This window comes from Vulcanococcus sp. DEBay_Sum29NL08_54, assembly GCF_017859255.1.
Classification (GTDB): domain Bacteria; phylum Cyanobacteriota; class Cyanobacteriia; order PCC-6307; family Cyanobiaceae; genus Vulcanococcus.
Map to the genome: position 1 here is coordinate 54006 of NZ_JAFMNJ010000005.1, position 41941 is coordinate 95946.

Genomic DNA, 41941 nt, shown 5'->3' on the forward strand with positions numbered 1-41941 from the left:
ATCGCCTTGCTGGAGCAGCAGCGCGTCTTGATCGAATCCGAGTCCGGCGCGGTGGCGGAGCGCTCCCGCGCCCGCCTGAGCCGTCTGAGCCAGCGCCTGGATGATGCCTACAGCGAGTGGGCGATCACCCGGCAAGATTCAGGACAAAGCGCCAGGGCCGACGCATTGCAGCAGCAGTTGCGTTCCCCCCGCGATCCCGGAGGCCACGCCGCACCGCAACCATGACCGCTTACACCCTCGGATCTCTCCTCTACGAAGGCAAGGCCAAGCGCGTCTTCCAGACCGATCAAACCGATTTGGTGGCGGTTGAGTACAAGGACGACGCCACCGCCTTCAACGCCCTCAAAAAGGCCCAGCTGGCGGGCAAGGGGTTGATGAACTGCCAGATCTCGGCGCGGCTGTTCGAGTTGCTCGAGCGGGAGGGGATCGCCACCCACTACCTCTCCCTGCAGGAACCCAACTGGATGTTGGTGAAGCCGGTTCAGATCGTTCCGGTGGAAGTGGTGGTGCGCAACATCGCCTTTGGCTCGCTGTGCAAACAGATGCCGATCGAGCCCGGCACCCCCTTGGATCCGCCGCTGCTGGATCTCTATTACAAGGACGACGCCTACGGCGATCCCCTGCTGACCGATGCGCGACTGGAGCGTCTGGGGGTGCTGACGGCACCCCAGCGCCAGGAATTGGAGCGTCTGGCCATGGCCGTCAACGCGGTGCTGCGTCGCTTTTTTGCCGAGATCGCCCTGGAGCTGGTGGACTTCAAGATCGAACTGGGTTTCACCACCGACGGCCAGCTGGTGGTGGCCGATGAAATCAGTCCCGATACCTGCCGTCTCTGGGACAGGAACGTCAGCGGCGATGCCCAGGAGCGGATCTTGGACAAAGATCGCTTCCGCCAGGATCTCGGCGGTGTGGTCGAGGCCTACGGGGAGGTTCTCAAACGGGTCCAAGCCGCCTGTCCAGAACCCCGCTGAGCCAAGTAGGTTCGGCGGAATTTGCGGTTCGCCGCTCCAGTCCCCGTTCCATGGCTGCAACCCGCAACGGCAAGAACCACGCATGGAGCCTGGGGCTGGCACTGACGTTGCCCCTGGTCGCTGGGGTTGGCCCGGTCTGGGCCCAGGACAAGAGTCCGGAACCAGAGGACCCTGCACCGGTAGACCAGCCTGCGTCTGAGACCCCCAGTTCCAGACCATCACTTGCCCCCAGCACCAGTGATTCCTTGGCGCCAGCGGCTCCCGCTGAGCCCCAGGTGCTGATCAGTGAGGTGGTGGTCCAGGGGGCTGAGGGGCATCCGGAGCAGGAGCGGATGGAGATCGCGGTGTACGACGCGATGGCCACCCGCCCCGGCAGTCGCGTCACCCGCGCTCAATTGCAGACGGATCTGTCCGCGATCTACGCCAGCGGTTGGTTCTCCGACGTCCGCATTCAGCCCGTCGATAGCCCCCTGGGCGTCCGGCTCGTGGTCACGGTCGTGCCGAACCCGGTGCTCACCAAGGTGGACCTTGAGGGCGTTAGCGAGACCACCAAGCTTCCGGACAACCTCATCCCCGACATCTTTGCCGCGGACTACGGCAAGACCCTGAATCTCAACGCCCTGCAGGCCCGCATCGCTGAGCTGCAGAAGTGGTACGCCGATCAGGGCTATTCCCTCGCTCGGGTCACCGGTCCAACCCGCGTCAGCCCCGCGGGTGTGGTGCAGCTGCTGGTGCGTGAGGGCACCGTGGCGGGCGTCGAAGTGCAGTTCCTCAACAAGGAGGGCGACAGCACCAACGACAAGGGTCAGCCGATCCGCGGCAAAACCAAGACCTGGGTGGTCACCCGAGAGATTTCGATCAAGGCCGGCGACACCTTCAACCGCCGCCAACTGGAAGACGACATCAAGCGTCTCTATGGCACCGGTCTCTTCGGTGATGTGAAGGTGACCCTGCGCCCGGTCGCGGGTGAGCCCGGTGCCGTCACCATCGTCCTGGGTGTGGTGGAGCAGTCCACCGGCTCCCTCTCGGGCGGTATCGGCTACAGCCAGAGCCAGGGCATCTTTGGTCAGATCCAGCTTCAGGACAGCAACCTCTTCGGTCGCGCCTGGGATTTGGCCCTGAACGTCACCTATGGCCAGTTCGGTGGATTGGCGGATGTGTCCTTCACCGACCCCTGGATCAAAGGCGATAAGTACCGCACGGCCTTCCGCACCAAGGTCTTCCTGAGCCGGGAAGTCCCCCAGGTGTTCCAGAGCCAGCAGAACGGCAACTTCTACACCGTTTCTGACGTCTCCCAAGGCTTCTTCAACGCCCCGAGCACGGCCCTGGCCTACCAGAGCAATTCAACGGTCTTCACCGGTCCCTATGCCTCGCCGACGGCAGCCAAGGCTGCGAATCCCCAGCTCGGCGACAACAACAACTGGTTCCAGCTCGACGGCAATGCCGTGGCGATCCAGCGGATTGGTGGCACGGCCTCCTTGGCCCGCCCCCTGAACGGCGGTGACCCCTACAAGAAGGCCCCCTGGAATGTTGTCGTTGGCCTAAACGCCCAGCAGGTCAAGCCGATCAACTTTGCGGGGGAGGCGATGCCCTACGCCACGGCCTCCAACAACTTCAGCGGTAATGGCACCACCACGGTCAGCAACGTGATCTGTGTGGCCTACAACTGCGAAAACGGCGCGACGACGAACCAGTTGGTGGGCCTGCGCCTGGCGGCTTCGATGAACACGCTCAATGACCCGCGGAACCCCACCCAGGGCAACTTCCTGAGCGTTGGCACCGAGCAGTTCGTCTCCGTCGGTCAGGACTCCCCGACCTTCAACCGTCTGCGGGCCAGTGCCACCCACTACATCCCGGTGAACTGGCTGAAGTTCTACAAGGGCTGCCGTCCCAAGCCTGGGCAGAAGGAAGACTGCAAACAGGCCTTGGCTTTCCAGGCTTCGGTGGGTACCAACCTCGGCAACATGCCCGTCTACGAGGCCTTCTGCTTGGGTGGCTCCAACTCCGTTCGCGGTTACTACGACTGCGACCTGGGCGTGGGTAAGAGCTTCGGTGAGGCGACGGTGGAATACCGCTTCCCGATCTTCAGCATCATCAGTGGCGAGATCTTCGTGGACGCCGGCAGCACCTTTGGCAGCCAGGCCAATGTTCCAGGGAATCCCGGGACGCTGCTTGATAAGCCCGGTGATGGTGTCTCCCCGGGTGTCGGCGTGATCGTCACCACCCCGGTCGGCCCCCTGCGTTTGGAGGTGGCCAGCCAGGACTTCACCGACGAATGGCGCTTCAACCTCGGTGTGGGTTGGAAGTTCTGAGGCGGCTCCTGTGACCCTTTGGCCCAGCGATTACAGCCAGGCGTGGACCCTGGCTCAGCCCGTGGAGCGCTCCGGTGTGGGCCTCCACAGCGGTGTTCAAGCCAGGGTTCGTCTGGAGCCTGCGGAGCAGCCGGGTTTTTACGTGGGTTGGCTCAACGCCCCTGAGCGTCCCCACGTCCGCCTGCAGCCCTCCCAGGTCTGCGAAACCCAGCTCTGCACCGCCCTGCAGCTGGGTGAGCAGCGTCTCGCCACCGTGGAGCATCTGCTGGCTGCCCTGGCCGGTGTCGGGGTGACCTCGGCGCTGATCCTGGTGGATGGCGAGGAGATTCCCCTGCTGGATGGCTCGGCCCAGCCCTGGGTTGAGGCCTTGGCCGAGGCCGGCCTGCGCTGCCTCGGTCCCCGTCCTGAGGCTGTGCCTCTGGCCGCACCGATCACCCTGCAGCAGGGCCAAAGTTTTGCCACGGCGCTCCCGAGTGATCGCCTGCGCTTGGGGGCAGCCATCGAGTTCCCCCATCCCGCCATTGGCCGTCAGCTGTTCAACCTCGAACTCACCCCCCAGGCCTTCGTCGATGAGATCGCCCCGGCCCGCACCTTCGGCTTCAAAGACCAGGTGGATCAGCTGCGGGCTGCGGGCTTGATTCAGGGCGGTGCATTGGATAACGCCCTGGTGTGCGATGGGGAGGGTTGGCTGAATCCCCCGCTGCGCTTTGCCGACGAGCCCGTGCGCCATAAGCTGCTTGACCTATTGGGCGATCTCGCCTTAGCGGGACTGCCTTTGGCCCAAGTGTTTGCCTTCCGTGGCTCCCACGGACTGCACACCGCCTTGGCCGCCGCTCTGGTTTCTTCTCGCTGAGTTCCTTGTCTTCATCCGCCACCCCTTCCGCCCCAGTTCTGACCAGCGAGCAGATCCAGGGGCTGCTGCCCCACCGCTATCCCTTCGCCCTGGTGGACCGGGTGATCGAGCATGAGCCGGGCAAGCGGGCGGTGGCGATCAAGAACGTCACCTTCAACGAGCCCCAGTTCCAGGGCCATTTCCCCGGTCGCCCGCTGATGCCAGGCGTGTTGATCGTCGAGGCCATGGCCCAGGTGGGGGGCTTGATCGTCACCCAGATGCCGGATCTCCCGAAGGGTTTGTTTGTCTTCGCAGGGATTGATGGCGTGCGCTTCCGCCGTCCGGTGGTGCCGGGTGATCAGTTGGTGATGACTTGCGAACTGCTGTCGCTCAAGCGACAACGGTTCGGGAAGGTCAAGGCGGAGGCCACGGTGGACGGACAGCTGGTCTGCTCCGGCGAATTGATGTTCTCCCTGGTCGACTGAATTCCCCCCATGACTCAGGCCGTTATGAACGGGGACAGCACCCGAATCCATCCCACCGCCGTGGTGGATCCCAAGGCCCAGATCGATGCGGGCGTTGAGATCGGCCCCTATGCCGTGGTCGGTCCCGAGGTGTCGATCGGCTCAGGAACGCGCATTGGCCCCCATGTGGTGCTCGACGGCCGCGTCAGCATCGGCAAGGGCAACCGCATCTTCCCGGGGGCCTCGATTGGCGCCGAGCCCCAGGACCTCAAATACAACGGTGCACCCACCGAGGTCGTGATTGGCGATGACAACGCCATCCGCGAATGCGTGACCATCAACCGTGCCACCCATGAGGGAGAGCAGACCCGCATCGGTGATGGCAATTTGCTGATGGCCTACAGCCACCTGGGTCACAACTGCGACCTGGGGAATCGCATTGTGATCGCCAACGGCGTGGCCGTGGCCGGCCATGTGGTGATCGGTGACCGCGCCGTGATTGGAGGCGTGCTGGGCATCCATCAGTTCGTCCACATCGGCACGATGGCGATGGTGGGTGGAATGAGCCGGATCGACCGTGATGTTCCGCCCTTCGCGATCGTTGAGGGCCACCCCGGTCGCCTGCGGGGCTTGAACCGGATTGGTTTGAAGCGCAGTGGTCTGAGCGAGCTGGATGGCGGCGCGCAAACCAAGCAGCTGCAGCAGGTCTGGGCCCAGCTCTACCGCGGTGATGTGGTGCTGGCTGAGGCGATCAAGGGCGTGCGTGAGCAGAGCCTGTTTCCCCCCGCCGAAACCCTGGTGAGCTTCCTGGAGGCCTCGATTGGCCCCGGTCGCCGAGGTCCCCTGCCCGCCGGGCGTTCATGAGGCGACTGCTGATTAGCACCGGCGAAGTATCCGGTGATCTGCAGGGCGGCCTGTTGGTCAAGGCCCTGCGGGAGGAGGCCCAGGCCCGTGGTCTTGAGCTGGAGCTCTTCGCCCTCGGCGGTGAGCGCATGGCCCAGGCCGGTGCAACGCTCCTTGCGAACACGATGGCGATGGGCGCCATTGGCCTCTGGGAGGCTCTCCCCTTGGTCTGGCCCACCCTGCAGGTGCAGCGCCGGGTCAATGCCTGGTTGCGTCAGTCCCCCCCCGACGGCTTGGTGCTGATCGATTACATGGGGGCCAATGTCAACTTGGGCCTCAAGGTCAAGCGGCTGCTGCCGAAGATCCCGATCCTCTATTACATCGCTCCCCAGGAGTGGGCCTTTCGCGTTGGCGAGGGGGGGACGACCCGGCTGATCGGCTTCACCGATCGGATCCTGGCGATCTTTCCAGAGGAGGCCCGCTTCTACGGCTCCCGCGGGGCCGATGTCACTTGGGTGGGGCACCCCCTGATCGACACCTTGACCCAGCTGCCCAGTCGTGAGGCGGCCCGCACTCAGTTGGGCTTGAAGCCGGATCAACGCCTGTTGCTGCTGCTCCCTGCCTCGCGCCAGCAGGAGTTGCGCTATCTGCTGCCGGACTTAGCCCAGGCGGCCGCCGAGTTGCAGCGGCGCTGCCCGGGGCTGCAGGTGGTGGTGCCGGCGGGTCAGGCCAGTTTTGAGCCGGTCCTGAAGGAGGTCTTGACCCAGGCTGGAGTGCAGGCCCGCGTGATTCCGGCGGCGGAAGCCGATGCCCTGCGTCCGGTCCTCTGTGCGGCAGCGGATCTCGCCATCAATAAATCCGGCACCGTCAACTTGGAGTTGGCCCTGCGGGGGGTGCCCCAGGTGGTGGCCTACCGGGTCAGCCGACCAACGGCTTGGGTGGCCAAGCAGATCCTGCGCTTCAAGGTCGATCACATCTCACCGGTCAATCTGGTGGTGGGTGAGCGCCTGGTCCCGGAGCTCCTGCAGGACGAGCTCACCCCCGAGTCTGTGGTGGAAGCAGCCCTGCCGCTGCTGGAGGATCCGTCCGCCCGGGAGCGGGTTGCGCAGGGCTATCGCCGCTTGCGTGAGCTCCTTGGGGAACCGGGCGTCACCCGCCGGGCGGCCGCGGCGATCCTGGATGCCCTGCCAGGGGGGAGTGCGGCATGATCCGGCGCCTCTTGTCCGCCTGCTTGGCCATCGGCCTGCTGCTGCTAGGCCCCTGTGCCTCCGCGCTGGCCGCCACGGAAGAGGCGGTCCTCGCTGGTGGCTGTTTCTGGTGCCTGGAGCACGACCTGGAGGACCTGCCGGGGGTGATCGATGCCGAGAGCGGCTACAGCGGTGGCCATCTGGACAACCCCAGCTACGGGCAGGTCAGCTCTGGCGGCACCGGGCACCAAGAGGTGGTGCGCGTCCGCTTTGATCCCCAGACCATCAGCTACCCCACCCTGCTGCGGGCCTACTGGCGCAATATCGACCCCCTCGATGGTGGCGGGCAGTTCTGTGACCGCGGCGGGTCCTACAAACCGGTGATCTTCACCGAGGGCGAGCAGCAGCTCAGTCAAGCCAAGGCCAGCCTTCAGGCTGCAGCCAAGGAGCTGGGCAAGCCCGCCTCAGCGATCAAGGTGCAGATCAAGCCCCTCAAGCGGTTCTGGCCCGCCGAGGGTTATCACCAGAATTACGCAGTCAACAACGCGATCAAATACAACTACTACCGCTGGGCCTGCGGCCGGGATCGCCGCTTGGATCAGGTCTGGGGATCAAAGGCCCGCAGCGATGCTCCCTGGGTGACTGGACGCTGACCGGAAAGCTGAGGAAAAGCTAAAGAGCCGATTGCGCAAAATTCGGTTTTTTCGAGTGCTGATCCGGTTTTTACGCCTTTTTCCTCCCGGCCGCCCGAATTACCCTTACCTTGTCTCGACTGCAGGTTTTGTATGTATCTGCTGACGATTCGCGATGGTCTCGTGACACGTCATATCGGCCCTTACGCCACTCCGAAGCAGGCTTCGGACGATCTCGATCGCCTGTTGAAGCTCTTTGGTGATCGGGCTCGCTGGCAAATCCACGCCCTGGAAGAGCCGGCTTCCCTTCTTGGGGCGTCCAGCGCTTCAGCCGCCGCCGCTGCCTAGCGGCGCGGTTGGTTCTGTCCTGGGTAGCCCCGCAGCAGTCCGCTTTCCACCATCAGTCCGACGGCGGCCACGATGGCCACCAGGCTGAGGGTTCCGTACCAGAACCAGGGGCCGTGGGGCTGTCCCAGGGCTTGGAGTGTCCGCCGCTGGACGGCCTCGCCAAAGAGACAGAGTCCCGCCGGCAAGAGCAGGACGCCCAGCTGGGCTTTGACGTACCACCGAAGTTTGGGCACCGCCACGCTGCAGGTCTGCCTGAGCCTAGGCGGCTCCCCCGGCCAGGACCCAATTCACCAGGGTGCGAACGCCAAATCCAGTGGCACCGGCGGGATCCAAGCCCCGTCCCTTGTCGCTCCAAACCGTGCCGGCGATATCCATGTGGGCCCAGGGGATGTCCTTGTTGACGAAGTCCTGCAGGAAGAGGGCCGCCGTGATCGAGCCACCGGGGCGCGGGCCGGTGTTCTTCATGTCGGCCAGGCCGCTCTTGAGGCCAGCGCGGTAGGAGGCCCGCAGGGGCATGCGCCAGAGGTTCTCGCCGCCGTCTTCGCCGGCCTGCACCAGGGCCTGGGCCAGGGTGTCGCTGGGGGACCAGAGGCCGGCGATCTCGTCGCCCAAGGCGATCACGCAGGCGCCCGTCAGGGTGGCCAGGTCCACCACCGCGTCAGGCTCCAGCTTGCAGGCGTAGACCAGGGCGTCGGCCAGGGTCAGGCGACCTTCGGCATCGGTGTTGTTGATCTCGATCGTTTTGCCGTTGGAGGCGGTGACGATCGCTCCGGGGTGGATCGCTCCGCCGCTGATCATGTTTTCGCAGGCGGCCACCAGCATGTGGACCTCGATGCCGGCCGGTTTGAGTTCCGCGATGGCTCGCATGGCGCCCAGCACCGCAGCGCTGCCCCCCATGTCGAACTTCATCATGTCGATCTGGGAGCCGGCGGTTTTGAGGTTGTAACCGCCGGAATCGAAGGTCAGGCCCTTGCCGACGAGCACCAATCGCCGCTTGATCTCCCCATCGGGGACATAGGTCAGGTGGATGAACTTCGGCGGCAGGTCCGAGCCCTGGGCCACGGCCAAGTAGGAGCCCATGCCCAGGGCTTCACAGTCGCTGCGCTCCAGCACCTTGAGCTGCAGGCCGAAGTCGCGGGCCATGTCCGTGGCGGTCTGCGCGAGGGCGGCTGGGGTAACCACATTCGGAGGTGCTGCCACCAGTTCGCGGGCCAGCTCGACGCCGCTGCAGAGCGCTTGGCTGCTCGAGGCGGCGCCTTGGCAGGCGCTCAGCTCAGCTGCGGGTAGGCCCAGCAGCTCCACCTGGGCGGGTTGCTTAGCGGGTTCGGCTTCGCCTTTGAAGCGCTGGTCCTTAAAGAGGCTCAGCCGCACGGCCTCAGCCATGGCTGAGGCGGCAGCGATCGGGGCCAGGCCCTCGAGCGGCAGGGCGAGCCCCAGGCTGCTGGCGCCACTGCCATTTGCTGCTTTGGCGCCCATGGCCGCGGCGTGGCGCAGCTGCTCGAGGTTGAAGTCCGCGGCGGCCCCAAGGCCCACCAGCACCAGGGTGCTGGGCTGTTGATCCAGCAGCTCCACCACCAGGCTCTCGCCCGGCTTGGCTTTGAAACGGCGCCGCTCCATGCGCGCCAGCAGGGCTTCGCCAAAGCGGCTCTTCAGCAGTTCACGGCTGCCCTCTCCGGGGGCATCGCTGAAGAGACCCACCACCAGGGCCTCCCCCGTCCAATCGCGGGCGGTGGCACTGCTGCAGCGGATCTCCATGGCCATCTCGAGCTCAATGGGCGCGATGGTAGGGCGATCAGCCCGGCTCGGCCGTGAAGGGGGTGGCCCAGCGGCCGCGGGTTTCCTTGTTAAACGGAGGCAGCCAGTGGCGAATCAAGGCTTGCTCCAGGGCTTGCCGTGCCCGCCGTTCGCTGGGGGCGTCGTGCCAGAAGCGGATGCTCAGCTGGCTCTGGAGGTTGGCCTGCTGCAGCGCCTCGCCATAGGCCGCTAGGTAGCCCTTGCAGTCGTGTTCGCCTTTCCAGCGCCGATCGGCCTGTTTGGTCTCCCCCACATAAAGGAGGAGTGCCCCCTCCAGGTGGGGCGGCCGGTCCACGACGAAATACAGGGCCGCACCATCGGGTTGGCGTTCGGGCCATCGCCAGAACTGCAGATGTTGTGGGGCCAGCTGCAGCGGATCGAGGCGTTGCACAGCCGCCGCACCGAGGCTGCCGCCTCCGAACAGATCCATCTGACCTGGGGGCAGCTGGCTGCCGCTGGCCACCGCCTCAAAGCGTGGGCTCTGGTAGTCCAGTAGACGCTGCTGCCAGGCGATCAGCTGATGCTCCTGCAGGGGTAGGGCCTCGCCGCTGATCCCGCCACCGACGGGTGTCGCGCCAAACAGTTCGCCTTGCCGTCCCATTCGCCTAGGCCGAGCGCGGCAGTTCTGGACCGGCGGAACCTTGGCCAAAGCGCACCTTCCCGATCAGCTCCTCCACCACCGACGCGGGCAGTTGCAGTCGCTCCTGTAGCTCCGCAAGGTCCTGGAAGGGGGCCCGTTGCCGCTCGCGCAGCAGCCGTTGGCGCCGCTCCGGGCTCAGTTGGGGCAGTTGGCGCTCGAGCGCCTGGGCCGGGGCGCGGTTGAGGTCGATCAGCAAGGGCGTCACGGCCGTTGGGGCGCCATCGCCGTACCAGCGGAATTGCAGCAGGGGTTCCCAGCTGGCCACCAGTGCAGCGGGGAGGTCCAACAGGCGCTGGAGGTCGTCTGGACCGCTGAGTTGCACCCCACCCTGCTGGAGCCGCAGGAGCAGGTCGACTTGATCGCGCGTGATCTGCGGCAGCCGCAACCAGTCGTTGGCGCTGGCGCGATTGACATCGAGGCGCCAACCCAGGGCCGCCGCGTGCTGGACCTCCTGGGCGTTGGCCAGCCGCAGGTTGGGGTTGTGCTCGAGCTTGAGGGCGAGGAGGTCTTGCTCGACGCACTCCTCCAAGGGCTGGGGTTCCGGCGCGGCAGGTTGTTGTGCACGCCGCGGCAATTCTCCCGCCGCCTCCAGCAGTCTCCGGGCCAGAGGATCCAACCAGTGGCCTCGGCCCATGGCGGTGTCGGGTGCGGCGGAACCGCCCGACCTTAACGAGGGTCTGGCCACTCGACCAAGCCCAGGCGAATGCCTTGGACCGCGGCCTGAATGCGGCTGTTGGCATTCAGCTTGTGGAAGATGTGCCGGACGTGGTCTTTCACCGTCTCAACCGACAGGTGCAGGCGTTGACCGATGCCCTGGTTCTCGGTCCCGCCGGCCATCAGTTGAAGGATGTCCACCTCCCTGGGGGTCAGCTGCGCCAAGGGGGTGCCCTGGCCCTCGGCAAAGGCTTCGAAGTAGCTCTTGCTCAGGTTCCGGTCGAGGTAGAGCCCGCCGCTCTGCATGGCGCGAATCGCGGCCAGAAAGCTGCCGAAACCCAGGTTGCTCTCCAGGCAGAGCCCATCGCAGTTGGCCTGCAGTGCTTGGTGAATGGCCATCAAGCGCCGGGGCTGGGTGACCACCATCAAGGTGGCGGGCGGCTGGGGCAGGGCTTTGGCTTGGGCCACCAGGCTGCCGCCGTTGCCCTGCTCGAGCCGGTCAGTGCAGATCAGTACATCCGCCTGCCCCTGCTCCAACCTCTGCAATCCCTCGTCTTGGGTGGTCACCGCCCCGACGATCTCGGGCCCCGGCTGCAGGGCGGCAATGAAGAGGGTCAGGGCGAGCCGTGAGCCGCTGCAGACCACCACGCGGGATTGACTGAGCAGCGCGTTGCCTGCGGCCACGTTGCCCCGCACGGCCGCCAGGGAGGGGGTGTAGTCCATCGCGACGCAGGCTGCACTGTTCACTGTGCGCACGGGCCGCGAACTTGGCAGCCCGTTACGCCTATCCGCACTCGTCAGGGCCGCTCAGGCTCGACACAATCGTTGGGCCCGCCCGGCTCAGCCTGATGGCCTTCTTTGAATCCGAGATCGTTCAAGAAGAAGCCAAGCGCCTGTTTGGCGATTACCAGCAACTGATGCAGCTGGGCGGCGAGTACGGCAAGTTCGATCGGGAAGGCAAAAAGCTCTTCATCGAGCGGATGGAGGAGCTGATGGACCGCTACCGCGTGTTCATGAAGCGCTTTGAGCTCTCCGATGACTTCCAGGCCAAGCTCACGGTTGAGCAGCTACGCACCCAGCTCAGCCAGTTCGGGATGACCCCCGATCAGATGTTTGAGCAGATGCAGCGCACCCTGGATCGAATGAAGGGGGAGCTGGACGCCGAAAGCTGATCCCCGTCTGCGTACGATCCGACCCCAGACAGCAGGGCGGACATGGCCAAGGGCGAGTGGGGACTGCCGCAGTGGTTGGAGCGCGGTGTCGCTGACCTGTTCCCCACCGGTACGGAAGCCAGTGATGCCGACCAACAGCTGGCCGCCCGCCTCGCTGAGGCCGAGAAGGCCGGCCGGCCCCTGCGGATCAAGCTCGGCATCGATCCGACCGGCAGTGACATTCACCTGGGCCACTCGATCCTGTTCCGCAAATTGCGGGCCTTCCAGGATGCGGGCCACACGGCTGTGCTGATCATCGGTGACTTCACCGCCCGCATCGGTGACCCCACGGGCAAAAGTGCCACCCGCGTTCAGCTCACGGCCGAGGAGGTCGAGTCCAACGCCCGCACCTATCTCCAGCAGCTCGGCCAGGGCCAGGACCCCGCGCGTGCCCTGCTGGATTTCGAGACCCCGGGCCGCCTGGAGGTGCGCCGCAACAGCGAATGGCTGGCCTCCCTCGATCTACCCAAGGTGATCGAGCTGCTGGGGATCTCCACCGTCGGCCAGATGCTGGCCAAGGAGGACTTCGCCAACCGCTACGGCTCCGGTACTCCGATCTCCCTGCACGAATTTCTCTATCCGCTGCTGCAGGGCTATGACTCGGTGGCCGTGCAGGCCGACCTGGAACTGGGGGGGACGGACCAGAAGTTCAACGTGGCCATGGGCCGCGACCTGCAGCGCCACTTCGGCCAGCGCACGCAGTTCGGGATGCTCCTGCCGATCCTGGCGGGCCTCGACGGCGTTCAGAAGATGAGCAAGAGCCTGGGGAACACGGTCGGTCTGGCCGAAGACCCGCTCTCGATGTACTCCAAGCTCGAGAAGGTGCCCGATGCGGCGGTCGAGGAGTACCTCACCCTGCTGACCAATCTCGATCTGGCGGCCCTGCCGGATAACCCTCGGGAGCGCCAAAAGGCGATGGCCCTGGAGGTGACGCGCCAGCGCCACGGCCAGGCGGCGGCTGATCAGGCCCAGGCCGATGCCGGCAAGCTCGTGGGCGGTGCCAAGGGCAGCGGGGCGGCGGACGCCGAGGTTCCCGAGGCATCCCTGGCAGAGGTGAACTTCCCGGCGAAGGCCTTCTATTTGCTCAGCGCCGTCGGTATCTGCGCCAGCAGCAGCGAGGCACGCCGCCAAATCCAAGGCGGTGGGGTCAAGCTCGATGGCGAGAAGCTGGCAGATCCCAACCAGGAATTTGCAGGGCCCGATCAGTTGGCCGGCAAGGTGTTGCAGCTGGGCAAGAAGACCTTCCGGCGCCTGGTGGCGGGTTAAACCGCGCTGACCCGGCCCGATTGGATGTCAAAGAAGGCTGGCTGGATCTTGACCTTGCCGCTGGCCTGGGCGTCCGCCAGGACCTGGCTGCGCTTCACCAGCTGCCCGGCGGCGTAGCGGGCGTTGCCCTGAATCGCTTGGGTGAGGTCGTCGTTGGGTTGCAGTGATGCGCGGATCGGCTGCACCAGGTCCTCCAGCAGCGGTGTGAGCGGTTCCGAGCCCATGGCGGCGGCGACGGCACCGCAGCCGCTGTGGCCCATGACGACGATCAAGGGCACCTCAAGGGCGGCCACGGCAAATTCCAGGCTGGCGATGCCGTCGTTGAAGGCGCTGTTGCCGGCCACCCGCACCTGGAAGAGCTCGCCTGAGCCGACGCCAAACATCCACTCGGGCGCCACCCGTGCATCGGCGCAGCTCAGTAGCGCTGCCCAGGGCCGCTGGCCTTGGGCTAAGGCCTGAGGATCGATGTGGCAGCTGGCATCAAAGATGGCCTGCTTGATCTGAATCCGCTCCTGGGGATTGCTGGCTTGGATGCTGCGTTGCCAGGCCTTGCTGAACACCTTGTTGCGCTCGAGCATCCAGGTGAAGGTGTCGCCACTGGGGCTGCAGACCTCGAGCTCCTGGCGCAGCTGCTGGGCTTCTTTGCTCCAGCCCTTACCGATGGCGGTGCTGCCGGCGGCGGCGAGACCCAGGGCCTGCAGGGCATGGCGACGGCTGAGGGGCATTCGAGCGCGGGCGTCTGCCCACAACCTGTGGAGCCCGGGCCCCCTTGGCTTGATTTGGTTGGCTTTTGTGACCTAGAGGCTGCGCAGCACAGCCAGATCTTCCGCATCCAACGGCGTCGGGATCCCGTGCTCCAGCAGGTCAGCGAAGCCACCATCGCGGCTGAGCACTGTGATCAGGTAAACCCTGCCTGGGCCTGGGTTCTCCAGGTCGTGGATCGCATCGCCGGGGACGCTGACAAAGTCCCCACCACTGGCGGTGATGCTGGACTCACCGACGTGGAACACCACGTTCCCCCGCAGAACGAAGAACAGCTCGGCGGCCTGGTGATGGCTGTGGGCGGGGACCCGATCGCAGGGGTCATGCACCTCTAGGAACTGCGTGCAGCCGCCGGCTTCCGGCTTGCTGAGCAGGGCCAGCCGGCAGTGGTCATTGCTGCCCAGCCGAAACCCCTGGAGTTGCTCGGGATGCAGGATCCGCGGACCCATGGGCGAGGCAAGGTGCTGATCCCATGCTGGGTCGCTCCTGGAGAACGCGCCAGGACAATTCGTAGCCTGAGATCTTCATCGAGAGCTGCCTCCCCGTGACCAGGCCTGCCGCTGAGCGGATCATCGTTGCCCTCGATGGCATGGCCCCGGATCAGGCCCTGGCCTTCAGCCGCGGGGTCGAGGGCCTGCGCTGGGTCAAGGTCGGCCTGGAGCTCTTTGTTCAGGCGGGCCCTGAGGTGGTGGCCCAGTTGCGGGAGCAGGGCCTGCGGGTCTTCCTCGACCTGAAGTTCCACGACATCCCCGCCACCATGGCCGGTGCCTGCCGGCGGGCGGCTGGCCTGGGTGCGGAGCTGATCACGGTCCATGCCTGCGCCGGTAGTGAAGCCCTGCAGGCGGCCCAGGCCGCCGCTGCTGAGGGCGCCCAAGTCGCTGGACTGGCCGCTCCGACCCTGCTGGCGGTGACGGTGCTGACCAGTTGGGAGGAGCAGCGGCTGCAGCGGGAACTGGCCATCCGTCAGGACATCGCTGAACGGGTTCCGGCCTTGGCGGCCCTGGCCGCAGGGGCGGGAATTGGCGGTTGCGTCTGTTCTCCGCTGGAGGCCGCCAGCCTGCGGGCCCAGCACCCAGAACCCTTCGCGCTGGTGACCCCGGGGATTCGCCCGAAGGGCAGCGCCGCGGGCGATCAGGCCCGGGTGCTGGGTCCCGCTGAGGCCATCGCCGCTGGAGCCTCCCAGCTGGTGATCGGCCGCCCGATCACCAAGGCTGAGGACCCCACCCTGGCTTTTGCCGCCTGCTGCGCCGAGCTGGCCTAGGCCACTGCCTGCGCCGCCGGGCTGAGCTCGCCGTAGAGCCGCTCCAGCTGGTCGATGTTGCGGGTGAGGGTGTAGCGCTCCAGCGCCCGCTGGCGGGCACGCCGGCCCAGTTCTGCACTAAGGACGGGCTGGTCCCGCAGCACCGGCAGCAGGGTGCGCAGTTGGGTGGTGACCCCTTGGGTGCTGATGACGATGCCGGCCCCGCCCTCGAGCACCTCCCCATCGGCCCCGGCATCGGTGGCGACACAGGCGGTGCCACTGGCCATGGCCTCCAGCAGTGCCAGGGAGAGCCCCTCCACCAGGGAGGGCAGGAGAAAGACCTCCGCCAGCTGCAGGAGCGCCAGCCGCACGGCCTGCTCCGGTTCATGGCCCCACCAGAGGATGCCGGCGTCCTCGCCGTAGTTCTGCATCAGCGATTGGCGCATCGGACCATCGCCCACCACCACGAGCTTGCAGCCGCTGGGCTGGACCAACTTCCAGGCCCGCAGCAGCGCTTCGACGTTCTTCTCCGTGGCGATTCGCCCCATGTAGAGAAAGACCCGCTGGCCACTGAAGCGTTGGCGCAGCTCCTGCAGCCGTTCTGAGGGTGCGGTTGGGTTGCTGGGACTCCAGCGCTGGGGGTCGACCCCGTTGGGGATCACCGCCAGGCGATCCCTGGGGACCCCGAGTCGCATCAACACATCCGCCTGCAGTTCCGAGAAGACCACCACCCGGTCGTACTTGGCCAGGGATGGGGCGTAGAGCTGATAGGTCAGCTGCTGGGTGCCGGCGCTCAGGTTGCGCAGGCTGGCGTCAAAGGGGGGGTGGAAGGTCGCCACCAGCGGCAGGCCCAGCTGCTGGCAGAGATCCGGCAGCCGGAAATCCAGGGGGGAGAGGGTCAAGCTGGCGTGCACCAGATCCGGTTTCAGCCGCTCCAGCGACTCCCGCAGTTCCCGCTGGGCTCCTGGGGAGGGAATCGTGTAAACCTGCGACTTGACCAGATAGGGCAGGGCCACGTCCGGGCTCGCCGTTCCTGGGCTGTCGAAGTGGATAAAGCTGATCTCGTGGCCCCGATCCCGTAGGGCCTCGGTGGTGGTCAGGCCGTAGGTGACGTTGCCGCAGAAGGGTGACTTCTTGCCCAACCAGGCGATGTGGGCCACGCAGCGGCTACTCGACCAAGTGCCGAAACTAGCAGCGTTTCCACGGCTGCTCGAGCAGCGCAGCGGCCACCGCCAGCCCCGCCAAGACCCAGAGGACCGGCAGTAGCCCGTAGCGGCTGACGATTGCGCCGGCGAGCACCAGCGGCAGGCTCAAGGCGATGTTGATCAGGTTGTTCTGCAGGCCAAAGACCTTGCCCCGCATCGATTCCGGGGTGTCCTCTTGGATGGTGGTTTGGGCGGGGATGGCCAGCAGGGCGGCCCCCACACCGAGCACCGTGCAGAGGGCGAGGGTGAAGCCGAGGCTGCCGCGCAGTTGGCCGAGCAGCACCAGGCTCCAGGCGATCGTTCCCAGGCCCGCGGAGGCCAGACGGCGGCGGTTGAAGCGATGGCCGATCTGGGCGACAGCGACGGCGCCCAGGGCGAGGCCGATGCCACTCATGGCCAGCAGGGTTCCGAATTGGGTGGGTCCCAGCTGACGGATGGCGGAGGCCAGGCTGATCGCCAAGACATAAAGCGCCGCCAGCAGGCTGTAGAGCAGCACCAGCTGGAGCATCGCGCTGCGGACGGTTGGACGCTGCTTAAGCACCTCCAGGCCTTCGGAGATCTCGCGCCAGATGTTCTCGTCGTGGCTGCGCTGCGGCGTTTCCTCGACGCGAATCCAAGCGATCGAGAGGGCAGCCAGGCCGTAGCAGAGGGGCAATAGGGCGAATTCGCCGTTGGCAATGCCCAGGGCACCCAGGCCATATTTCAGACCCCGCAGGATCGGATCACCCAGGGCAAAGCCAACGATTGTGGCGGCCATGCTCGTGGCCTGATACAGCGAGTTGGCCGCCAGTAGCTGGCGCGTGGGCACCAGCATCGGGATCGCGGCTTGCTCCGCCGGTGCAAAAAACTGGGTCAGCACCGACTCCAAAAAGGTGATGACCAGCAGGGCCCAGTAGCCCCAGCTCAGCCCCAGCCAATGGGGGCCATCCAGCAGGCAGAGGGGAGTGAGCAGGGCCAGGCCCGCACGGATGCCATTGCTGGCCACCATGACTTCGCGCTTGCGCCAGCGATCGGCCCAGACCCCAGCCACCAAACCCAGGACCATCGCTGGGATGGTGTTGGCCACATAGATCCCCGTGGCCAGCAGGGTGATCCACTGGGCCCGGCCCTCGATGCTGAGGTTGAACGCCCCGGCGGCCTCCACCAGCGCACCGCCCTCGGGTGGTGTTGCCCCCGCCCAGTACTGGGCGATGAGGAACACCATCAACACGATGTAGAACTTGTCCGCCAGCTGGCTGAAGATCTGCCCAAGCCAGAGCTTGCGGAATTCGGGCAGGGCCAAAACCCCCTGGAGCCCTGTGTTGTCACCTGGAGACCGCGGGTCTTCGCTCACGTTCTTCAGGACCTCCCGGCTACCGATGATGCCCCATCGTCGAAGCACTGCCTCAGCATTCGCCAGGACCGGGCGCTGCGGTTGAGGTGTTCTCGGCACCAGAGCTCCAGCAGTTGCAGCAACCGGAGCCAGACCGACTCCGGTCCCATCAGCGTTCCATCGCGCTTGCGGGGCAACGCCGGCCGTAGCAGCCGCTGCAACAGGGCCAGCTCGGAGGCGTTCAGCACCATCTGGGCGCCGGGCACGGCGCCGATCACGAAGCCCTCACTGGGCAGCAGGCTGCAGCGCCAGTCCCAATTCCCCAGGGGCGGATCCAGGGGCTCCCCGCTGCGGCAGCACTCCGCCAGGGGCAGGGCGTAGCCCCCCAGGGCCAACAGGTGGGTGAGGCCCTGAACACTGATGGCCAGGGCTTCCAGGCTGTCTTGCTTCTCCTTGACCACCAACTCCAGGCGGGCGAGCTGCACCAGTAGGTCCTCTAGTAGACCCTCGATCGCATCGCCACTGGGCACCAGCAGCAGAGCGACCTCGGCCAATCCCTGGGCGGCGGCCAGGGTCTCCAGCCGCTCCGCCAGGTGGGAGAAGTTGCGCAGCACCCGCAGTTGGCGCACGCGCTTCAGGCCGCTGCGGCCCCCCACCTGCAGGCTGAGGACCGCCAGGGGCACGGCGGCGGCCAGGGAACTCTTGGGCTTGCGGGCGCCGGGGGCCGCCAGTCGGATCAGGCCCTCCTCATTGCTGAGGACCGTGATCAGACGGTCGCTTTCCCCCAGGGGACTGCTGCGCAGCACCAGCCCCTCAAGCCGTTGCTCTGGGCTCACGCTGCCTTGGCCCGCAGGGCCTCCATCAGGGCCACCCCCCGGCTGGTCCCCAGCCGGCTGGCCCCGGCTTCGACGAGGCCGTAGGCCTGCTCGAGTCCGCTGATGCCACCGGAGGCTTTGATCGCGGCCCGGCCACGGGCCAGTTGCCGCAGCTGTTTGACCTGCTCAAGGCTGGCCGCCGGGCCAAAGCCGCTGCCGGTCTTGAGCATGCTGGCGCCGACATCGATGCTGGCCTCGACGGCCCACTCCAGAACCTCGGGCGACAGCCGTCCCACCTCCAGGATCACCTTGAAGGGCAGCCCCAATTCGGCGATCGGGGCAAGGTCCTCGCAGAACTGACTGCTGTTGCCGTCGGCCAGGGCCCCGAAGTCCGGCACCACATCGAGTTCATCGGCACCGGCGGCCGCGGCCCATTCGGCCTCTTGGCGCTTGATCTCGGCGGGGATCGCGCCGAAGGGGAAGCCGATCACACTGATCAGCTTCGGGCCTCGCCCGCCGCTTGGACCGAGCCGCTCCCGCGCGAGATCCAGCCAGCGGGAGGCCAGGCAGACCCCAGCAAAGCCGAAGTGTTTGGCCTCATCGCAGCAGCGGAGGATGGCCTCCTGGCCCTGGTGGGGATCCAACAGGGCGTGATCGATCAGGGGAGCGAGATCGGGCAGGTCGCGCACAGTTGCGTTCAGTCCTTGGCCTGGATGACGCCAAATCCTCCATGGTTGCGGCGGTAGACCACCTGCAGCTCATCACTGCCGGCGTCGCGGAAGAGATAGAAGTCGTGGTCGATCAACTCCAGTTGATGCATGGCCTCCTCGAGGCTCATCGCCGGCATCGAGAAGTACTTGCGGCGCACCCCGCGGCTGGGCAGACCGGCTTCCTTGCCGTCCAGCAGAGATCCGCTGACGCTGTCATCGCCGGCCATCTCCACCACGCTGGGGGTCTCGCTGGCGTGGTGGCCATGGCTGTGGTGGTGGTCGCCGTGGCGGTCCTTGTAGCGGCGCAGCTGCCGCGTCAATTTCCCGGCCACCAGATCGATGCTGGCGTAGAGGTTTTCGCTGCGTTCCTGGGCGCGGATGACGGTGCCGTTGGCGAAGACCGTCACCTCGGCGGTCTGTTGCGGAACACGGGGATTGCGGGCCACCGAGAGATGCACGTCCGCCTCTTTCACCATCCCGTCGAAATGACTGGTCGCGCGCTTGAGCTTCTCTTCGGTGTACTCGCGGATGGCTGGAGTGACCTCCAGATTGCGGCCATGAATCACGAGCTTCATCCCTTGCCTCCTCGGCGGTGGACCCGCTTAAACGCTAGGAACGGTCAGTGAGTTCAACCACGGCCTCGCCCACCCGCGACGCAATCTGTTTCGAGCCCACCGGCTGCGTTCCCTTCGCGCTGGCCTGGGATTGGCAGCAGCAGTTGCAACGGCGTCTGCTGGAGGATCCCGATGGGCCGGAGGCAGTGCTGCTGCTGGAGCATGAGCCCTGTTACACCCTCGGTCGCGGGGCCGACCCGGGGTTTCTGGGCTTTGATCCAGCCGATCCCCCCGCGCCGCTGTTTCGGATCGACCGCGGCGGTGAGGTGACCCACCACTGCCCAGGGCAGTTGGTGCTGTATCCCGTGCTCAACCTGCAGCGCCATGGCGCTGATCTGCACCTCTATCTGCGGGAGTTGGAGGGGGTGGTGATCGATCTGTTGGCGGAGCTGGGCTTGGAGGCCGGCCGCCTGGAGGGGCTCACGGGGGTTTGGCTGGAGGGCCGCAAGCTGGCCGCCATTGGGGTTGGTGCCCGCCGCTGGATCAGCCAGCACGGCTTGGCCTTGAACGTGGAGGCGGACCTCGCCGGTTTTGCCGAAGTCGTGCCCTGCGGGATTGCGAACCGGGAGGTCGGGCGGCTGGTGGATTGGCGGCCGGAGCTCTCGGCGGCGGCGCTGCGGCCACGGCTGCTGGAGACCTTCGCGCGTCGCTTTGGTTTGCAGTTGCGAGCCCCAACCCTGCAGGAGCAGCTCCAGGGGTGGTAAGACCGGGGCCAACTGACTGATATCCCCCATGCCGCTCGCCGAGATCAGCTGGACTGGCAGCCGCCAAGATCAGCGCGCCTTGGCCGAGAGGCACGACTGGAGTGCACTCCGCGGCCTTGAGCAGCTCTGGGGGCAGCTGGCTGAACGCCACGGCGATGCGCCTGCCCTGGAGGCTCCCCATGCCAAGCCACCGGAGCAGCTGAGCTTCCGCGCCCTGCATCAACAGATCGAGCAGGCTGCGGCAGGGTTTGCGGCTCTCGGGGTCCGGCCGGGGGAGGTGGTGGGGTTGTTCTCGGAAAACTGCCCCCGCTGGCTGGTGGCGGACCAGGGTCTGATGCGTCTGGGGGCTGCGGATGCGGTTCGCGGCAGCGCGGCCCCCGTGGATGAGCTGCGCTACATCGCGGGCGACTGCGGCGCGGTGGCGCTGGTGCTGGAGTCCGCAGAGCTGCTGCAGCGTTTGAAGCTCAGCAGTGAGCTCCTCGGGCAGCTGCGCTTTGTGGTGCTGCTGCAGGGGGACCGCGGTTCGGTGGTGCCGGTGGTCCCTTGCTTCACCTGGGATGAGCTGATGGCCAAGGGGGCGAGCAGCCCCGCTCCTGCCTGGCCTGAAGGCGGAGAGGAGCGCCTGGCCACCGTGCTCTACACCTCGGGCACCACGGGCCGGCCGAAGGGCGTTCCCCTGAGCCACGCCAACTTGCTGCAGCAGCTGCGCAGCCTCGGTGTGGCGGTGGCGCCGCGCCCGGGCGATCGGGTCCTGAGCGTTCTGCCGATCTGGCACGCCTATGAGCGCAGCGCGGAGTACTTCCTGCTCTCCTGCGGCTGCCAGCAGACCTACACGACGCTCAAGCAACTGCGTCCGGATCTGCAGCGGGTTCGCCCCCACTATCTGATCAGTGTTCCCCGGCTCTGGGAAGCCCTGCTGAGCGGCTTTGAAGATGCCCTGAGCGCCATGCCGGCGAGCCGCGCCAAGCTGCTCCGCTCGGCCCTGAAGGTCAGCCGCTTCCACTGCCTCTCGAGGCGGGTGGCGGCGGATCGCACCTTGATCCCTGAGCGCAAGCGCCGCCGTCTGGCCGCCGCCGCCGGGGCGCTGCTGAGTTGGCCCCTGCATGGGGTGGCCGAGCAGCTGTTCTGGCCGAAGGTCCGCGCTCAGCTGATCGGAGGGCGCCTGCGCACGGCCATCAGCGGTGGCGGTGCCTTGGCGATCCACGTCGATGGTTTCTTTGAGGCCATCGGTATTGAGCTGCTGGTGGGCTACGGCCTGACCGAAACCAGTCCGGTCTTGACCTGCCGGCGCCGCTGGAACAACCGCCGCGGCAGCTCCGGCCAACCGCTTGCGGGCACCTCCATCAAGATCACCGATCCCGAGACCGGGGCGGTGCTGGCCATCGGCGAGCGGGGCAAGGTCTTGGCCAAGGGCGCCCAGGTGATGGGCGGCTACCTGGGCAAGCCAGAGGCCACCGCCAAGGTGCTCGATGCCGAGGGCTGGTTTGACACCGGGGACCTCGGCCACCTGCTTGCCGACGGCACCTTGGTGCTGACCGGCCGCGCCAAGGACACGATCGTCCTGAGCAGCGGCGAGAACATCGAGCCGGGCCCCCTGGAGGAGTGCCTGGTGGCCTGCTCCCTGGTGGAGCAGGTGATGCTGGTGGGGCAGGACCGCAAGGCCCTGGGCGCCTTGGTGGTGCCGAAGCTGGAGAACCTGGAGGCCTTCGCGGCCGAGCAGGGGATGTCGGCCGCCGATCCGGCGCTGCTCAAGGCCCTGACCAGCCGCCTGAATCGCCGCCTGCAGTCCCGGGTGGGCGCCCGCCCGGATGAACGGCTGGCGGGGGTGGCCCTGGTGGAGGCCTTCAGCATCGACAACGGCTTGCTGACCCAAACCCTCAAGCAAAAGCGCGATCGCATCGCCGATCGCGATGCCCAAGCGATTGAGGCGATCTACGGGCGCTAGGGCCGGGAACCCGCCCGAGCCGGGCGTTGTCGGCCTCGCTCGCCCCTGACAGGCTGGGCGCCGCGAAACCCCCTTCCATGGCCGACGGTTCCCTCTCCGTGAAGCGCTCCATCACCGTTCGCGCGGTGGTGACCCCCCGTTGGAAGGAGGACGCCGAGCGCGAGATCAGCGCGGCCATCGCCAATAGCGACGCCCAGCTGGGGCAGCTCGAGCAGGAAGGGCAGCAGCTTGTGGACGCGATCCGCAGCCAGAGCGCCAACCCCCTCGATCCCCGCGTCCAGGAGCAGGTGGGTTCTGTGCAGGAGCAGGTGGCGGCCAAGCGCGCCGAGCTTGAGGAGCAGAAGCGTCAGCTGCTCGAGCAGCAGCGCCAGGTCCGCGACCTGGAGATGGAGCAGATCGTTGAGCAGGGCCAGCTCGACAGCTTCACCGACGTCAAGGTGGGCGACAACCTCGTGGAGAAGCTCCAGGTGGCTGTGGTTGTGCGCGATGGGGTGATCGAGTCGATCGAGGGAGCCCTCTAAGTCGCCACTCCGGAGGTCCCGGCCGCTGAGCCGCGTAAAATCCGCCTCAATTGAGCGGCAGACCTCCGTTGGCCACCCACGAAATCTTCATGCCCGCCCTCTCCTCCACCATGACGGAGGGCAAGATCGTGGAATGGCTGAAGAAGCCAGGTGACAAGGTCGGCCGCGGTGAGTCCGTCCTGGTCGTCGAGTCGGACAAGGCCGACATGGACGTGGAGTCCTTCAACGAGGGCTACCTCGCAGCGGTGTTGATGCCCGCAGGCAGCACGGCCCCCGTTGGTGAAACCATCGGCCTCGTGGTGGAGACCGAGGCTGAGATCGCCGAGGCCCAGGCCAAGGCCCCCAGCGCACCAGCCGCCGCTGCCGCTCCTGCCCCGGCCGCTGCTCCGGCACCTACTCCTGCAGCGGCTCCTGCCCCCGCACCCGTTGCAGCAGCCCCGGCTCCCGTTGCCGCTGCCCCCGCTCCTGTGACCAATGGCCGGGTGGTGGCCAGCCCCCGGGCCAAGAAACTGGCCAGCCAGCACGGCGTCGCCCTGGAGACCCTGCGCGGCAGCGGCCCCCACGGGCGAATCCAGGCCGAGGACGTTGAGCGGGCCCTGGGTCTGACCGTGGCCGTACCCCGCGTGGCCGAGGGCTCAGCTCCCGCTGCCAGCGGCAGCGGAAATGGTGCCGCTGCTCCTGCGGCTGCACCGGCGGGCAATGCCTTTGGTCGTCCCGGCGAGAGCGTGGCCTTCAACACCCTGCAGGGTGCGGTCAACCGCAACATGGTGGCGAGCCTGGCGGTGCCGACCTTCCGGGTCGGCTACACGATCACCACCACCAAGCTGGACGCCTTCTACAAGCAGGTGAAGAGCAAGGGCGTCACCATGACCGCCCTGCTGGCCAAGGCCGTGGGTGTGGTGCTGGCCCGTCACCCCCAGGTCAATGCCGCCACCAGTGCCGATGGCAGCGCCATGGTTTACCCCGCTGCGGTGAACGTGGCCGTGGCCGTGGCGATGGAAGACGGTGGCTTGATCACCCCCGTGCTGGCCAACGCCGACAAGACCGATATCCACTCCCTGGCCCGCAACTGGGCGGATCTGGTGAGCCGGGCCCGCAGCAAGCAGCTGCAGCCTGAGGAGTACAGCACCGGCACCTTCACCCTTTCCAACCTGGGGATGTTCGGTGTGGATCGCTTCGACGCGATCCTGCCCCCGGGCACCGGCGCGATCCTGGCGGTGGCCGCCTCCCGTCCCACCGTCGTGGGCGGCAAGGACGGCTCGATCCGCGTGGCGAACCAGATGCAGGTCAACCTGACCTGTGATCACCGCGTGATCTACGGCGCCGATGCGGCGGCCTTCCTGAAGGATCTGGCCCAGCTGATCGAGACCAACCCCGAGAGCCTGGCCTTCTGATCAGCGACGATCAGCTGCTTTCGAGCTACGTCTTCGATCTCCCGGAGACGTTCATCGCCCAGCGCCCCGTGGAGCCCCGCCATGCGGCTCGGTTGCTGGCGCTTGAAGGCCCTGAGGGCTGCAGCCACCAAACGGTCTGGGAGCTGCAGCAGCTGCTGAAACCGGGCGACTTGCTGGTGGTCAACAACACCCGGGTGCTGAAGGCGCGCCTTCAGGCCCGCCGGGCCAGCGGCGGCGCGGTGGAGCTCCTGGTGCTGGAGCCTGTGGAAGGCAGTGATTGGCTCTGTTTGGCCAAGCCAGCCAAGCGCCTGAAGCCGGGCGAGATCCTGCAGATGGAGCATCCCGGTCAACCGCCCCAGCCCCTGGAGATCGTGGCCGTCGACGCCGAGACCGGTGGCCGGGTGGTGCGTTTTCCGGCGGAGTGCACCACCCCAGAAGCGATCGAGGCGCTGCTGGCGCGCTATGGCGAAATCCCCCTGCCGCCCTACATCCACCAGCACTCCAGCGAGGACGACAGCCGCTACCAGACCCGCTATGCCTCGCGGCCCGGGGCGGTGGCTGCTCCGACGGCGGGCCTCCACCTCAGCGATGCCTTGCTCGAAGCCCTGGAGGCGCGAGGTGTGCAGCGCACAACTGTGACCCTGCATGTGGGCCTGGGCACCTTTCGGCCGGTGGAGACCGAGGACCTGACCCAGCTGGAGCTCCACAGCGAGTGGGTTGAGGTGTCGCCGGCCGCTGTGGAGGCCGTGGCCCAGTGCCGCGCCCGTGGCGGCCGGGTGATTGCGGTTGGAACCACCTCCGTTCGCAGCCTGGAGGCCGTGGCCCAGCTCCATGGGGGCGAGCTCCAGCCCCATGCCGGGCCGGTGAATCTGGTGATTCAGCCCGGCTATCGCTTTGCGGTGGTGCAGGGACTGCTGACGAATTTCCACCTGCCCAAGAGCTCGCTGCTGCTGCTGGTCAGTGCCCTGGTCGGTCGCCGCCGCCTGCTGGATCTCTATGAGGAGGCCAAGGCCGAGGGCTATCGCTTCTTCTCCTATGGCGATGCGATGTGGATCGCACCGGAATCGGTTCTCGAGAGCGCCCGACCATAAAAAAAGCCCCCGCTTGTGCGGGGGCTTGGCTTGGATCGCTCGAATCAGGCGGCGGCCAGGTTGGCGGCCACGAAGTCCCAGTTGACCAGCTTGTCGAGGTAGGTGCTGATGTAGTCGGGGCGGCGGTTCTGGTAGTCCAGGTAGTAGGCGTGCTCCCAGACGTCCATGGTCAGCAGGGCCTTCTGGCCGTGGGCCAGGGGCAGATCGGCGTTGCCGGTCTTGGTGACCTTCAGGGTGCCGTTGTCGAGCACGAGCCAGGCCCAGCCGCTACCGAACTGGGTGGCGCCGGCTGCCTTGAAGGCCTCAACGAACTTCTCGAAGCTGCCGAAGTCAGCGTTGATCTTGTCGAGCAGCGCGCCGCTGGGGGTGCCGCCACCGTTGGGCTTGATGCACTGCCAGTAGAAGCTGTGGTTCCAGACCTGGGCGGCGTTGTTGAACACACCAGCCTTGCCGGCATCACCGGCCACGGCAACGATGGTGTCTTCGAGGCTCTTGCCTTCCAGATCGGTGCCAGCCACCAGGTTGTTGAGGTTGGTCACGTAAGCGTTGTGGTGCTTGCCGTGGTGGAACTCAAGGGTTTGGCGGGAGATATGGGGCTCGAGGGCGTCGAGGCCGTAGGGCAGCGCGGGCAGCGTATGAGCCATGAACGGAAGGATCGTGCTTTTCAATGCCCGGCCAAATGCCGGACGGCGGCGGCATCCTAACGATCGTTTGAAGTTTCGACAGTCGCGGGAACCGCACCGCTGGCGCGGCTCCCATGGAACGGATCAGCCCTTGATCTCGAGCAGTTCCACCTCAAAGATCAAGGTGGCGTTCGGGGGGATCACACCGCCGGCACCGCGCTCGCCGTAGGCCAGATCGGGGGGGATCACGAGCTTGCGCTTGCCGCCCACCTGCATGCCGGCGACGCCCTCATCCCAGCCCTTGATCACGCGACCGGCGCCGAGGGGGAAGCTGAAGGGACCGCGGCCGTAGCTGCTGTCGAACTCTTTGCCGTTCTCAAGGGTGCCGCGGTAGTTCACAACAACGAGCTGACCGGAGCTGGCCTCAGGGCCATCACCGATCACCAGGTCGGTGATGCGCAGACCGCTGGGGGTCATCCGTTCTTTGGCCGCAACCATTTCTCCTCCGAGGGCAGATGCCCCACTGTCGGCGATGACGTCGCTGGCCATGGTGAAGAGGCTGGGGTTGGGGTCCTCCGGATCGAGCTCGATCTGGCCGCTGAAGCTGGCCTGGACTGGGGCACTGGCCACGGCCTGTTGCACGGCCGGCTGGCTGGGGGCGGCGTTCACGGTGGAGGGCGCCACGATCTGGCTCACCAGTGCCAGCAAGAGGCAGCCGACGCAAACGGCGGAGCTGATCAGGATGTCCCGCATGGCTGGATCAAAGAGGCATCAAGGGCCGATTCTCGCCTAGTTGCCTCTCAGTCCGGGATCTCGAGTTGGGATTGCTTTTGCCGGAGCTGCTGCTCCAGGCGATCGATGCGGCCCCGCAGTTCATCCACCTCCCGCTGGCGGGCCAGGCCCAGGTCCTGCAGCAGGTGGTCCAGGTTGCGCTCGACCTGCCGTTCGGTCTGTTTCTCCAGCTCGGGGTTCTCGCCGCGAAGGCTGGCGAGAACGTCATCCACCAAGGCGCTGGCCTGGCTTGGATCCAGGCGCCCACTGCTGACCCAGGCCTGGGTCACGCTCCGCAGGCGATCGGCCACCAGTGAAGTGGTGCCAAGGCCGCGGAAGAGAAGTTGTTGCAGGGTCCGGCTGGGATCCATATCACTTCTTTGGTGGTAAGCGAGCTGAGCTGATCAGAGAGGGTTGGCGCCAGCTCTGCCTTTTGCTGGTCTAGCTGGCCCAGAGGTCAGGCGCCTATGAACAGTGCGCCTGACCCAAGCACACCAACAGTTTTGAGTATGGCCAGGCTTGTGGTCTTTCTTATCGCGTAAGTCATGCTTTTTGCCTGCTGAGTTGATGCTCTGCTGGAGCACGGCGTGCTCTGTGTGAAATCAGTTTCTTATGCATTGTCCGAATCATTAAGGATCAGGATTGAGAGGCTTCCTCAATGCTCGCGATTGGCAGTACATGCAGAAGATCTGCTGCGTATTTGAGACTTGATCCCTTGGGCTGCTGAAGGTTAATAGCTTGGTCTAGATGGAGTTGGATTCACGGTGACGGTGCCAGGGCCTTTCGCTTCGGTCGTTGTCTTGCTTGATCGAGTCAGTCTCTTTTTGATGGGCTTTGTTGTGATTTTTCTGATCATCAGTGCTCGCTCTGTTCTGATCGCTCTTGTCTCGGGGCTCTTGCTTCGAGATGGTCCCAGCTGTTTTGGCCGAGCGAATGCCAACGATCTTCGACTCAGCTTTTCGTCTTCATTGGTCTTCGCTTGTGTTGGCTCAGTTTCGCTGATCCTGCATGGATCTGGGTACGTACAGCTTTACCATCACGAGTCTGAATGGCAGCTTCCTTTTCAGTTGACAGGATTTCTTGGTGTTTTGGCTGTACAGGATGCCGTCTTCTACTTTGTTCATCGCCTTCTGCATCATCCTGCCCTCTACAGGATTGCGCACCTAGGGCATCATCGGTCAAGGCATTATTCAGCCTGGACTTCATTTGCTTTTGACCCAATCGAGTCACTCTTCCACTCTGTTTTTATTGTGGTTGTTGCGATGACCGTTCCGCTTCACTTCGTCACACTGTTTGCCCTTCTTGTGACGATGTCTGTTTGGGCTGCTTTGAACCACATGCCGCCGGCTGGATTGCCGGAGGCATTTCCTCATCACTGGTTGGGGCGTTGGTTGATTGGCCCTGTTCATCATTCCATTCATCATCAAAAACAGGGCTCTAACTTTGGGCTTTATTTCACGTTCTGGGATCTTCTATTCGGAACGCAGGATCAGGGCTACGCTCGAAGTGTCTCGCGCGTTGTTAGAAAAGATTCACTGTTGCGTTGAATGGCTCAAAAAAAGGACTGGTGAAATTCTCGCCAGTCCTCCTTCTCTTGATTGCCTCAGTCAGGGCTTTTGTCTGTTGGATCCGCCATTTTTACTTCATGGCTATTTGGAGTGTGCTTGAGACCGCAAGATCAAGTGGGAAATTGTGAGCATTTCTTTCGTGCATGGCTTCGATGCCAAGATCTGTCCGGTTTAGTACATCAGCCCAGCTGTGAACGACACGACCTTGAGGATCAAGGATCGATTGATTGAAATTTAGACCATTCAGTCCAAAGGAAAAGCTGGCGATTGCAAGGGACGAGAACCAAATCCCGAGTACTGGCCATGCAAAGAGAATGGCATGGATGCTTCGGCTGTTATTCAATGCTGCATAGGGGAAGACGAGCCGACCGAAGTAGGCGTGAGCTGAGACGATGTTGTAAGTCACCTCCTTCTGGCCAAAGCGATATCCACGATTAATCGACTCCTGTTCTGTGGTTTCTCGAACCAGGTTGCTTGAGACGAGTGATCCATGAACTGCCGCGAGGAGTGCCCCCCCAAATGTTCCGGCTACGGCAAGCATGTGAAATGGATGCATTAATACATTGTGTTCAGCTTGGAGGACAAGCATGAAGTTGAATGTGCCCGATATTCCAAGAGGCATTCCCTCTGAAAACGAGCCCTGGCCCATTGGGTAAACCAGAAGTACAGCCATTGCTGCTGACCAAGGTGCTGAAAAGGCAATGGCAATCCACGGCCGCATTCCTAGGCGATAGCTCAATTCCCACTGCCGCCCCATGTAGGCCGTGATGGCGATCAGAAAGTGAAAGACAATTAATTGGTACGGTCCGCCGTTGTAAAGCCACTCATCCAGACTTCCCGCTTCCCAGATCGGATAAAAATGGAGTCCGATGGCATTTGAGCTGGGCACGACTGCGGCGGTAATGATGTTGTTCCCACTGAGGAGTGATCCTGTGATGGGTTGCCTGACGCCGTCCAGGTCGACACCCGGAGCGCTGAGGAAGGCAATCACAAACGCCGCAGTGGCAGCGAGGGTCGTTGGAATCATCAAGACCCCAAACCAGCCGATGTAAAGCCTTTGGTTGGTCGAAGTGATCCAGTCTCCAAATGCAGACCAGGTCTGCAGTCCATTGCGGTTGGACAAGAATGTTGTCATGAAAAGTCCTTTGAGGTTCAGTCCCGCTGCCAGACTTGTGGCACTCAAATGGCCCGGCTATTTCGGGAGCTGGTGAACGAAGAAAGTGCATTTCAAGGGTCTTGATTCCTCAGTGATCTCTGCACCTTCTCCGATAAACCCTGATGCCTTCCCTCTGGGCCTTTGGGTTTCGCTGTATCTTTGCTTCACTTTGGCTTCAAGCCAATGTCGATCGATCTAAATCTTCTTTTTCTAGATGCAGAACGGCTGCATTTCCTCCTTGGATCTGCAGGTGTTGGCTTTTCCTTAGCCAGTTGATTCAAAATCCTGAGGTGGATTCACTTCGTCGCCGCAGCATCAGCGAGCTCAGTCTTCGTGACTATTGCCTTTATCGGGCTATTTGCTCAGAGCTCGAGGTTCTCGAGGACTCCATTCAGGTTGATTGCCAATCAGGCGGTCATCTTCTAGAGCTGGCGGTGGCCATGCGTGATCGGCGTCTTCTTGTCGAGTGGTTGCGTGAATTGGGGTATCCCCCAAGCTCTGATCTCACCGACAGCGGTATCACTCCAGAGTTGGAAGAGCAGCTGATCGCCCACGGATCTGATTGGTAGCTCTTTCGTTTAATCCGCCGCAACTTCTCTGCGCCACTGAACACGTGTCCGTGTAATCACTGAGAGACTGCCCCAAAGCTGATGGCAGCTCTCTTTGCGCTGGGCTGTTGTCTTTCACTGCTTCCAGCCCTGCAGCAGCCAGGACCCTCTATAGGGTCAGTGGCCATGGCAGAGAACCGGCGACTGGTCTGGAGCGGAGCCCTGGCGGCTGGTCTGCTGGCCGGTGTGGCGCTGCCCCCCCTGGGATCCCCGCCCCTGCTCTGGCTGGCTCTGGTGCCGCTCTGGGCCTTTGGTCCTGGGCCGGCGGCCCTCTGGGCTGCTGCTGCGGTCTTGGTCAGCCATCGCTGGCTGCTTTGGTTGCACCCCCTCGATTGGATTGGGGTGCCCCTGCCCTTGAGCCTGCCGCTTTGTCTGCTGCTCTGGTTGGCCCTGGGACTACTGGGGGCGGGGTTGGTGGCGCTCTGGCGCGCCCTGGTGGGGCGGTTCGGCGCTGGCCGTTGGTCTGTGGCGCTTCTGGCCTCGGCCCTTTGGGGCTTGGGTGAGGTCTGGATGGCCAAGGGGCCTCTGTTTTGGCTGGGGCTGGGGGCGGCCGTTCTGCCGGGTGATCGCGCCCTGGCGGGGCTGGCCCAGTGGATTGGGGCCGGTGGCTTGGCGGCGCTGCAGTTACTGCTGGCCTGGGGGCTCTGGCGTTTGCTCCTCGGCTGGTGGGAGGGGCGACGCGGGCTTTGGCGTGGCTGGCTGTCCTGGTTGCTGGTGCTCGCCCTGCTCCATGGTCTGGGTTGGCAGCAGCTGCAGCGCAGCGCCCTAGAGGACCCAGGTGCTCCCTGGCTGTCGGTGCTGGTGCTGCAGCCCGATATTCCCACCCGCGAGAAGTTCAGCTGGGTTCAGCAGCGGTCTCTGGAGCGGCAGCTGCGCCAGGCCCAGGCCGATGCGGAGGCCCAGGGCGCTGACCTGTTGGTGCTGCCCGAGGGGGCCTTGGCTCTGGGGCAGGGGCTGCCCACTGCAGCGGGAGTGGAGGTTCTCAGCGGTGGCTTCCGTCAGGAGGAGACCCAGCTGCGCAGCAGTGTTCTGCGCTTTCCCCCTCAGGCACTGCAGGCGGAGGGGGGGATCGATAAGCACCGCTTGGTGCCGCTGGGGGAATGGGTCCCCGGTGGAGCTCTTCTGCGTTGGGCTGGGTTGTCTGCGGTCGGTGGGGTCGAGCCGGGAGCGGCCTCGCGTCTGCTGCAGCGCCCCCAGGGGGATCTGGCGGTGGCCATTTGCTACGAGATCGCCGATGGGTCTGGGTTAATCGCTGCCTCCCGGGCGGGGGGTGGCTGGATCCTGGCCAGCGCCAATCTCGACCCCTATCCATTGCTGTTGCAGCGGCAGTTCCAGGCCCTGTCCCAGTTGCGGGCGATTGAGGCCAGTCGCTGGCTGGTCAGTGCCGCCAATAGCGGCCCGAGTCTGGTGGTGCAGCCCGATGGGCGGCTGGGGGCCTCCTTGGCTCCGATGGAGCCAGGAACCCTGTTGGTGCGGCTGCAGGCTCGGGCGAATCAGACCGTCTACGGGCAACTGGGGGAATGGCCGCTGTTGCTGGCGGCAGGCGCCGGACTCGTCGCAAGCCGGTCTCGCATGAGACAATCTTGAGACTTGCTTAAGGCGCCTTTTGGTTTCCTTCCGCTCTGGTCTGTTGGGTCTGGGCTTGGCGGCCGCATCGGCGCTGCTGACTCTGCCTGCCAGGGCTATGGATCCGGCTGATGCGGCGCTGGAGGCGGCCTCTGCCCTGGGGGTCGTGGTGATCCAGGGGGCGGACTGCGGCGGGCCGCGTCAGCTCGCCACCTACAACATGGGCGCGAACGTCCTCTGCCTCTCCAAGGCCCTTGACCTTGATCCGCAGAAGCGGGCCAGGGTGATCCAGCACGAGTTGGTCCATGTGGTGCAGGACTGCCTTGATGGTTTGGGTACGCCCACCTCGCTGACCCTGGCGGAGGGATTGCGCTCCAGCGGTCAGCTCAGTGGAGAACAGGTCAACGGCTTTTTTCTGCAGCATCTGCGCAAGCAGGGCAATTTGAATCACGTCGTGGCTTCAACGGCGCAGTTGCCATTGGAAAGTCGTCAACGTGAGTTCGAGGCCTACGCCCTGCAGGCGGATCCGGCGATGGTGGCGCACCTATTGAAGTCCACCTGCACGCTCTAAATCGTCGGCTAATCGCGGATTGGAGTTGACTTTCAGGCCGCGCAGACAGCGCGGTTAATGGATGCGTCTGTCTAGGTATTCAGCACCAGGTTATTGTGCCTAAATCACCAAAAGTATGGCATTTATACCTGGAAGAAATGCCCTGACCAGGGTTAGGACATCAGGAGTTGCCGCCTTTGCTGTGACCGCTTATCCCTGCTGCGCTGCCTGTAAGAACTTCATCATCGCTGGCGGCATGGGGGTCTGCCGCTGTTGGCGGATGACGATGAGCTTGAAGGACGCTGAGGCTCAGGTGCGCTGCCCCTATTGGCTTCGCGCGGAGGCGGTTGAAGATCCCTTTGAGACCTTTGATTGAGTCAGCACTCGATTCAGTGAAGAGCACGTTGGTGTCCTGCGTCACCTTCTGAGGTCTTGGGTTTGCTCTTGATGGGGCGGCTGGCCGCCCAGAGTTAAGACGCTCTGGACGCAGCTGTGATGCCCGACGTGCTGTCCCTGACGGCGATCCTCCTGTATCTGACGGCTAAGGGGGTTCATGCCTTTTGGCTCGCTGACTCGCCGCCTGCGCCTGGCTCGGGTCGGGGTTGAAAACCGGAGAGATTTGGCGCGAACAACCTCCCACCTTCTCGAAATGGGTCCACTGAGACCAGGGTTGAGAGGGATGGGGTTTGCGGTTCTCCAGGCCCATTCGCTTTGCGGTCCTCTTGGCCGCGCTGCTCGGGTTTGGATTGCAGGCGTCCCCGGCTCGAGCGGAGCGTCTCAAGTCCATCGCGTTGCTCGCCGGGCTGCTGCGCCGGGCCGGCACCGAGACCTTGGTGGCCCGGGATTGCCCCAAGCAGTTGATGGGTGCTTTTGTCTTCGCCCGCAATGCCGTGGTCTTGTGTGCCAACAACCTCAAGGACGATCCCGAGCGGGTCTGGGAGACCTTGGCCCATGAGTCAGCCCATGTGATGCAGCACTGCCGGCGTCAGCCGATCTTTGAGCGGGATCGTCTGGGCTTGGATTTCTTGCTGGCAAGCCATCAGTCACCGGAGCTGTTCAAGGCCGTTGGCCAGTACCACCCCAGTCAGCACCGCACGGAAATCGAGGCGCGGATTGTTCAGGGTTTGCCGGCTGAGGAGGTGATGAATCTCTTCCGCCGCTCCTGCGCGGATCGCCTGCTCTAGGACGAGCAGCTGTAGTGCGACAGCCCGCCGGCATTGAAGAACTCGCGGGGTTTGAGCCTGTCGTAGGTCGCCGCAAGCTCTGCTGGAGGGATGGCGTAGGGATCGCGGAAGACCGTCTGGAGTTCTTGGATCAAGCTCAGATCGCCTTCAGCAGCTCGCTCGTAGGCGGGGGCGATGAGCCACTCCCGCCAGGTGATCTGGGGATTGGCCTGGCGCATGGCGGCCCTAGCGGCCTCGGGGTCGCCCAGCTGTTCGCGCCAACGCTGCAGCCAGGTCGTCCAGCGCTGCTCGAGTTCAGCGTCGATTGGCAGATAGAAGCTGGGTTTGAGCGCCTCCACCTGCTCCGGGAGTTCAGAGAGCTGGCGGAAAGCCAAGGTGTAATCGGCCCTGGAGCTGGCCAGCAGTTGCAGCAGATCCTTCAGGAGGTCGTCGTCGTAGCTGGCCAGTCCCAGCTTGCGGGTCCACATCGCCTCGAGTTCGCCGCGCATCGCTTCTGAGAAGCCCTCGCGCAGCCCATCGAGCTCAGCCAGCGCCCCTGCGTCGTCCTCCAGCAGTGGCCGCAGGGCAGACCAGAACATCTGGTAGTTGGCCTCTGCGGCTGCCGGTTGGTTGAAGAAACAGAAGTGCTCGCCGCCGCCGGTCCAGGGCTGGAAGCGGGGATCAAATAGTTCGCAGAAGCCGAAGGGCCCGTAGTCGAGGGTGTAACCGCCGGCGGCGCAGTTGTCGCTATTGAAGTTGCCCTGGCAGTAGCCCACGCGAATCCAGTTCGCCACTAGGGCCGTCAGCCGTCCGCGGAAGAGCCGGGCCAGCTCCAGCACCTGCTGAGGGAAGGGCAGAGCCGCGTTGATCTCGGTGCGGTAGTTGCGTTCGATCAGGTGGGCGGTGATCTGCTGCAGTTCCCGCCGGGCCCCGGGGTGGGCGTTGCTGCGGACCCGTCGGGCAAAGAGCTCGAGCTGGCCGACTCGCAGGAAGGACGGCGCCACGCGGGTCGTGATCGCGGCCGGGTTGTCGACCATCACGTCCGGCTCGAAGGAGCGCGATTGAGGGGAGTACCAGGGCCGCCGCACGCCCTCGGCGCGGGACATGTAAAGGCTGAGGGAGCGGGTGGTGGGGACCCCCAGGGCATGCATGAACTCCTGGGCGAGGAACTCGCGAACGCTGGAGCGCAGGACGGCCCGGCCATCGGCGCCGCGGCAGTAGGGGGTGGGGCCCCCGCCCTTGAGCTGCATCTCCCAGCGCTGGCCCTGAAAGAGGCCTTCGAAGATTGAGATCGCCCGCCCGTCGCCGTAGCCATTGCCGGTGCCGAAGGGGCACTGCTGGATGTACTCCGTGCCGTAGATCGAGAGGGCATAGCCCGTGGCCCAGCCATAGGGCCGCATGGCTCCTCGCGCCACCCGGCTGTCACCGGAGAAGAGCCGGCGGAAGTCCTCGTCATGGGCCAGGCCTTCGCCTAGCCCCAGCTCCGCGAAGAGGCTGGCGCTGTGGGCCACGTACTCCGGGGCCGGTAGTGGCTTGGGGGTGACGGGGACGTAGTGCCCTGAACGGACCTGTCGCGGCAGGTGATCATCCCCATCGCTGCTGGACTCCGGGTCGGCCTGGAGGGTCTCCAGCAGGGAGTAGTCCACCTGCGCCGCAAAGGCCTCAAAGCTGTCGGTGGTGGTCATGGGTGTTGGGCACAAAAAAACCCAGGTCAAGCCTGGGCTTTTGGAAAGTGGAGCCAAGGAGACTCGAACTCCTGACCCCCTGCATGCCATGCAGGTGCTCTACCAGCTGAGCTATGGCCCCTTTTGATACCGATGAGCTCACCTGACGCTGGTCGTCAGGGATGGCCCGGAGGCCGTGCTTTCGATGCGAAGAGCTTACACCGCAGCGGGTCTAAACCTGGCGCCAGACAGCGACGAGCTTCCCTTGGATCGCCACCTGATCGGCATCGATCAGGATCGGTTCGTAGGCGGGATTGGCGGCCTCTAGGCGCACCTGGCGTCCATCGCGGTGGAAGTGCTTGAGGGTTGTGCCGCTGCCGGGCACCAGGGCGCTGACGATCGTGCCTTCTCGCAGGCGGCTCGGTTCGCTGACGGGTTCCATCAGGACGACGTCACCGTCGGCGATGTGGGCGTCCACCATCGAGTCCCCGTTGACGGTCAGGGCGAAGAGCCCGCGGGTGGCCAGCACCGGCTCGAGCTCGAGTCGTTCCTCGACGTCGTCAAAGGTTTCGACCAGGCCGCCGGCGGCCACGGCCCCGAGTACTGGAATACCGCCCCCGAGGGCGTCGCCCAGGAGCTGCAGGGTTCGGGCCTGGCCCTCTTTCCAGGTGATCCAGCCCTTCTGTTGCAGGTGGCGCAGGCGACTCTGAATGGGAGCCGGTGAGCGCAGCCCCATGGCCTCCATCATCTGGCGGATGGAGGGGCTATGGCGATGTTCGCCGATGTACTGGGAGAGCCAGTCGTAGAGCTCTTGCTGGGCAGTGGTCAGGGGCTCAGGCGATCCAGCGGGCACCGGCAATGCATTTGTTCGTCAATACATTTGTACCGCTGGTGCTTGGCTTTGGCAACCGGCTGTTACGAGAGCAGGGCTGCCAGCAGGGCCTGCTGCGCGTGCAGGCGGTTCTCCGCTTGATCGAAGATCCGGCTGCTGCTGCCCTCCATCGCCCCGGCGCTGATCTCCAGGCCCCGGTAGGCCGGCAGGCAGTGCAGGACGATGGCCTTGGGGTCGGCCTCGGCCACGAGCTCCTCATTGAGGCACCAGCCGTTAAAGGCCTGTTCCCGTTCTCCCTTCTCCTCTTCCTGGCCCATGGAGGCCCAGACGTCGGTGTAGAGGGCATGGGCGCCGCGCACGGCGGCCACCGGTTCTTGAATGACCTCGATGCTGCAGCGACCGCCGGCCAGAGCCCGGGACTGCTCGAGGACCGCAGCGCTTGGCTCATAGCCCTTGGGGCAGCCCACGCGGATGTTCACCCCCAGCAGGGCGCCACAGAGCATCAGGGAGTGGGCGACGTTGTTGCCGTCCCCCACGTAGGAGAGGGTCAGCCCCTCGATTGAACCGAAGGCCTCCTGCAGGGTCAGGAAATCGGCCAGGGCCTGGCAGGGGTGCTCCAGGTCGGTCAGGGCATTGATCACCGGAACCGAGGCCCAGTGCGCATACTCCGCCAGCTCCTCCTGGGCGAAGGTGCGGATCGAGAGGGCGTCGACGTAGCGACTCAGCACCCGGGCGGTGTCGGCCACGGGTTCACCGCGCCCCACCTGGGAGACCTGGGGGTTGAGGTCGATGGTCTGGCCGCCCAGGCGGGCCATGGCCACCGTGAAGCTCACCCGGGTGCGGGTGGAGGCCTTGCTGAAGATCAGTCCCAGCACCTTCCCGCCCAGATCGACGCGGGTGCGGCCGGCCTTGAGGTCCGCGGCCAGGTCAAGCAGGGCTCTGGTTTGTTCCGCGCTGATGTCAGCTGACGAGAGGAAGTCGCGTCCGCTGAGTTCGGAGAGGGAGGAATAGCCGCTCAGTGCAGCCATGGGCCCGTCTTCAAAGAACCCTTATCCGAGATGACGGGCCCCCGCGTCAACCCCTTGGAGCTCAAGCGATGGCTTGAGCGTCCTCGGGCATGACGCTGCTGGCGAGCAGATCCTTGAGGTCATCGCCTTCGATCACCTCTTTTTCGAGGATCTGCTGGGAGATGCTCTCCATCAGCTCACGGTTGTGGCGAAGGATCGAGAGCGCCCGGTCATGGGCGCGGTCCACCAGGGTGCGCACCTCCTTGTCGATCGCCTGGGCCGTGGCGTCACTGACGACCCGGCGAGGGTTGTTGGCGCCGCCGAGGAAGCGGCTGCCGCCCTGCTTGTCGTAGGCCAGGGGGCCAAGGATGTCGCTCATCCCATAGGTGCCGACCATCTGCTCTGCGATGTCGGTGGCCCGCTGCAGGTCGTTGGCCGCACCGGTCGTGACCTCACCAAAGACGATCTCTTCGGCGCTGCGGCCGCCGAGGAGGGTGGCGATCTGACCCTCGAGGTCTTCCTTGGAGTTCAGGAAGCGCTCTTCGGTGGGCAGCTGCAGGGTGTAGCCCAGGGCCGCCATGCCGCGGGGAACGATCGAGATCTTGGCGACCTTGCTGCCGCCGGGCATCAGGTGGCCGACGATGGCGTGGCCGACCTCGTGATACGCCACGACCTTTTTCTCGTCGGGCTGGAGGACGCGGCTCTTCTTCTCAAGGCCAGCGACCACGCGCTCGATCGCCTCGTTGAGGTCACCTTGTTCAACGGAGGTCCGCATGGCGCGGGCGGCCAGCAGGGCGCCTTCGTTCACCAGGTTGGCCAGATCCGCACCGGCAAAGCCGCTGGTGGCCTGGGCGATCTTGTCGAGATCAACCCCTGGGGCGAGCTTCACCTTGCGGGCATAGATGTCGAGGATGGTCTTGCGGCCCGAGAGGTCCGGGCGATCCACCAGCACCTGCCGGTCGAAGCGGCCGGGGCGCAGCAGGGCGGCGTCCAGGGTCTCGGGTTGGTTGGTGGCGGCCAGGACGATGACGGGCTTGTCCTTGGCGGCGAAGCCATCCATCTCGGTGAGCAGCTGGTTGAGGGTCTGCTCGCGCTCGTCATTGCCTCCGACGACGCCCATCGAGCCTGCGCGGCTCTTGCCGATGGCGTCGAGTTCGTCGATAAAGATGATGCAGGGCGCTTTTTTCTTCGCCTCTTCAAAGAGGTCCCGCACGCGGGCGGCGCCGGCACCAACGAAGAGTTCGACGAACTCCGAGCCGCTGATGATGAAGAAGGGAACGCCCGCTTCACCGGCGACGGCCTTGGACAGCAGGGTCTTACCGGTGCCCGGGGGGCCCACCAGCAGGACGCCCTTGGGAATGCGTGCGCCGATCGCCGTGTAGCGCTCCGACGACTTCAGGAAGTCGACGATCTCGGTCAGCTCTTGCTTGGCCTCATCGACGCCCGCCACATCGGCAAAGGTGACCCTGGATTCTTCATCCGGGACGTAGACCTTGGCTTTGCTCTTGGTGAAGCTCAGGGCACCCTGGGCGCCGCCCATGGAGCGGCGGGCGAAGAACTGCAGCACCAAGATGAAGATCAGGGGCGGCACGATCCAGCTCAGGGCCGTGGTGATGAAGCTGGGCTTCTGGGGCGGAGCGGCGGCGAACTCAACACCGTGCTCCTCCAGCCGCTTCGGCAGATCCATGTCGAAGATCGGCGTGGTGGCGAGCACCGAGGGGGCGTCCTCCTCCGGAGGGGCCTTGAGCTCGTAGCGGATCTGTTCTTGGGTGATGTAGGCGCGGCGGACGTTGCCGTCGTCCACCTGACTGACGAAGAGGGAGTAGGGAACCCGAGGCACCTGCTGCATGCCCTGGTTGGGCAGGAAGCTGCTCACCAGCAGCAGCACGCCAAAGCCAATCAGCAGCAGATTGACGATGCCGAAGCGCCGGTTCGGGGGCGTGTCGTCCTTGCGGATAGGCATGCGACGGGTGCGCGTTTGCCCCAAACTAGGGTTGCTGCAAGGCCCCAGTGGGGGGTGAGAACCGAACGGGGGCCGGTCAGACCATGTGCGGTCGTTACTCCCTGACCTCCCGTCTGGACCAGCTGCTGCCCAGGCTGGGAGGGGGCTTGCCGGACGGTTTGCTGGCGCACTACGCGCCGCGGCCCTTGATTCGCCCGGGGGAGCCGGTGTTGGCCCTACGCCAGGAGCACGGTCAGATCAGTCCGGCCTTAATGCTCTGGGGGCTGCTGCCGGAGTGGAGCAAGGACCCCTTGAACGGGCCCCGGCCCTTCAATGCTCGATCGGAGACCGTGGCGGAGAAGGCCAGCTTTCGCGGCGCCTGGCGCCATCGGCGCTGCCTGCTGCCGGCCGATGGGTTTTACGAGAAGGGGCATCGGCTGGCCCCAAGTGATGGCGGGATCTTTTGGTTGGCGGGTCTCTGGGATCGCTGGATCGGACCGGATGGCAGTGAGGTGGAGACCTGCTGCGTGCTGACCACCACGCCCAATGCCTTGGTGGCTCCGCTGCATGACCGGATGCCGGTGATCGTTCCTGAGGGGTTGGAGGAGGCCTGGATGGAGCCCCTGGATGGGCCGGGCCTGCGGGCCCTGGAGCCCTTGATGCAGGGCTGGTCGCCGGAGGGTTGGGCGGCTGAGGGGCCGGTCAAACCCAAAGCCAAAGCCAGCTCGGACCAGTTGCCCCTGTTTGGTTGATCGCCAGACTGGGCCATGGCCCGCAAGAACCAACGCCACCTCGGCTATCGCCTGCTGCTGGCGAACTGTCTGACGGTGATCGCTTGCTTGATGCTTCCGCTGGGCATGCGGCAGCTGTCGGCCTTGGGTTATCTGTCTTTGCCGTGGGTGCTGAGCTTCAGCTTGGGGGCACCCCTGGAGTCAGGCCGATGGTCGCTGCAACGCTCCCGGGTCTATCGCCTGCTGGCGCTGCTGACCTTTGCGTCCTCGATGGGTTGGTACTTCACCGGTGCCAATGCCAACCAGGCGGGCTTCCCGCTGCTGTTTGTCTGGACGCTGCTGGTGGCCTGGAGCTGTGAGCGCCTGATTCGCAACCTCGCGCAGGAGCGACTGATTAGCCGGGATGTGTTGATGGGGGCCCTGGCGGGCTACCTGCTGGTGGGTCTGGCGGCGGGGCTGCTGTTTGCCGTACTGGAGTCGCTGGCACCCGGGAGCTTCTTGAACTCCGTGGCCAAGGATGTCTCCCTGCTGCATGGTTCAGCGGGGCAGGCGGCCCGGATTTTCTCCCTGGATTTTGTCGAGCTCAACTACTACGCCTTCATCACCCTGACCACAACGGGGTACGGCGACATCAGTCCGGTGACGCCCCAAAGCCAGATGTTGAGCGTGATGGTGGCGGTCTCCGGGACGATTTACTTGGCCCTGGTGATGGGTCTGCTGATCAGCCGCTTCACCGTTCAGGACGTCGAGGAAGAGATCGCCGAAGAGCAAAGGAACGACTAGTGCTGCAGTTCCAATAGCCAGTCGTTGCCGAGGCGCCGGAGCCGTTGCTGCGGCCATAGCTCCGCCTGGTTGACATCGATCAGCCCCAGCTCGCCAAGGGGGGTGCGAGCGGCCAGGCCGCCCAGCAGTTTCGGGGCGATCACGCCTGCCAGTTGCTGCACGCAACCCTCGCGCAGCGCTGCGGCGGCCAGTTCCGCTCCGCATTCCCAGAGGACCTGATTGCAGCCCCGCTGGGCCAGGAGCTCCAGGGCTGCCCGGGGCTGGCACTCCGGCAGGGCCAGGTGCTCCACCCCGAGTCGATCGAGCTGCTGCTGTTGCTCGGCTGGGGCCTCATTGCCGTGGAGGACCAGGGTCTGGGCCAGGCTTTGATCCCAGAGCTGGGCGTCCTGCGGGAGATCCAGGCTGCGGCTGAGAACGACCCTTAGCGGTTCCGGGCTGCGCTGCCCGCGGCTGGTCAGCAGGGGGTTGTCGGCGCGGACGGTGCCGCCCCCGACGAGAACCGCGTCGCATTGGGCCCGTAGCTGATGCACCCAGGCGCGGGCTGGGGGACCGGAGATCCACTGGCTGGCGCCATTGGGCAGGGCGGTGCGCCCGTCGAGGCTCATGGCCCACTTGAGGATTCCCCAGGGGCGCCCGGTTTGCACCCGCTGGATGAAGCTGCGGTTGAGGGCCTGGGCTTCGGCTTCGCAGACCCCGCTGATGACCTCGATGCCGGCGGCCTGCAGTTGGGCGATGCCGCCGCCAGCCACGCGGGGATCGGGATCGCGCATGGCCACGATGACCCGGCTGACCCCAGCGGCGATTAGGGCTTCACTGCAGGGGGGCGTGCGGCCGTGGTGGCAGCAGGGCTCCAGGCTGACGACGGCGGTGCCGCCTTGGGCGCGCTCGCCGGCCTGGCGCAGGGCATGGACTTCGGCGTGGGGCGTGCCGGCTTGGCGGTGGAAGCCCTCACCCACCAGTGCCCCCTGGCGATCGAGGACGACGCAACCCACTAGAGGGTTGGGGCTGGTGCGTCCGGCGCCGAGGGCGGCCAGCTGCAGGGCCCGCTGCATCCAGGGCCGCCAGGCGCTGCTGCTCATCCGGCGTCGCGCCAGCTCGGCAGGCTGCGCCATTCACCGACCACAAAGGGAGGAACCGGCAGCTCCACAAACACCCCGGGCAGCTCCAGGCGTAGGGGGCGGTTCTGGTGCAGCTCGGCCAGCAGTGGATTGAGGTCAAATTCGGCCGCGGCATCCCGGCCATCGGCGGCCAGCTTGGGGTTGGCGGTGGTGATGTCCTCGAGCTCCCAACTGCCCCGGCCGGAGTGCACGATCAAGGAGGTGGGGTGATCCAGGCGGACGCGGCCGGGGTAGCCGACGATCCGCAGGGTGACGGGGCCGCCCGGGGGACCGGTGCGGTAGGCCACGGCCTGCCAGCTCTGGTAGTCCAGATCCCGCAGGCTCTCGAGGCTGCGCACGATCTCCGTGCCGTTCTCATCGGGGTGCAGGTGCACCTGGGCGTTGGCGGGTTG

At 65.3% G+C, this 41941-nt stretch carries 47 protein-coding genes and 1 tRNA gene (1 of these 48 running past the window's edge); 25 read left to right on the plus strand and 23 right to left on the minus strand.

Annotation, left to right across the window (positions count from 1 at the left end; all coding sequences use genetic code 11):
* From QZ186_RS03065 to QZ186_RS03105, 9 genes are all read left to right on the plus strand, one after another.
* Positions 1-225, plus strand: the 3' portion of a protein-coding gene (locus QZ186_RS03065; protein WP_296415749.1) for a hypothetical protein. 822 nt of this gene lie to the left of the window's left edge; 225 of the gene's 1047 nt are visible here — the last part of the coding sequence; its start codon lies beyond the left edge, outside the window; it ends in the stop codon at positions 223-225.
* Positions 222-971 carry a phosphoribosylaminoimidazolesuccinocarboxamide synthase gene (purC, locus tag QZ186_RS03070; protein WP_010315429.1) on the plus strand — a complete coding sequence of 250 codons (750 nt, stop codon included), beginning with the start codon at positions 222-224 and terminating at the stop codon, positions 969-971. The genes QZ186_RS03065 and purC overlap by 4 nt, the downstream gene beginning before the upstream one ends.
* A gap of 50 nt (positions 972-1021) precedes the next feature.
* Positions 1022-3283 (plus strand): BamA/TamA family outer membrane protein, encoded by a 2262-nt coding sequence (locus QZ186_RS03075; RefSeq protein WP_247477186.1) that lies wholly within the window; start codon positions 1022-1024, stop codon positions 3281-3283.
* A 10-nt stretch (positions 3284-3293) separates the two neighbouring features.
* Positions 3294-4136: a UDP-3-O-acyl-N-acetylglucosamine deacetylase gene (lpxC, locus tag QZ186_RS03080; protein ID WP_296415750.1), complete on the plus strand. Its 843-nt coding sequence runs from the start codon at positions 3294-3296 to the stop codon at positions 4134-4136.
* Positions 4133-4600 carry a 3-hydroxyacyl-ACP dehydratase FabZ gene (gene fabZ / locus QZ186_RS03085; RefSeq protein ID WP_247479879.1) on the plus strand — a complete coding sequence of 156 codons (468 nt, stop codon included), beginning with the start codon at positions 4133-4135 and terminating at the stop codon, positions 4598-4600. The genes lpxC and fabZ overlap by 4 nt, the downstream gene beginning before the upstream one ends.
* 9 nt (positions 4601-4609) lie before the next feature.
* Complete coding sequence (gene lpxA, locus QZ186_RS03090) at positions 4610-5443, plus strand: acyl-ACP--UDP-N-acetylglucosamine O-acyltransferase (RefSeq protein WP_029626156.1); 834 nt, start codon at positions 4610-4612, stop codon at positions 5441-5443.
* On the plus strand, positions 5440-6630 hold the full coding sequence (lpxB, locus tag QZ186_RS03095; protein WP_296415751.1) for a lipid-A-disaccharide synthase: 1191 nt from the start codon (positions 5440-5442) through the stop codon (positions 6628-6630). The genes lpxA and lpxB overlap by 4 nt, the downstream gene beginning before the upstream one ends.
* Positions 6627-7262, plus strand: a complete 636-nt coding sequence (gene msrA, locus QZ186_RS03100) for a peptide-methionine (S)-S-oxide reductase MsrA (RefSeq protein WP_296415752.1) — start codon at positions 6627-6629, stop codon at positions 7260-7262. Before lpxB ends, msrA begins: the two co-directional genes overlap by 4 nt.
* Positions 7263-7394: 132 nt before the next feature.
* Entirely contained in the window at positions 7395-7589 is a 195-nt protein-coding gene (locus QZ186_RS03105; protein ID WP_010315443.1) for a hypothetical protein, read from the plus strand.
* On the opposite strand, the gene QZ186_RS03110 is transcribed toward QZ186_RS03105, so the two are convergent.
* From QZ186_RS03110 to QZ186_RS03130, 5 genes are read right to left on the minus strand one after another with little or no spacing between them, the layout of a single operon-like run.
* Positions 7586-7828 (minus strand): hypothetical protein, encoded by a 243-nt coding sequence (locus QZ186_RS03110; RefSeq protein WP_029626157.1) that lies wholly within the window; start codon positions 7826-7828, stop codon positions 7586-7588. The two genes, QZ186_RS03105 and QZ186_RS03110, sit on opposite strands and share 4 nt — an antisense overlap.
* A gap of 19 nt (positions 7829-7847) precedes the next feature.
* On the minus strand, positions 7848-9344 hold the full coding sequence (locus QZ186_RS03115) for a leucyl aminopeptidase (RefSeq protein ID WP_296415792.1): 1497 nt from the start codon (positions 9342-9344) through the stop codon (positions 7848-7850).
* A 37-nt stretch (positions 9345-9381) separates the two neighbouring features.
* Positions 9382-9984 carry a GIY-YIG nuclease family protein gene (locus QZ186_RS03120; protein ID WP_247477190.1) on the minus strand — a complete coding sequence of 201 codons (603 nt, stop codon included), beginning with the start codon at positions 9982-9984 and terminating at the stop codon, positions 9382-9384.
* Between the two features lie 4 nt (positions 9985-9988).
* Complete coding sequence (locus QZ186_RS03125) at positions 9989-10657, minus strand: type II secretion system protein GspK (protein WP_296415754.1); 669 nt, start codon at positions 10655-10657, stop codon at positions 9989-9991.
* 32 nt (positions 10658-10689) lie between these two features.
* On the minus strand, positions 10690-11400 hold the full coding sequence (locus tag QZ186_RS03130) for a response regulator transcription factor (RefSeq protein WP_296415755.1): 711 nt from the start codon (positions 11398-11400) through the stop codon (positions 10690-10692).
* A gap of 125 nt (positions 11401-11525) precedes the next feature.
* Here QZ186_RS03130 and QZ186_RS03135 point away from each other — a divergent pair, with 125 nt between their 5' ends.
* Complete coding sequence (locus tag QZ186_RS03135) at positions 11526-11849, plus strand: DUF1825 family protein (RefSeq protein WP_010315455.1); 324 nt, start codon at positions 11526-11528, stop codon at positions 11847-11849.
* A gap of 42 nt (positions 11850-11891) precedes the next feature.
* Positions 11892-13154, plus strand: a complete 1263-nt coding sequence (gene tyrS / locus QZ186_RS03140; protein WP_296415757.1) for a tyrosine--tRNA ligase — start codon at positions 11892-11894, stop codon at positions 13152-13154.
* On the opposite strand, the gene QZ186_RS03145 is transcribed toward tyrS, so the two are convergent.
* The gene (locus QZ186_RS03145) at positions 13151-13879 is read right to left on the minus strand and encodes a carbonic anhydrase (RefSeq protein WP_247477196.1); all 729 of its coding nucleotides are present in this window, start codon (positions 13877-13879) and stop codon (positions 13151-13153) included. The genes tyrS and QZ186_RS03145 overlap by 4 nt on opposite strands.
* A 72-nt stretch (positions 13880-13951) precedes the next feature.
* Positions 13952-14365: a cupin domain-containing protein gene (locus QZ186_RS03150; protein WP_247477198.1), complete on the minus strand. Its 414-nt coding sequence runs from the start codon at positions 14363-14365 to the stop codon at positions 13952-13954.
* Between the two features lie 95 nt (positions 14366-14460).
* On the opposite strand from QZ186_RS03150, the gene pyrF reads away from it, so the two are divergent.
* Positions 14461-15177, plus strand: coding sequence for an orotidine-5'-phosphate decarboxylase (gene pyrF, locus QZ186_RS03155; protein ID WP_296415759.1), 717 nt, complete (start codon positions 14461-14463; stop codon positions 15175-15177).
* On the opposite strand, the gene QZ186_RS03160 is transcribed toward pyrF, so the two are convergent.
* From QZ186_RS03160 to raiA, 5 genes are read right to left on the minus strand one after another with little or no spacing between them, the layout of a single operon-like run.
* Positions 15174-16316, minus strand: coding sequence for a glycosyltransferase family 4 protein (locus tag QZ186_RS03160; protein ID WP_247477200.1), 1143 nt, complete (start codon positions 16314-16316; stop codon positions 15174-15176). The genes pyrF and QZ186_RS03160 overlap by 4 nt on opposite strands.
* Positions 16317-16344: 28 nt before the next feature.
* The gene (locus QZ186_RS03165) at positions 16345-17694 is read right to left on the minus strand and encodes an MFS transporter (RefSeq protein WP_247479886.1); all 1350 of its coding nucleotides are present in this window, start codon (positions 17692-17694) and stop codon (positions 16345-16347) included.
* Positions 17695-17699: 5 nt separating this feature from the next.
* Complete coding sequence (recO, locus tag QZ186_RS03170; protein WP_296415760.1) at positions 17700-18509, minus strand: DNA repair protein RecO; 810 nt, start codon at positions 18507-18509, stop codon at positions 17700-17702.
* Positions 18506-19177 (minus strand): deoxyribose-phosphate aldolase, encoded by a 672-nt coding sequence (deoC, locus tag QZ186_RS03175; RefSeq protein ID WP_296415762.1) that lies wholly within the window; start codon positions 19175-19177, stop codon positions 18506-18508. Before deoC ends, recO begins: the two co-directional genes overlap by 4 nt.
* Positions 19178-19185: 8 nt before the next feature.
* On the minus strand, positions 19186-19773 hold the full coding sequence (gene raiA / locus QZ186_RS03180) for a ribosome-associated translation inhibitor RaiA (RefSeq protein WP_296415764.1): 588 nt from the start codon (positions 19771-19773) through the stop codon (positions 19186-19188).
* An 83-nt stretch (positions 19774-19856) separates the two neighbouring features.
* Between raiA and lipB the strand changes: the two genes are divergently transcribed.
* From lipB to queA, 5 genes are all read left to right on the plus strand, one after another.
* Entirely contained in the window at positions 19857-20516 is a 660-nt protein-coding gene (gene lipB / locus QZ186_RS03185) for a lipoyl(octanoyl) transferase LipB (RefSeq protein WP_247479888.1), read from the plus strand.
* Between the two features lie 28 nt (positions 20517-20544).
* Positions 20545-22461 (plus strand): AMP-binding protein, encoded by a 1917-nt coding sequence (locus QZ186_RS03190; protein WP_296415767.1) that lies wholly within the window; start codon positions 20545-20547, stop codon positions 22459-22461.
* A gap of 77 nt (positions 22462-22538) precedes the next feature.
* Positions 22539-22982 (plus strand): YlqD family protein, encoded by a 444-nt coding sequence (locus tag QZ186_RS03195; protein ID WP_247477206.1) that lies wholly within the window; start codon positions 22539-22541, stop codon positions 22980-22982.
* A 68-nt stretch (positions 22983-23050) separates the two neighbouring features.
* Entirely contained in the window at positions 23051-24376 is a 1326-nt protein-coding gene (locus tag QZ186_RS03200) for a dihydrolipoamide acetyltransferase family protein (RefSeq protein WP_296415768.1), read from the plus strand.
* Complete coding sequence (gene queA, locus QZ186_RS03205) at positions 24376-25467, plus strand: tRNA preQ1(34) S-adenosylmethionine ribosyltransferase-isomerase QueA (protein ID WP_296415793.1); 1092 nt, start codon at positions 24376-24378, stop codon at positions 25465-25467. The genes QZ186_RS03200 and queA overlap by 1 nt, the downstream gene beginning before the upstream one ends.
* 44 nt (positions 25468-25511) lie before the next feature.
* Here the strand turns inward: queA and QZ186_RS03210 are convergent, their stop codons facing one another.
* The 3 genes from QZ186_RS03210 to QZ186_RS03220 all read right to left on the minus strand — a co-directional run bounded on the left by QZ186_RS03210 (position 25512) and on the right by QZ186_RS03220 (position 27232).
* Positions 25512-26111 (minus strand): superoxide dismutase, encoded by a 600-nt coding sequence (locus QZ186_RS03210; RefSeq protein WP_010315495.1) that lies wholly within the window; start codon positions 26109-26111, stop codon positions 25512-25514.
* 123 nt (positions 26112-26234) lie between these two features.
* On the minus strand, positions 26235-26843 hold the full coding sequence (locus tag QZ186_RS03215) for an FKBP-type peptidyl-prolyl cis-trans isomerase (protein WP_010315497.1): 609 nt from the start codon (positions 26841-26843) through the stop codon (positions 26235-26237).
* Positions 26844-26890: 47 nt separating this feature from the next.
* On the minus strand, positions 26891-27232 hold the full coding sequence (locus QZ186_RS03220; protein ID WP_010315499.1) for a phasin family protein: 342 nt from the start codon (positions 27230-27232) through the stop codon (positions 26891-26893).
* Between the two features lie 393 nt (positions 27233-27625).
* On the opposite strand from QZ186_RS03220, the gene QZ186_RS03225 reads away from it, so the two are divergent.
* Positions 27626-28408, plus strand: a complete 783-nt coding sequence (locus tag QZ186_RS03225) for a sterol desaturase family protein (protein ID WP_296415769.1) — start codon at positions 27626-27628, stop codon at positions 28406-28408.
* 91 nt (positions 28409-28499) lie between these two features.
* Here the strand turns inward: QZ186_RS03225 and psbA are convergent, their stop codons facing one another.
* A complete protein-coding gene (psbA, locus tag QZ186_RS03230) occupies positions 28500-29564 on the minus strand; it encodes a photosystem II q(b) protein (RefSeq protein WP_296415770.1) in 1065 nt (354 codons plus the stop codon).
* A gap of 311 nt (positions 29565-29875) precedes the next feature.
* Here psbA and QZ186_RS03235 point away from each other — a divergent pair, with 311 nt between their 5' ends.
* From QZ186_RS03235 to QZ186_RS03255, 5 genes are all read left to right on the plus strand, one after another.
* The gene (locus QZ186_RS03235) at positions 29876-30154 is read left to right on the plus strand and encodes a hypothetical protein (protein WP_296415772.1); all 279 of its coding nucleotides are present in this window, start codon (positions 29876-29878) and stop codon (positions 30152-30154) included.
* A 165-nt stretch (positions 30155-30319) separates the two neighbouring features.
* The gene (locus QZ186_RS03240; protein WP_296415773.1) at positions 30320-31780 is read left to right on the plus strand and encodes an apolipoprotein N-acyltransferase; all 1461 of its coding nucleotides are present in this window, start codon (positions 30320-30322) and stop codon (positions 31778-31780) included.
* 97 nt (positions 31781-31877) lie between these two features.
* On the plus strand, positions 31878-32330 hold the full coding sequence (locus tag QZ186_RS03245) for a hypothetical protein (RefSeq protein WP_296415774.1): 453 nt from the start codon (positions 31878-31880) through the stop codon (positions 32328-32330).
* A gap of 181 nt (positions 32331-32511) precedes the next feature.
* Positions 32512-32685, plus strand: coding sequence for a hypothetical protein (locus tag QZ186_RS03250; RefSeq protein ID WP_156797832.1), 174 nt, complete (start codon positions 32512-32514; stop codon positions 32683-32685).
* Between the two features lie 310 nt (positions 32686-32995).
* Complete coding sequence (locus QZ186_RS03255; protein ID WP_296415776.1) at positions 32996-33493, plus strand: hypothetical protein; 498 nt, start codon at positions 32996-32998, stop codon at positions 33491-33493.
* On the opposite strand, the gene QZ186_RS03260 is transcribed toward QZ186_RS03255, so the two are convergent.
* The 5 genes from QZ186_RS03260 to ftsH all read right to left on the minus strand — a co-directional run bounded on the left by QZ186_RS03260 (position 33490) and on the right by ftsH (position 38938).
* Positions 33490-35157, minus strand: coding sequence for a protein adenylyltransferase SelO family protein (locus tag QZ186_RS03260; protein WP_296415777.1), 1668 nt, complete (start codon positions 35155-35157; stop codon positions 33490-33492). The two genes, QZ186_RS03255 and QZ186_RS03260, sit on opposite strands and share 4 nt — an antisense overlap.
* 48 nt (positions 35158-35205) lie before the next feature.
* Positions 35206-35278, minus strand: a tRNA-Ala gene (locus tag QZ186_RS03265).
* A 90-nt stretch (positions 35279-35368) separates the two neighbouring features.
* Positions 35369-35995: a transcriptional repressor LexA gene (lexA, locus tag QZ186_RS03270; RefSeq protein ID WP_010315515.1), complete on the minus strand. Its 627-nt coding sequence runs from the start codon at positions 35993-35995 to the stop codon at positions 35369-35371.
* Positions 35996-36051: 56 nt separating this feature from the next.
* Positions 36052-36996, minus strand: a complete 945-nt coding sequence (gene argF, locus QZ186_RS03275; RefSeq protein ID WP_296415778.1) for an ornithine carbamoyltransferase — start codon at positions 36994-36996, stop codon at positions 36052-36054.
* Positions 36997-37057: 61 nt separating this feature from the next.
* Positions 37058-38938, minus strand: coding sequence for an ATP-dependent zinc metalloprotease FtsH (gene ftsH, locus QZ186_RS03280; RefSeq protein ID WP_029626161.1), 1881 nt, complete (start codon positions 38936-38938; stop codon positions 37058-37060).
* An 83-nt stretch (positions 38939-39021) separates the two neighbouring features.
* On the opposite strand from ftsH, the gene QZ186_RS03285 reads away from it, so the two are divergent.
* On the plus strand, positions 39022-39669 hold the full coding sequence (locus tag QZ186_RS03285; protein ID WP_296415781.1) for an SOS response-associated peptidase: 648 nt from the start codon (positions 39022-39024) through the stop codon (positions 39667-39669).
* Positions 39670-39684: 15 nt separating this feature from the next.
* Positions 39685-40431 carry a potassium channel family protein gene (locus tag QZ186_RS03290; protein ID WP_296415783.1) on the plus strand — a complete coding sequence of 249 codons (747 nt, stop codon included), beginning with the start codon at positions 39685-39687 and terminating at the stop codon, positions 40429-40431.
* Here the strand turns inward: QZ186_RS03290 and ribD are convergent.
* Together ribD and QZ186_RS03300 are read right to left on the minus strand one after the other, a co-directional pair.
* Positions 40428-41510 carry a bifunctional diaminohydroxyphosphoribosylaminopyrimidine deaminase/5-amino-6-(5-phosphoribosylamino)uracil reductase RibD gene (ribD, locus tag QZ186_RS03295; protein ID WP_296415784.1) on the minus strand — a complete coding sequence of 361 codons (1083 nt, stop codon included), beginning with the start codon at positions 41508-41510 and terminating at the stop codon, positions 40428-40430. The two genes, QZ186_RS03290 and ribD, sit on opposite strands and share 4 nt — an antisense overlap.
* The coding region (locus tag QZ186_RS03300; RefSeq protein ID WP_296415785.1) for a DUF3122 domain-containing protein at positions 41507-41941 on the minus strand (435 nt) is incomplete at its 5' end. The genes ribD and QZ186_RS03300, both read right to left, overlap by 4 nt.

Coding starts and splice junctions, on each gene's coding strand:
- purC (WP_010315429.1), top strand. CDS start 222: ATGACCGCTTACACCCTCGGATCTCTCCTCTACGAAGGCAAGGCCAAG.
- QZ186_RS03075 (WP_247477186.1), top strand. CDS start 1,022: ATGGCTGCAACCCGCAACGGCAAGAACCACGCATGGAGCCTGGGGCTG.
- lpxA (WP_029626156.1), top strand. CDS start 4,610: ATGACTCAGGCCGTTATGAACGGGGACAGCACCCGAATCCATCCCACC.
- lpxB (WP_296415751.1), top strand. CDS start 5,440: ATGAGGCGACTGCTGATTAGCACCGGCGAAGTATCCGGTGATCTGCAG.
- msrA (WP_296415752.1), top strand. CDS start 6,627: ATGATCCGGCGCCTCTTGTCCGCCTGCTTGGCCATCGGCCTGCTGCTG.
- QZ186_RS03105 (WP_010315443.1), top strand. CDS start 7,395: ATGTATCTGCTGACGATTCGCGATGGTCTCGTGACACGTCATATCGGC.
- QZ186_RS03115 (WP_296415792.1), bottom strand. CDS start 9,344: ATGGAGATCCGCTGCAGCAGTGCCACCGCCCGCGATTGGACGGGGGAG.
- QZ186_RS03120 (WP_247477190.1), bottom strand. CDS start 9,984: ATGGGACGGCAAGGCGAACTGTTTGGCGCGACACCCGTCGGTGGCGGG.
- QZ186_RS03125 (WP_296415754.1), bottom strand. CDS start 10,657: ATGGGCCGAGGCCACTGGTTGGATCCTCTGGCCCGGAGACTGCTGGAG.
- QZ186_RS03130 (WP_296415755.1), bottom strand. CDS start 11,400: ATGGACTACACCCCCTCCCTGGCGGCCGTGCGGGGCAACGTGGCCGCA.
- QZ186_RS03135 (WP_010315455.1), top strand. CDS start 11,526: ATGGCCTTCTTTGAATCCGAGATCGTTCAAGAAGAAGCCAAGCGCCTG.
- tyrS (WP_296415757.1), top strand. CDS start 11,892: ATGGCCAAGGGCGAGTGGGGACTGCCGCAGTGGTTGGAGCGCGGTGTC.
- QZ186_RS03145 (WP_247477196.1), bottom strand. CDS start 13,879: ATGCCCCTCAGCCGTCGCCATGCCCTGCAGGCCCTGGGTCTCGCCGCC.
- QZ186_RS03150 (WP_247477198.1), bottom strand. CDS start 14,365: ATGGGTCCGCGGATCCTGCATCCCGAGCAACTCCAGGGGTTTCGGCTG.
- raiA (WP_296415764.1), bottom strand. CDS start 19,773: ATGAAGCTCGTGATTCATGGCCGCAATCTGGAGGTCACTCCAGCCATC.
- QZ186_RS03190 (WP_296415767.1), top strand. CDS start 20,545: ATGCCGCTCGCCGAGATCAGCTGGACTGGCAGCCGCCAAGATCAGCGC.
- QZ186_RS03195 (WP_247477206.1), top strand. CDS start 22,539: ATGGCCGACGGTTCCCTCTCCGTGAAGCGCTCCATCACCGTTCGCGCG.
- QZ186_RS03210 (WP_010315495.1), bottom strand. CDS start 26,111: ATGGCTCATACGCTGCCCGCGCTGCCCTACGGCCTCGACGCCCTCGAG.
- QZ186_RS03215 (WP_010315497.1), bottom strand. CDS start 26,843: ATGCGGGACATCCTGATCAGCTCCGCCGTTTGCGTCGGCTGCCTCTTG.
- QZ186_RS03220 (WP_010315499.1), bottom strand. CDS start 27,232: ATGGATCCCAGCCGGACCCTGCAACAACTTCTCTTCCGCGGCCTTGGC.
- psbA (WP_296415770.1), bottom strand. CDS start 29,564: ATGACAACATTCTTGTCCAACCGCAATGGACTGCAGACCTGGTCTGCA.
- QZ186_RS03240 (WP_296415773.1), top strand. CDS start 30,320: ATGGCAGAGAACCGGCGACTGGTCTGGAGCGGAGCCCTGGCGGCTGGT.
- QZ186_RS03245 (WP_296415774.1), top strand. CDS start 31,878: ATGGATCCGGCTGATGCGGCGCTGGAGGCGGCCTCTGCCCTGGGGGTC.
- QZ186_RS03260 (WP_296415777.1), bottom strand. CDS start 35,157: ATGACCACCACCGACAGCTTTGAGGCCTTTGCGGCGCAGGTGGACTAC.
- argF (WP_296415778.1), bottom strand. CDS start 36,996: ATGGCTGCACTGAGCGGCTATTCCTCCCTCTCCGAACTCAGCGGACGC.
- ftsH (WP_029626161.1), bottom strand. CDS start 38,938: ATGCCTATCCGCAAGGACGACACGCCCCCGAACCGGCGCTTCGGCATC.
- QZ186_RS03285 (WP_296415781.1), top strand. CDS start 39,022: ATGTGCGGTCGTTACTCCCTGACCTCCCGTCTGGACCAGCTGCTGCCC.
- QZ186_RS03290 (WP_296415783.1), top strand. CDS start 39,685: ATGGCCCGCAAGAACCAACGCCACCTCGGCTATCGCCTGCTGCTGGCG.
- ribD (WP_296415784.1), bottom strand. CDS start 41,510: ATGAGCAGCAGCGCCTGGCGGCCCTGGATGCAGCGGGCCCTGCAGCTG.